49 protein-coding genes (2 of these 49 running past the window's edge) are annotated in these 57,237 nt (G+C 71.3%); 31 read left to right on the top strand and 18 right to left on the bottom strand.

Annotated elements, in window-relative coordinates; genetic code table 11:
- Together OG257_RS06120 and OG257_RS06115 are read left to right on the top strand one after the other, a co-directional pair.
- Positions 1-358 carry the 3' portion of a hypothetical protein gene (locus tag OG257_RS06120; RefSeq protein ID WP_329205425.1) on the top strand. The gene continues 407 nt to the left of window position 1, outside the view, so the window shows 358 of its 765 coding nt (coding positions 408-765); its start codon lies beyond the left edge, outside the window; its stop codon occupies positions 356-358.
- A gap of 22 nt (positions 359-380) precedes the next feature.
- Positions 381-1,592: a lytic transglycosylase domain-containing protein gene (locus OG257_RS06115; protein ID WP_329205424.1), complete on the top strand. Its 1,212-nt coding sequence runs from the start codon at positions 381-383 to the stop codon at positions 1,590-1,592.
- Positions 1,593-1,595: 3 nt separating this feature from the next.
- Here OG257_RS06115 and OG257_RS06110 read toward each other — a convergent pair whose 3' ends face one another.
- Positions 1,596-2,657, bottom strand: a complete 1,062-nt coding sequence (locus OG257_RS06110) for an ATP-dependent DNA ligase (RefSeq protein ID WP_329205423.1) — start codon at positions 2,655-2,657, stop codon at positions 1,596-1,598.
- Between the two features lie 88 nt (positions 2,658-2,745).
- On the opposite strand from OG257_RS06110, the gene ligD reads away from it, so the two are divergent.
- Together ligD and OG257_RS06100 are read left to right on the top strand one after the other, a co-directional pair.
- The gene (gene ligD / locus OG257_RS06105; protein ID WP_329214933.1) at positions 2,746-3,756 is read left to right on the top strand and encodes a non-homologous end-joining DNA ligase; all 1,011 of its coding nucleotides are present in this window, start codon (positions 2,746-2,748) and stop codon (positions 3,754-3,756) included.
- A complete protein-coding gene (locus tag OG257_RS06100) occupies positions 3,753-4,823 on the top strand; it encodes an ABC transporter permease (protein ID WP_329205422.1) in 1,071 nt (356 codons plus the stop codon). The genes ligD and OG257_RS06100 overlap by 4 nt, the downstream gene beginning before the upstream one ends.
- A 13-nt stretch (positions 4,824-4,836) precedes the next feature.
- On the opposite strand, the gene OG257_RS06095 is transcribed toward OG257_RS06100, so the two are convergent.
- Positions 4,837-7,074 carry an OmpL47-type beta-barrel domain-containing protein gene (locus OG257_RS06095; protein WP_329205420.1) on the bottom strand — a complete coding sequence of 746 codons (2,238 nt, stop codon included), beginning with the start codon at positions 7,072-7,074 and terminating at the stop codon, positions 4,837-4,839.
- Entirely contained in the window at positions 7,071-9,569 is a 2,499-nt protein-coding gene (locus OG257_RS06090) for a ThuA domain-containing protein (protein ID WP_329205419.1), read from the bottom strand. The genes OG257_RS06095 and OG257_RS06090 overlap by 4 nt, the downstream gene beginning before the upstream one ends.
- A gap of 221 nt (positions 9,570-9,790) precedes the next feature.
- On the opposite strand from OG257_RS06090, the gene OG257_RS06085 reads away from it, so the two are divergent.
- On the top strand, positions 9,791-10,780 hold the full coding sequence (locus OG257_RS06085; RefSeq protein ID WP_329205417.1) for a multicopper oxidase domain-containing protein: 990 nt from the start codon (positions 9,791-9,793) through the stop codon (positions 10,778-10,780).
- Positions 10,781-10,805: 25 nt separating this feature from the next.
- Here the strand turns inward: OG257_RS06085 and OG257_RS06080 are convergent, their stop codons facing one another.
- Positions 10,806-12,983, bottom strand: a complete 2,178-nt coding sequence (locus OG257_RS06080) for a DEAD/DEAH box helicase (RefSeq protein WP_329205415.1) — start codon at positions 12,981-12,983, stop codon at positions 10,806-10,808.
- Between the two features lie 112 nt (positions 12,984-13,095).
- On the bottom strand, positions 13,096-13,878 hold the full coding sequence (locus tag OG257_RS06075; RefSeq protein WP_329205413.1) for an IclR family transcriptional regulator: 783 nt from the start codon (positions 13,876-13,878) through the stop codon (positions 13,096-13,098).
- A 208-nt stretch (positions 13,879-14,086) separates the two neighbouring features.
- On the opposite strand from OG257_RS06075, the gene OG257_RS06070 reads away from it, so the two are divergent.
- From OG257_RS06070 to OG257_RS06030, 9 genes are all read left to right on the top strand, one after another.
- Positions 14,087-14,197, top strand: coding sequence for a putative leader peptide (locus OG257_RS06070; RefSeq protein ID WP_329205412.1), 111 nt, complete (start codon positions 14,087-14,089; stop codon positions 14,195-14,197).
- A gap of 171 nt (positions 14,198-14,368) precedes the next feature.
- Positions 14,369-15,412, top strand: coding sequence for an ABC transporter substrate-binding protein (locus tag OG257_RS06065; RefSeq protein WP_329205411.1), 1,044 nt, complete (start codon positions 14,369-14,371; stop codon positions 15,410-15,412).
- Positions 15,409-16,422: an NrtA/SsuA/CpmA family ABC transporter substrate-binding protein gene (locus OG257_RS06060; RefSeq protein WP_329205409.1), complete on the top strand. Its 1,014-nt coding sequence runs from the start codon at positions 15,409-15,411 to the stop codon at positions 16,420-16,422. The genes OG257_RS06065 and OG257_RS06060 overlap by 4 nt, the downstream gene beginning before the upstream one ends.
- The gene (locus OG257_RS06055; RefSeq protein WP_329205408.1) at positions 16,419-17,258 is read left to right on the top strand and encodes an ABC transporter permease; all 840 of its coding nucleotides are present in this window, start codon (positions 16,419-16,421) and stop codon (positions 17,256-17,258) included. Before OG257_RS06060 ends, OG257_RS06055 begins: the two co-directional genes overlap by 4 nt.
- Positions 17,255-18,025, top strand: a complete 771-nt coding sequence (locus tag OG257_RS06050) for an ABC transporter ATP-binding protein (protein WP_329205407.1) — start codon at positions 17,255-17,257, stop codon at positions 18,023-18,025. Before OG257_RS06055 ends, OG257_RS06050 begins: the two co-directional genes overlap by 4 nt.
- On the top strand, positions 18,026-18,943 hold the full coding sequence (locus OG257_RS06045; protein WP_329205406.1) for an ABC transporter substrate-binding protein: 918 nt from the start codon (positions 18,026-18,028) through the stop codon (positions 18,941-18,943).
- Positions 18,944-18,948: 5 nt separating this feature from the next.
- Complete coding sequence (locus tag OG257_RS06040) at positions 18,949-20,022, top strand: LLM class flavin-dependent oxidoreductase (protein ID WP_329205405.1); 1,074 nt, start codon at positions 18,949-18,951, stop codon at positions 20,020-20,022.
- A gap of 199 nt (positions 20,023-20,221) precedes the next feature.
- Positions 20,222-21,019: a VOC family protein gene (locus tag OG257_RS06035; RefSeq protein WP_329205403.1), complete on the top strand. Its 798-nt coding sequence runs from the start codon at positions 20,222-20,224 to the stop codon at positions 21,017-21,019.
- Positions 21,020-21,094: 75 nt separating this feature from the next.
- Positions 21,095-21,352 (top strand): WhiB family transcriptional regulator, encoded by a 258-nt coding sequence (locus OG257_RS06030; protein WP_329205401.1) that lies wholly within the window; start codon positions 21,095-21,097, stop codon positions 21,350-21,352.
- 17 nt (positions 21,353-21,369) lie between these two features.
- On the opposite strand, the gene OG257_RS06025 is transcribed toward OG257_RS06030, so the two are convergent.
- On the bottom strand, positions 21,370-22,266 hold the full coding sequence (locus OG257_RS06025) for a chitosanase (protein ID WP_329214931.1): 897 nt from the start codon (positions 22,264-22,266) through the stop codon (positions 21,370-21,372).
- Between the two features lie 73 nt (positions 22,267-22,339).
- On the opposite strand from OG257_RS06025, the gene OG257_RS06020 reads away from it, so the two are divergent.
- A complete protein-coding gene (locus tag OG257_RS06020) occupies positions 22,340-25,729 on the top strand; it encodes a hypothetical protein (protein ID WP_329205400.1) in 3,390 nt (1,129 codons plus the stop codon).
- A gap of 24 nt (positions 25,730-25,753) precedes the next feature.
- On the opposite strand, the gene OG257_RS06015 is transcribed toward OG257_RS06020, so the two are convergent.
- From OG257_RS06015 to OG257_RS06005, 3 genes are all read right to left on the bottom strand, one after another.
- A complete protein-coding gene (locus tag OG257_RS06015) occupies positions 25,754-26,728 on the bottom strand; it encodes an acyl-ACP desaturase (protein WP_329205398.1) in 975 nt (324 codons plus the stop codon).
- 154 nt (positions 26,729-26,882) lie between these two features.
- Positions 26,883-28,529, bottom strand: coding sequence for an ABC-F family ATP-binding cassette domain-containing protein (locus OG257_RS06010; RefSeq protein ID WP_329205396.1), 1,647 nt, complete (start codon positions 28,527-28,529; stop codon positions 26,883-26,885).
- Positions 28,530-28,776: 247 nt separating this feature from the next.
- The gene (locus tag OG257_RS06005; RefSeq protein WP_329205394.1) at positions 28,777-29,190 is read right to left on the bottom strand and encodes an SsgA family sporulation/cell division regulator; all 414 of its coding nucleotides are present in this window, start codon (positions 29,188-29,190) and stop codon (positions 28,777-28,779) included.
- A gap of 182 nt (positions 29,191-29,372) precedes the next feature.
- On the opposite strand from OG257_RS06005, the gene OG257_RS06000 reads away from it, so the two are divergent.
- Positions 29,373-30,464, top strand: coding sequence for a WD40/YVTN/BNR-like repeat-containing protein (locus OG257_RS06000; protein ID WP_329205392.1), 1,092 nt, complete (start codon positions 29,373-29,375; stop codon positions 30,462-30,464).
- A gap of 6 nt (positions 30,465-30,470) precedes the next feature.
- On the opposite strand, the gene OG257_RS05995 is transcribed toward OG257_RS06000, so the two are convergent.
- Positions 30,471-30,770, bottom strand: coding sequence for a YciI family protein (locus tag OG257_RS05995; protein WP_329205389.1), 300 nt, complete (start codon positions 30,768-30,770; stop codon positions 30,471-30,473).
- 65 nt (positions 30,771-30,835) lie between these two features.
- Between OG257_RS05995 and OG257_RS05990 the strand changes: the two genes are divergently transcribed.
- Both OG257_RS05990 and mmpA read left to right on the top strand, forming a co-directional pair.
- The gene (locus tag OG257_RS05990) at positions 30,836-31,498 is read left to right on the top strand and encodes an endonuclease V (RefSeq protein ID WP_329214929.1); all 663 of its coding nucleotides are present in this window, start codon (positions 30,836-30,838) and stop codon (positions 31,496-31,498) included.
- Positions 31,499-31,607: 109 nt separating this feature from the next.
- Positions 31,608-31,754, top strand: a complete 147-nt coding sequence (gene mmpA, locus OG257_RS05985; protein ID WP_329205388.1) for a morphogenic membrane protein MmpA — start codon at positions 31,608-31,610, stop codon at positions 31,752-31,754.
- A gap of 43 nt (positions 31,755-31,797) precedes the next feature.
- On the opposite strand, the gene OG257_RS05980 is transcribed toward mmpA, so the two are convergent.
- A complete protein-coding gene (locus tag OG257_RS05980; RefSeq protein WP_329205386.1) occupies positions 31,798-32,988 on the bottom strand; it encodes a saccharopine dehydrogenase family protein in 1,191 nt (396 codons plus the stop codon).
- 205 nt (positions 32,989-33,193) lie between these two features.
- On the opposite strand from OG257_RS05980, the gene OG257_RS05975 reads away from it, so the two are divergent.
- The 5 genes from OG257_RS05975 to OG257_RS05955 are packed head-to-tail and all read left to right on the top strand — an operon-like array spanning position 33,194 to position 39,992.
- Positions 33,194-34,339: a CaiB/BaiF CoA transferase family protein gene (locus OG257_RS05975; protein ID WP_329205384.1), complete on the top strand. Its 1,146-nt coding sequence runs from the start codon at positions 33,194-33,196 to the stop codon at positions 34,337-34,339.
- On the top strand, positions 34,339-35,373 hold the full coding sequence (locus OG257_RS05970) for an LLM class F420-dependent oxidoreductase (protein ID WP_329205383.1): 1,035 nt from the start codon (positions 34,339-34,341) through the stop codon (positions 35,371-35,373). The genes OG257_RS05975 and OG257_RS05970 overlap by 1 nt, the downstream gene beginning before the upstream one ends.
- 1 nt (position 35,374) lies before the next feature.
- The gene (locus tag OG257_RS05965; protein WP_329205381.1) at positions 35,375-36,517 is read left to right on the top strand and encodes an acyl-CoA dehydrogenase family protein; all 1,143 of its coding nucleotides are present in this window, start codon (positions 35,375-35,377) and stop codon (positions 36,515-36,517) included.
- Between the two features lie 49 nt (positions 36,518-36,566).
- Positions 36,567-37,781: an acetyl-CoA C-acetyltransferase gene (locus OG257_RS05960; RefSeq protein ID WP_329205379.1), complete on the top strand. Its 1,215-nt coding sequence runs from the start codon at positions 36,567-36,569 to the stop codon at positions 37,779-37,781.
- A gap of 39 nt (positions 37,782-37,820) precedes the next feature.
- On the top strand, positions 37,821-39,992 hold the full coding sequence (locus OG257_RS05955; protein ID WP_329205377.1) for a 3-hydroxyacyl-CoA dehydrogenase NAD-binding domain-containing protein: 2,172 nt from the start codon (positions 37,821-37,823) through the stop codon (positions 39,990-39,992).
- A gap of 19 nt (positions 39,993-40,011) precedes the next feature.
- On the opposite strand, the gene OG257_RS05950 is transcribed toward OG257_RS05955, so the two are convergent.
- Positions 40,012-40,746, bottom strand: coding sequence for a MerR family transcriptional regulator (locus OG257_RS05950; RefSeq protein WP_329205376.1), 735 nt, complete (start codon positions 40,744-40,746; stop codon positions 40,012-40,014).
- 165 nt (positions 40,747-40,911) lie between these two features.
- Here OG257_RS05950 and OG257_RS05945 point away from each other — a divergent pair, with 165 nt between their 5' ends.
- A complete protein-coding gene (locus OG257_RS05945; RefSeq protein WP_329205375.1) occupies positions 40,912-42,744 on the top strand; it encodes an AMP-dependent synthetase/ligase in 1,833 nt (610 codons plus the stop codon).
- Positions 42,745-42,787: 43 nt separating this feature from the next.
- Positions 42,788-43,255: a macro domain-containing protein gene (locus OG257_RS05940; protein WP_329205374.1), complete on the top strand. Its 468-nt coding sequence runs from the start codon at positions 42,788-42,790 to the stop codon at positions 43,253-43,255.
- A 6-nt stretch (positions 43,256-43,261) separates the two neighbouring features.
- Here OG257_RS05940 and OG257_RS05935 read toward each other — a convergent pair whose 3' ends face one another.
- Positions 43,262-44,425 carry an acyl-CoA dehydrogenase family protein gene (locus OG257_RS05935; RefSeq protein WP_329205373.1) on the bottom strand — a complete coding sequence of 388 codons (1,164 nt, stop codon included), beginning with the start codon at positions 44,423-44,425 and terminating at the stop codon, positions 43,262-43,264.
- Between the two features lie 101 nt (positions 44,426-44,526).
- Between OG257_RS05935 and OG257_RS05930 the strand changes: the two genes are divergently transcribed.
- Positions 44,527-45,159: a TetR/AcrR family transcriptional regulator gene (locus OG257_RS05930; RefSeq protein WP_329205372.1), complete on the top strand. Its 633-nt coding sequence runs from the start codon at positions 44,527-44,529 to the stop codon at positions 45,157-45,159.
- Between the two features lie 6 nt (positions 45,160-45,165).
- Here OG257_RS05930 and OG257_RS05925 read toward each other — a convergent pair whose 3' ends face one another.
- Positions 45,166-46,605 carry an aldehyde dehydrogenase family protein gene (locus tag OG257_RS05925; RefSeq protein ID WP_329205371.1) on the bottom strand — a complete coding sequence of 480 codons (1,440 nt, stop codon included), beginning with the start codon at positions 46,603-46,605 and terminating at the stop codon, positions 45,166-45,168.
- Complete coding sequence (locus OG257_RS05920) at positions 46,602-47,480, bottom strand: oxygenase MpaB family protein (protein ID WP_329205369.1); 879 nt, start codon at positions 47,478-47,480, stop codon at positions 46,602-46,604. Before OG257_RS05920 ends, OG257_RS05925 begins: the two co-directional genes overlap by 4 nt.
- A gap of 321 nt (positions 47,481-47,801) precedes the next feature.
- Between OG257_RS05920 and OG257_RS05915 the strand changes: the two genes are divergently transcribed.
- Positions 47,802-48,704, top strand: coding sequence for an oxygenase MpaB family protein (locus OG257_RS05915; RefSeq protein WP_329205368.1), 903 nt, complete (start codon positions 47,802-47,804; stop codon positions 48,702-48,704).
- Here OG257_RS05915 and OG257_RS05910 read toward each other — a convergent pair.
- On the bottom strand, positions 48,667-49,722 hold the full coding sequence (locus OG257_RS05910) for a LacI family DNA-binding transcriptional regulator (protein WP_329205366.1): 1,056 nt from the start codon (positions 49,720-49,722) through the stop codon (positions 48,667-48,669). The two genes, OG257_RS05915 and OG257_RS05910, sit on opposite strands and share 38 nt — an antisense overlap.
- Before the next feature lie 214 nt (positions 49,723-49,936).
- On the opposite strand from OG257_RS05910, the gene OG257_RS05905 reads away from it, so the two are divergent.
- Both OG257_RS05905 and OG257_RS05900 read left to right on the top strand, forming a co-directional pair.
- Complete coding sequence (locus tag OG257_RS05905) at positions 49,937-51,265, top strand: M14 family metallopeptidase (protein WP_443054303.1); 1,329 nt, start codon at positions 49,937-49,939, stop codon at positions 51,263-51,265.
- Positions 51,266-51,339: 74 nt separating this feature from the next.
- On the top strand, positions 51,340-53,076 hold the full coding sequence (locus tag OG257_RS05900; RefSeq protein ID WP_329205364.1) for a BCCT family transporter: 1,737 nt from the start codon (positions 51,340-51,342) through the stop codon (positions 53,074-53,076).
- A 13-nt stretch (positions 53,077-53,089) separates the two neighbouring features.
- Here OG257_RS05900 and OG257_RS05895 read toward each other — a convergent pair whose 3' ends face one another.
- Positions 53,090-54,013: an FAD-dependent oxidoreductase gene (locus tag OG257_RS05895; protein ID WP_443054554.1), complete on the bottom strand. Its 924-nt coding sequence runs from the start codon at positions 54,011-54,013 to the stop codon at positions 53,090-53,092.
- Positions 54,014-54,126: 113 nt separating this feature from the next.
- On the opposite strand from OG257_RS05895, the gene OG257_RS05890 reads away from it, so the two are divergent.
- Entirely contained in the window at positions 54,127-55,173 is a 1,047-nt protein-coding gene (locus OG257_RS05890) for an oxidoreductase (RefSeq protein ID WP_329205360.1), read from the top strand.
- A gap of 106 nt (positions 55,174-55,279) precedes the next feature.
- Positions 55,280-56,920, top strand: coding sequence for an ABC-F family ATP-binding cassette domain-containing protein (locus tag OG257_RS05885; RefSeq protein ID WP_329205358.1), 1,641 nt, complete (start codon positions 55,280-55,282; stop codon positions 56,918-56,920).
- A gap of 73 nt (positions 56,921-56,993) precedes the next feature.
- Here OG257_RS05885 and OG257_RS05880 read toward each other — a convergent pair whose 3' ends face one another.
- On the bottom strand, positions 56,994-57,237 hold the final stretch of the coding sequence (locus tag OG257_RS05880; RefSeq protein WP_329205356.1) for a pectate lyase. It continues 1,070 nt past the right edge of the window; 244 of the gene's 1,314 nt are visible here — the last part of the coding sequence; the start codon falls outside the window, past its right edge; it ends in the stop codon at positions 56,994-56,996.

The following is a 57,237-nucleotide window of genomic DNA, read 5'->3' as shown; positions in this document are numbered from 1 at the left end:
CCAGATCACCGAGGCTGTCGGGGCCGTGTTCTCGTACAACTACGCCTCGCCCGCGAAGTCCGACCGTGCGGCACGGACCTATCTGGTCGGCCGGGCGGTGCAGCAGCACAAGGACATGCTCGCCGAGGTACGCGCACAGGCGCCGAAGCAGAAGCTCGTACTCACCACGACCGTCACCCAGAGCGGCGTCGAACGGCTCGACGGCGACCGGGCCCGGCTGCTGGTCTTCGCCGACCAGAGCAACACCCGTACGGGCAAGGCCGAGGAGACGACCTACGCGGCGGCCATGTTCGCAGTGGACGCCGTTCGCCGCGGCGACACCTGGCGGATCTCCGCCATCGACACGTTCACCCAGTGATCCGGGGGGAGAGGGAGCACGCATGAGGTTCAACGGAACAATGCGCCGCGGACTCACCGGCACGGCCACGGCCGTTGCCGCCATGGCCGCGCTCACCGCGTCCCAGGCACCCGGGCTCGTCGGCGGGGCCGACGACAACAAGCCGGTGGCAGCGGACGACGTGGTCTGGACCCAGGTGCCCAACGACGACAGCTACCACACGGAGTTGCCGCCGCTGAAGACGCCCGAGCCGCCCAGGTCCGGCACGAAGCCGAACCCGGTCGTCGTACCGGCCTGGGCCGAAGCGGGCATTCCGGCGACGGTCCTCTCCGCGTACCGCAGGTCCGAGAGCTCGCTGGGCCGTACCGACCCCGGCTGCCGGCTCCCCTGGCAGTTGCTCGCGGCGATCGGCAAGGTCGAGTCGGGGCAGGCGCGCGGAGGGCGGGTCGACGCCCGGGGCACCACGCTCTCCCCGATCCTCGGCCCCGTCCTCAACGGTGCGGGCTTCGCCGACATCCCGGACACCGACGGCGGTGCGTACGACGGCGACACCCGCTACGACCGGGCCGTCGGACCGATGCAGTTCATCCCATCCACCTGGGCGCACTGGGCGAAGGACGGCAACGGCGACGGGCGCAAGGACCCCAACAACATCTTCGACGCCGCACTGGCCGCCGGGCACTACCTCTGTGCCGGGACGCGCAACCTGTCGGTGCGGGGGGACCTCGACCGGGCGATCCTCAGCTACAACCACTCGGACACCTATCTGCGCACGGTGCTGTCCTGGCTGGAGTTCTACCGCAAGGGCACCCATCCCGTCGCCGACGGCAGCGGTGTGATCCCCAGGAGCCCCGGAGCAGGCGGCCCGACCCCGCCCAAGGCCCCGGTCGGCGGCCCCGGCCGCCCGGACGACGACGGCGGCATCATCATCGGCCCGCAGCCCACCCGGACACCCGGTCCCTCGACCTCGCCCGGACCGTCACCCTCGGACTCCGCCACCCCGGACCCCAGCGGCTCCCCGACGGACCCGGGCCCCAGCCCCGACCCGACCGACACCGGGCCCACGGACCCGACCACCGATCCGGATCCCAGCACGTCACCCGACCCGACCACGGACCCGAGTACGTCACCGGACCCGGACCCCAGCACCTCCCAGCCGGGCTGCCCGACGGAGTCCGCGGAGCCCGGCCCCTCGCCCACCACGACGCCCTCCGACGCGCCCACGGACGAACCCTGCGCCACGCCCACCGCCTGAGCGTCAGCCGGCCGGAAGCACCTCGGACAGGTCGTACCGCACCACTTCCTCCAGCTGTTCGTAGGTGCAGCCGGCGGGGGTGCGGTCCGGCCGCCACCGCCGGAACTGGGTGGTGTGGCGGAAACGGTCGCCCTCCATGTGGTCGTAGGCCACCTCGCAGACCCGCTCGGGGCCGATCGCCACCCAGGACAGGTCCTTCTTGCCCGACCAGCGGCTCGGCGCCCCCGGCAGCCTCGACCCCTCGTGCGCGGCCGCGTCCGCCCAAGCCGCCCAGGGGTGCTCGGCGGGGTCGATGCGCAGGGGCTCCAGCTCCTCGACGAGTTCGGCGCGCCGCTTCATCGGGAAGGCCGCGCAGACCCCGACGTGCTGGAGCACACCCTCGGAGTCGTACAGCCCCAGCAGCAGGGATCCCACCACGGGGCCGCTCTTGTGGAAGCGGTAGCCCGCCACCACGCAGTCGGCGGTCCGGGCATGCTTGATCTTGTACATCGCTCGGACGTCGGGCCGGTAGGGCAGGTCGAGCGGCTTGGCGACCACGCCGTCGAGCCCCGCGCCCTCGTACCGTTCGAACCACTCCTGGGCGACGGCGGGGTCCGTGGTGGCCGGAGCGAGGTGGACGGGGGCGGACGCACCGGAGAGCGCCGTCTCCAGCAGGGTCCGCCGTTCGCTCTGCACCGTGCTCAGCAGGGACCGGTCGTCCAGCGCGAGGATGTCGAAGGCCACCAGGCTCGACGGCGTCTGCTCGGCCAGCATCCGCACCCGCGAATCGGCCGGATGAATGCGTTCGCTCAGCCGGTCGAAGTCCAGCCGCCCCCCGTGCGCCACCACGATCTCCCCGTCGATCACACAGCGGGGCGGGAGGTTCTCCCGCAACGCCGTGACCAGCTCGGGGAAGTAGCGGGTCAGCGGCTTTCCGGACCGGCTGCCGATCACCACCTCGTCGCCGTCCCGGTGCACGATCGCCCGGAAGCCGTCCCACTTCGCCTCGTACTGCATACCCGGGGGAATGGCGGACACGGACTTGGCGAGCATCGGTTTCACAGGAGGCATCACGGGCAGGTCCATGGACCGATTCTGGACCGTCCCGCGGAGCGCGTCTCCCGATATGCGGCATATGTGGGCCCGGCCTACGGTGGCCGACATGGGAGCAGCGGTGGAGTTGGAAGCGGACGGACGGCCCGTACGGCTGTCCAATCCGGACAAGGTGTACTTCCCCGAGAAGGGCTACACCAAGAGGGACGTGGCCGAGTACTTCCTGGCCGTGGGGCCCGGGATCCTCCGCGCCCTCCGCGAGCGGCCGACCACCCTCCAGCGCTTCGTGGACGGTGTGGAGGGCGACTTCTTCTACCAGAAGCGTGCGCCGAAGAACCTCCCCGACTGGACCCCCACCGCCCGTATCGAATTCCCGAGCGGCCGTCACGCCGACGAGATGTGCCCCACCGAGCTCGGCGCCGTCCTCTGGGCGGCCAACCTGGGGACTCTGACCTTCCACCCCTGGCCGGTACGCAGGGCCGACACCGACCATCCCGACGAGCTGCGCATCGACCTCGACCCGCAGCCCGGCACCGACTACGCCGATGCGGTGAGGGCGGCCCACGAACTGCGGTCCGTCCTGGACGACCACGGGCTGCGCGGCTGGCCCAAGACCTCGGGCGGGCGCGGCATCCACGTCTTCGTGCCCATCGTGCCCGAGTGGACCTTCACCCAGGTCCGGCGTGCCGCGATCGCCGTGGGACGGGAACTCGAACGCCGTATGCCGGACCGGGTCACCACCGCGTGGTGGAAGGAGGAGCGGGGCGAGCGGATCTTCGTCGACTACAACCAGACGGCCCGCGACCGGACCATCGCCTCCGCCTACTCCGTACGCCCCCGTCCGTACGCCCCGGTCTCCGCTCCGCTGCGCTGGGAGGAGATCGACGACGCCGAGCCGCGCGACTTCGACATCCGGACCATGCCCGTGCGGTTCGCCGAGGTGGGCGACCTGCACGCCGACATGGACGACCACGCCTTCCGGCTCGACAAGCTGCTGGAGCTGGCCACGCGCGACGAGCAGGAGCACAAGCTCGGCGATCTGCCCTATCCGCCGGAGTACCCGAAGATGCCCGGCGAACCGAAGCGGGTGCAGCCCAGCCGCGCCCGGCACGACGACGGCAACGAGGCATGAACGCCGGACAGACGGCGGAGCACGGAGCGCACGGCAGGCCCCCGACGCGGCGCGAGAAGTGGGAGGCGTACAAGCAGTCGCCGTACTTCCCGGCGCTGGTCCTGCTGTTCATCCTGGCCGCCGCGGCCGGACTCTTCGCCGGCTCCTACACCTACGCGATGGCCAACCCCACCCCGCACCGGATTCCGGCCGCCGTGCTCAGCGGCGCCGACGTGGCGCGCGGCAGGGCGTTCGTCGACGGCATGGAGAAGGCGCTCGACACCTCCCTGGAACTGCACAGGTACGGGACCCTGGCCGAAGCGCACCAGGCGCTGGACGAACAGAAGGTCTTCGTGATCCTGCGGACGGTCGGCGACGGGGTGGCGATGGACGTCGCCGCGGCGTCCGGCGCCACCGTCGCGGAACTGCTCGCCGAGACCGGGGTCAAGGTCGCGGACACCCTCGGCATCCCGCTCACGGTCACGGACGTCAAGCCCCTGCAGAAGGGTGACCCGCGGGGGCTGGCCCTCTTCTACATCTCGCTGGCCGCCGTCATCATCGGTTTCGTCGGGGCGATCCAGCTCAGCGTGCACGCCCGCGAGCTGAACCCGCTGGAGCGCATCGCGTTCACCCTGGGCTACTCGCTCCTGGGCGGCTTCGCCATCGCGGCCGTCGTGGACTGGGGACTGGGCGCGGTGGACCTGCCGTTCGTCCAGTCCTGGCTGATCCTGTCGTTCACGATGTTCACCTCGGGCATGGTCTTCACCATGTTCAACACCCTCATGGGGCGCTGGGCGATGATCCCCACCTGGGGTGTCATGGTGCTGCTCGGCAATCCCTCGTCGGGCGGCGCGGTGTCCTGGCCGCTGCTGCCCTCGCTGCTCGGGCACATCGGCCGCTGGCTGCCGCCGGGTGCCTCGGTCAACGCCCAGCACACGGCGGTCTACTACCAGGGCCACCAGTTCGTCTTCCCGTATCTGGTGCTCGCGGCCTGGTCGCTGGTGTCCTGCACCGTGTTCTGGGTGTGGCGCCACCGGCACCCCGGAGGCCGCGGCCACATGCCTGAGCATGCGGCCGCGGCCTCCTGAGTACTCCCCGGTGCTACAGCTCCTGGATGCGGATGTCGCGGTAGGAGATGACGTCCGTGGTGCTGTGGACCTGGAGCCCGATGTAACCGGTGCTGTAACGCCGGCCGTCGGTGCCCGGGTCGTCGCCCCGCGGCGGCTCGAAGAGCTGGCCTCCGGTGTTGTCGAACTCGTTCAGCAGGACACCGTTGCGGTAGACCGAGTAGTGCTGGTCCACCACCCGGATCTCGTAGTCGTTCCAGGTGCCCTTGGGTGTGACCCCGGCGCCGCCGAGACCCACGCGGTCGAAGCCGTAGACGGACCCGGTCTTGTACATGTCGCCGTCGGGCCGGTCGTTGACCTGGATCTCATGGCCGTACTTGATGGCGACCCACTCCGGGCGCGACTCCTCCGGGTTGTCATGGACGTCCGGGAAGCGGACGAACACCCCGCCGTTGGCGTTGCCCGCCCCGGGAGCGTCGTCACGCCACTGGAGCTTCAGCGAGAAGTCGCCGTACTGGCGGGCCGGGAACCACAGCATTCCCATCCCGTCCACCGAGGTGGAGCTGGTGATGGACCCCTCCTCCGCGTTGAGCCCGAACTTCCCGCCGCCCACGTGCTGCCACTTGGACAGGGACTCCGCGGTGCCGTCGAACAGCTTGCGGTAGCCCTCGTCCTGGCCCGGCCTGCCGATGCCGGACTGCTTGGCCGCCCGGTAGATCTTCTTGTGCTCGCGGGCGTCGATCGCCCCGTCGGCGAGCAGCTTGTCGAGGACCTTGTCGACGTGCTTGAGGAACAGCGCGTGCGAGGACCAGTCCTTCTCGTCCTCGATCAGCTCGTTGATCGTGCAGCGGTTCCCGGTGACCCGGTTGGGGACACCCGTGTCGACCGTGCCGACGATGACGGTGAGCCGCTCGTCGTACTCGGGGCAGTTGGGCGCAGGGACTCCGCCGCTCTCGGCGATGGTGAACGACACCTGTTTCGCCGCGGAGGTGTTGCCCGCCTTGTCCGTCGCCCGGTGGGCGAAGGTGTGGTAGCCGACCCGGTCCACGATGACGGGCGCGGTGTACGCGAGGTACGGGCCCCCGTCCAGCGAGTACTCGGTCTTCTCCACGCCCGAGTCGGCGTCCGTGGCGGTCACCGTGGCCTTGGCGCCGGTGATGAACGCGCCGTCCGAGTTCTTGTCGCCCTCCACCGCCACGGAGGTCTCCGGCGGTGTCCGGTCCTGCGACGGCGGCTCGACGACCGTGAAGCCGACGGACTTCTCGGCTGCCGCGTTGCCGGACTTGTCGGTGGCGCGGTAGCGGACCGTGTGCGTCCCCACCTCGTGCACCATCACGGGTGCGGTGTACGGCTGCCAGGCGCCGTCGGCCCCGATCGCGTACTCGATGGTGTTGACGCCGGACCCGGTGTCGGACGCGGTCACGGTGACCGTGGCCATGCCCAGGTAGGCGCCCGCGTCGTCCTTCTCGCCCGAGACGGTCGCCGAGGTCTCCGGCGGTGTCTCGTCGTCGGTGGGCGGTGCCGCGACCGCGAAGTCGACGGACTTCTCGGCTGCCGCGTTGCCGGACTTGTCGGTGGCGCGGTAGCGGACCGTGTGCGTCCCCACCTCGTTCACCACGACGGGCGTCGTGTACGGCTGCCAGGCGCCGTCGGCCCCGATCGCGTACTCGACGGTGTCCACGCCCGAATCCGCGTCGGTCGCCGCCAGGGTGACGGTGGCCTGACCGATGTACGCGCCGTCGGCGTTCTTGTCGCCGTCCACCGTCGCGGAGGTCTCGGGTGCGGTGGTGTCCTCACCGCCGCCGCCCTCGGTCACGGTGAGGATGCCCTGCATCGAGCCGTGGCCGGGAATGGTGCAGTGGTAGAAGTACCGGCCGGGCGTGAGGGTGACCTCGACGCTGTGCTTGCCGCCCGAGCTGTCACTCGGGTTGGCCAGGATGTTCAACGGGACGTCGTTGTTGAACTCCACGTCCGACACGCTGAAGGTCAGGGTGTGCGGCATGCCCGTCGTGTTGCCCGTGGCGGTGCTGTTCTCGAAGACGATGGTCGCCGGGCCGGCCACCGCGGTCTTGGGCGCCGACAGGTAGTGGTCGATGGGATCGCCCGCGGTCCAGTTGAGTACCTGGTCGGCCGCGGCCGCGGGCCGGTCGTCCTCGCGCCCGTAGGCGGCCGTCGACGTCAGCCCCAGGACCATCAGGAACGAGCCGAGCAGGGCCAGCCACAACCGGGCGGGTCCGTACCGCTGTCGCGCGAGGAGTGAAGGGTGTCTCACTGCGCTGCCGCCTTCCTGGCCAGGTCGGAGGCGGCCGGGGTCGGGCCGCCGCCCTTGTACGTCACGCGCCACAGCGCGGACTTGGAGTCGGAGGTGAAGAAGCCGCGCCCGTAGTCCAGGACGTAGAGCGAACCGTCGGGGGCGAACTTCCAGTCCATGAGGTTGCGGATACCCTCCGCACCGACCGGAATGATCTTCTTCAGGGACTCGGCGTGCGTGGGGGTGCCGCCCTTGCCGACCGTCTTCGGGTCGGTGAGCACGGCGTGCCGCGGCTGGGTGTCGTCGTAGAAGTCACCGACGAACCACTTGCCGTCCCAGTACGAGGGCCACTTGGCCTCGCTCGTGCTCGTCGCGTCGTAGCGGTAGACCGGGCCGTTCATCGTGGCCTGGCCGCCGCCCTTGAGCCAGGGCAGGAGCTGCTTCTGGTCGGCCACCTTGTAGCTCGGGATGCCGTTGGCGTCGCGCGGGTAGTCCACGCCGCCGCCCTGGGGCGAGTACCAGATGGTGTTGGACGTGATCGGCGGCAGCTTCACGAGGCCGTCGTTGTTCGGCGACTCGTTCCTGGGGGCGTCGCAGTCGTACCAGCCCAGCGGCTTGGTGGGATCCGGCAGGTTGCGGTCCCGGTAGGGCTGCTTGTTGCCCATGCAGTACGGCCAGCCGTGGTTGCCGGCCTTGGTGATGGCGGCGAACGTGTCGTACTTGGCGGGACCCCACGTGGTGCTGGGGGAGCCTGCGTCCGGGCCGACCCAGCCCGCGTACAGCGTGTCGGTGGCCTTGTCGACGGAGATCCGGGCCGGGTTGCGTACACCCATCACATAGATCTCGCCGCGGGTCTTGCCGCCGCCCTCGTCCGGCTCCTTGCCTGTGAAGAGGTTGCCCTCCGGCAGGGTGTAGGTGCCGTCGTCCTCGGGGTGGATCCGCAGGATCTTCCCGTTGAGGTTGTTGGTGTTGCCCGCGGTGCGGCGGGCATCGGCGAACGACACGCCCTTGTAGTTCGGCTGCGGGTTGTTACCGGAGTAACCGTCGCTGAAACCGGAGGAGTTGTTGTCCCCGGTGGCGATGTAGAGGTTCTCCTTCGAGTCCCAGGCCAGGCCGCCGCCCGCGTGGCAGCAGCTGTGGATCTGGACCGGCCAGTGCAGCAGCACCTTCTCGGACGCCAGGTCCAGCTTGTTCGTGGCCGGGTCGAAGGTGAAGCGCGAGACCTGACGCACCGCCATCTGCTTGTCGCGGTCGATCTTCGCGTGCGGTGTGTAGTGCAGGTACACCCAGCCGTTGGTGGCGAAGTCCGGGTCCAGCTCGATGCCGAGCAGGCCCTCCTCCACCTTGACCAACTCGTCGCCGCCGCCCTTGTTGCCGAAGACGGTCAGCTTGCCCGCGAGGGTGACCTTCTTGGTCGCCGGGTCGTAGACGTGGATCTCGCCCTGGCCCTTGCCGATGTCCGGGTTGTTCCAGTCCGTGACGACCGGCTGGTCACCGTCGGCGCCGCCGCGCCCGATGTAGAAGACCCGGCCGTCCTTGGCGGTGACCAGGCCGTGCGGCTCGCCGATCTGGTCGTTCTGGCCCGGCTGGTTGGGCTGGGTGAGGCGCTCGGCCGTGTAGTTGGCGTCGATGGTCGCCTTGCAGTCCGCCTGGGAGGTGCGGCTCGTCCAGGCCAGCGCGCCCCGCAGGTGGTCGCGGAAGTCCGTCTCCGCGAAGCTGCTGACCGTACCGCCCATGCCCGTGTAGAAGGACCGGCCGCCGTCGTAGTCGCGGCACCAGGAGACCGGGTGGTCCCAGCCGTTGGCGCTCGCGCCGGGCGTGTACGTGATCTCGCGGACGCGGGCCACGGTGTGCACGTCGCCGGACGGATTGTCCTTCCAGTTCAGCCACTTGTCGGGGCGCTTCCACTCCAGCGGGAGGTTCTTCGTCGCCGGGTGCCGGCGATCCCCGATCTCGACCGTGGCGCGCTGGACGTTCGCCGGGCTGTCCGCCGAGGGACGGGCGCCCACCAGGCCCGTGAACCAGTCGGAGTACGGCTCGGTGCGCGCCGCGTCATGGATGCCGAGGAAACCGCCGCCCGCCTCCATGTACGCCTCGAGGCCCGCTTCCTGCTCCGGGTCCAGGACATCGCCGCCGCCCGTCAGGAAGACGACCGCGTTGTACTTGCCGAGCTGCTTGCCGTTGGTGAAGACCGCGGCGTCGTCGGTGGCGACGGTCCTGAAGCGCCCGGCCTCCGGGCCGCTGAGCCCGATCGTCTCGATGGCCGCGATCCCCGCGTCGACGGTCGGCGACTCCTCGACCGCCGAGGCGTGGAAGACCAGCACCTTGACGTCGGCCCCGCCCGGCGGTGAGGGCAGAGACAACGTTGTCGCCACGCGTTCCTTGAGTCCTGGGTCCGGATAGGGTCTGGCGCTGGCCGCATTGCCCCCCAGCAGGGACGCGGTCAGTGCGCCGGCCGCCACCGCTGCCGCGAGGCCGTGCCGCGATCTGGACCTGTGATGTGGTGTGCGCTGCATGTGGTCACCCACCCCTCTTTGGTCACTGCTCTGGTCACTGCAACTCTGTGGTCACTGCAACAGCGCACGAAGCTAGACCTCTTTTCGCGACTCGCCAATAGGTATGGCAGCAATCGAACGAACTTTGTCCTGAGTGTGGATAAACATGGTTCCCACAGCTACGGTGTGGGCCGTCCCGGGGAACAGCACGTCAGTTTCCGTATCGCAGTGGGGAGTTCGACATGGACCGAAGGACCTTCAACCGGCGGATGCTGGTGGGCGGCGGAGTGGCGGCGGCGACCGGGGTGACATCGATGTCACTCGGCGCGGTCCAGGCGAGCTCGGCGGAGAACCCGCCGAGGACCGCCCCTGCGGGAGGAGCCGTCCGCCACCTCAAGCTGTACGCCGAGAAGCTGGCGGACGGCTCGATGGGCTACGGCTTGGAGAAGGGCAAGGCCTCGATTCCGGGACCGCTCATCGAGATCACCGAGGGCGACACCCTGCACATCGAGTTCGAGAACACCACGGACGTCGACGCCAGCCTCCACGTGCACGGCGTCGACTACGACATCGCGAGCGACGGCACCCGGATGAACCGGAGCCACGTCGAACCGGGCGGCACCCGCACGTACACCTGGCGCACCCACGCCCCGGGCCGCCGGAAGGACGGCACCTGGCAGGCGGGCAGCGCGGGCTACTGGCACTACCACGACCATGTCGTCGGCACCGATCACGGCACGGGCGGCATCCGCAAGGGGCTCTACGGACCTCTCGTCGTCCGGCGCAAGGGAGACATCCTGCCGGACAAGACGCTCACGATCGTCTTCAACGACATGACGATCAACAACAAGGCCGCCCACCAGAGCCCGAACTTCGAGGCCACGGTGGGCGACCGGGTCGAGGTCGTGATGATCACGCACGGCGAGTACTACCACACGTTCCACATCCACGGGCACCGCTGGGCGGACAACAGGACCGGGCTGCTCACCGGCCCCGAGGACCCGAGCAGGGTCGTCGACACGAAGATCTGCGGGCCCGCCGACTCGTTCGGCTTCCAGGTCATCGCGGGCGAACACGTGGGAGCCGGCGCCTGGATGTACCACTGCCACGTCCAGAGCCACTCCGACATGGGGATGGCCGGACTGTTCCTGGTCGCCAAGGCCGACGGCACGGTCCCCGGCTACGACCCGCCGCACCACGCGGCCGGCGCGGCGGACGCCCACGAGCACTGAGCCCCGGACACCACCCGACGGCCCATCAGGCCGTCAGACGCCGCTGTTCCTCCTCGACGATGAGCCGGGCGAGCGCCCCGTCCGACACGTCGACGGCATCGGGCGTCGCCTCGGCGACATCGCTGCGGCGCGCGTACGCGTCGAAGAGGCGGTCCTTGCGCGCAAGGATCTCCAGCATGCGCTGGTCGACACTGTCGGCCGCGAGCAGCCGGTGCACCTGGACCGTCCGTATCTGCCCCATGCGATGGGCCCGGGCCACGGCCTGGTGCTCCATCGTGGGCTTGATCTGCGGTTCGCACAGGATGACCACCGAGGCCGCCTGCATGTTCAGCCCGACCCCGCCGGCCTGGATCTGGCTCAGCAGGACGGCGTGCCCGTCCGCCGCGCCGAACGCGTCGACCAGCTCCTGCCGGCGCGCGGCCGGGAGACTCCCGGAGACCGGACCGAACACACCGTCGCCCAGAGCCTCCCCGACGGTCCGGAGCACGTCGCGGAAGTACGAGAACACGACGACCTTGAGCCCGTTGTCCGCGGCCTCCGTGACCAGCTCGCACAGCCTGTTCAGCTTCGCCGAGGTCTCAGGACGTGCGTACGCGGCACGGCGCATCCGCATGAAGTGCCCGGCGGCGACCGCCTCGCGGTACGCCTCGAGATCGCCTGCCGAGAACTCCTCCCACTCGTCCGCCTGGACCAGCGCGGGGAGTTCGCTCAGGACGTCCTCCTGGTTCCGCCGCAGATAGGCGGGCGCGACGGCCCTGCGGAAGGCGTGCGAACCGGCGATGCCGTGCGTGGTGGTGACGGACGGCGCCAGTTCGGGCCGCAGCTGGCGCACGAGGCTGCGGAACTCCTCCACGCGGTTCTCCATCGGGGTACCGGTGAGGAACAGGACCCGTTCGGTGTGGCCCGTCCAACCGGTCACGGCACGGGAGCGCCGGGTGGCGGGGTTCTTCACGAAGTGCGCCTCGTCGACCACCACCATGCCGGGCCGGACCCCGCAGGCCGGCCCCGCCGGCAGGGTGTACAGCGCGTCGAACGTCGTCAGGGCGACGCCGCCCTTCTCGCGCCACTCGGCGAACGCGTCCAGCCGCTCGGGGCCGTGCACCGGAACGGCGCGCAGAGTGGAGCGGGCACGGATCTCCCGGCTCCAGTTGATCAGTACGCTCGCCGGGCACACCACCAGGAAGTGGGTCTCGTCCCGTGCCGCGAGGTGGGCCAGCGCCGCGATGGCCTGGACGGTCTTGCCGAGCCCCATCTCGTCCCCGAGGATCACCCGTTTCTGGGCGAGGGCGAAACGCGCCCCGAAGGACTGGTAGCCGCGCAGCGACACCCTCAGGTGTGTGTCGTCGAGCCGCAGTCCGCGTACCCGGTCCGCGATCCCCGCGGGCAGGAAGCCCTCGGCGGCGTCCCGGTCGGGTCCGGCGGCGGACATCTCGGCGAGCAGGCTGTAGTACTCGGCCGACCGCAGCTCGAAATCGACCCATGCCTCGGCCTCGGACGCGGGTCCCCGCAGCAGGTCGACGGACACCTGCCCGAACAGCAGCCGCAGTTCGCGCGTGGCCGCCGCTTCCACGGCGCACCGTACGGAGGCGACGGCCGCCAGCACCTGGGCACGGGCCGCCCGTCCCGCGAACAGCATGCGAAGCCGGCTGCGGGCCGGTGCGGCAGCCGCGAGCGGCGGTTCCAGCTCCGTGGCCAGCCGCCGGGCGGCGGTCGTGGCCCGGCGCGCGTCGGGACCCGCTTCGACGAGCCGGTGCAGGGCGATGAGCAGCGCGGTCGTGGCCGCGTCCGAGGCATCCACGTCTATCCGTACGGCGACGGTGTCCCGGACCGCGTGCGCGATCTGCCGGGTGGCTGCCAGTGCCCGGTCCGCCGTCTGCGCCCCGACACCGGGGATCTGGCGGAGCTCGTAGCGCCCGGTGTCGTGGACCTGGCCCACCGTCCGATACCCGGCCTGTTCCAGCGCGCCGAGCCGCAGCCGGCCCTCGGTGACGTCCCCGAGCCGGGCGAGGGGGATGGCGGCCAGCTCCCGGCCGACGAGGGAGTCGAGGAGGGGGACCAGCGCGGTGCGTGCGCTGTCGACGGCCCGGGCGTGGTCGTCCAGGACCGCGCGGGCCGTCGTGACGAGCCGGTCCGCGTCCTCGAGCAGCTCACGGGCGGCTCTTCCCGTGGGCGCGTCCGCGCCCGTGGGTCCGGCCTGTGTCATGTAGGTCCTTCTGTCCCGCAGTCTTTCTGTCCCGCAGCCCCTCGGTGACCGAGTGCGCGTCACCTTCCCGGGCGGGGTACATCGTCGCACGGGCAGGTGCCGGAGCCTTCCATCACGGGGCGGGCGGCCTGCGTTCGGCCGGCGTCAGCAGCAGCACCTCCAGCGCGCGCGCACAGGACCGTGCCTGTTCGAGGAACCAGTCCGTCCGTTCGTCCGTGATCACGGACGGGGTGGCGCGCACGGCGAGCGCGAAGCGCGCGTGGCCGGAGCCGTCCAGCACGGGGACGGCCAGGGTGCGCACCCCGAGCGCCGACTCCCCGTCGTTGAGTGCGTACGTCTGGGTCCGTACGCGCGTCAACTCGGCCTGCAGCAGTGCGGGTTCCACGATCGTACGGTCGGTGAAGGCGCGCAGGGGCGGGAGTGCGGCCGGTCCGCCCTCGCCCGGCCGAGCCCAGGCCAGCAGGACCTTGCCCAGCGCTGTCGAGTGCAGCGGCCTGCGCAGCCCCGTGTGCGGGGTGACCGAGCCGCCGGCGACGATCACCGCGTGCGGGCCGCTGCGCAGCGCCAGGTCGGCCGTCGCCCCGGTGCGCTCCGCCAGGTCGGTCAGCTCGGGGGCGGCCAGATGGAGCCCCCGCTGGTGGTACGAGAGCCGGCCCAGCTCGGTCACCGCGGGGCCGAGCCGGTAGCGCGATGTGCGCGCGTCCTGCTCCAGGAAGCCCGCGCCGAGGAGGGTGCGGGCCAGGCGGTGGGCCGTGGAGACGGAGAGCTCCAGTCGCCGGGCAAGGTCGGAGGCGCTCAGGTCGGGGCCGTTGTCGTGGAAGCAGTGCAGGACGTCCAGCGCACGCAGCACCGCCTGGGCTCCGCCGGATGCGCGCACCGCCGCGGCCTCGGTCATGTCGTTCCACTCTCCGCTCGCGTGTGGGGGGACGGGGCCCGCGAGGCCCCCATGGTTGCCACATTACGGGAGGGAAGAGAGGGCCGAACGGGACCGTGAAACATTCTGTTCACAGTCAATCCCACATGGTGGGAAGCCAGTTGTGAGCGCGGGCAGGCCCGTGGCAGGCTGCAGCCCTCACCACCGGCGAACGGAAAGGAGCAGTGCCATGGCAGGCCCCCGCGCCACGACCCCGGGCACCACGGCTCCGGTCCGGCTCGCCCTCACGCTGCGCCGTCACATCGACCTGGCACGCGTCTCCAGCGCCGCCTGTCGCTGAACCCCCGCAGCCCCTTCACCTCTTGGCCGGCGTTCACGCCGACCGGGGCCGGCCGCTCTCCCGCCCCGCCGCATCCGGTGTTCCTTCCGGAGCGTTCCCCGCGGCCCGTGCCGGTTCCGGACGCCGCGCCCGTGCGCCCCTCCTGCTTCGCCGACCCCTCGGGAAGATCCCATGACGCGTTCCGCCGTCCTGCCCAGGACCCTCTGGTTCACCCGCTGTCCGGTACCCACCGCGACCGGCATCGCCGCCGACCGGCAGTGGCTCAGCGACGAGTTCGCCTCCGACGGCATCGCCGTGCGCTCCCTCCAGGACGCCGACCCCGACGCCGACCGCGGCGCCCACTTCACCCACGCCCTGCCGGGACTGTTCCGGGAAGGCGGCAACGTGCCCGCCCTGTGGGCCCGTTCGCGTGGTGAGCGGACCCGGCTGATCGGTCTGACCTGGATCGAGGAACGCCAGGCCGTACTGGTCGCCCCCGGATCCGGGATCAGGGGCGCCGGCGCCCTGCGCGGACTGCGGCTCGCGGTGCCCTCCCACACCCTGGCCATCGACTTCTGGCGGGCCATGGCGCTGCGCGGGTTCGAGGGCGCTCTCGGGTCCGCCGGTCTGACCCTGGACGACGCCGCACTCGTCGACGTCCCCGCCGACGGGCACCACGGACAGTGGGCCGCCGAACTCGACGCGCTGCGGCGAGGCGACGTGGACGCGGTGTACGTCAAGGGTGCCCTGGCCGTCGAAGCGGCCCGCAGGACAGGGGCCGAGGTCGCCGTGGAACTCGACGAGCTGCCCGACCGCCGGTTCCGTGTCAACAACGGAACGCCCCGACCCATCACCGTCCACCAGCAGTTGCTGGACGACCACCCCGGGCTCGTCGACCGCTTCCTCGCCGTCCTGCTCCGAGCGGCCGACTGGGCCACCGGACAGCCCGCCGAGGTCGACCGCATCCTCGGCGCCGAGACCGGGGCGGGCGCCGACGGAGTCGCGGGCGCCTACCGCCCCGGCACCCATCTCACCCTGCACCCCGACCTGTCGGCCGAGCGGCTCGGCCTGCTCGCCGAGCAGGAGACCGCGCTGCGCGCCCACGGCTTCCTCCCGGAGCCCGTGGACGTCACGGCGTGGGCCGACCCCGCACCGCTGCGCAGGGCAGCAGCCCTCGCCCGGCTCCACCCCGTCCCCACGTCCACCCCCGAACCCCGAGGACCACTGTCACCATGAACTCGCACCGACCGGGCCGTACGGCCCTCGCCCCCGCACTCCTCACGGTCACCGCGCTCCTTGCCCTCAGCGCCTGCGGCACGTCCGAGGCCGACAGCGGATCCGGCGCCGCGAGCACCGTCACCGTGCGCATTCCCGACCCCGGCAACTCCGGAGTCCTCGCCGTCGGCAAGAAGGACGGCAGCCTCGACAAGGCCCTCGGCAAGGCCGGCGCCAAGGTGGAGTGGACCGGCAGCGCGGGCCCCTTCGCGCCGGCCGCCCAGGCCATGAACGCCGACCAGCTCGACTTCGCCACCGGCTCCATCACCTCGGGCGTCACCTCGCTCGCCCAGCGCCCCGGCTTCAAGTTCTTCACCGCCGTCGACCCCGACGCGACGGGCGAGGGAATCCTGGTCCAGAACGGTTCGGGCATCGACTCCGTCGCCGGTCTCGTGGGGAAGAAGGTCGCCGTCAACCAGGGCGGCACCGGGGAGTACCTGCTGCTCAAGGCCCTCGCCAAGGCCGGCATCCCGGCGGACAAGGTCGAGCGGGTCTATCTGCGCCCCGACCAGACCGCCGCCGTGTTCAACGCGGGCAAGGTCGACGCCTGGGCCGTCTGGGCCACCTACGCCGTGGCCGAGATCGGCAGCGGCAAGGCCCACTTCCTCGCCGACGGCGCCGCCATCGGCTCCGACAACTACAGCCTGAACGCGGTGCGTACGGGCTTCGCCGAGAAGCACCCCGAGATCGTCAAGGCCCTCTACACGTACCTCCACGACGCCAGCGCCCGCCAGAAGAAGAATCCCGCCGCCTATCTGAACGTCTTCACCGACGTCGGCCCCACCGCCGTCACCGGCAAGGCCCAAGAGGTGCAGACCGCGATCATCGCCAAGGGCGGCACGGTCGACCCGATCGGCCCCGAGGACATCGAACGCTTCGAGGCCGTCGCCGCCTTCTACGCCGAGCAGAAGGTCACCAAGGGACAGGTCGACGTCGCGGCGCACCTCCTCGACGTCGAGAAGCTGACATGAGCGCGGTCTCCGAAGCGGCCGGCACCGAGCACCTGGTCGCCCCCCGGCCCCAACTCCGCACAGCGCGCAGCCGTCCCTTCGCCCTGACCGTCCGCGCGCTGGGACCGGTGGCCCTGCTCGCCCTGTGGTGGGTGGCCTCGGCCACCGGGCTGCTCACCCCCGACGTGCTGGCGTCGCCCGCCGAAGTACTGCGGGCCGTGGGGGAGCTGTGGGGGAACGGGCAGCTGCCCGACGCGCTCACCACCTCCCTGACCCGGTCCGGAATCGGCCTGCTCTTCGGGCTCGCCGCCGGGCTGGTCCTCGGTATCACCACCGGATTCACCCGGCTCGGCGACGAGCTCCTCGACTCCTCGCTCCAGACCCTGCGCACCATCCCCTTCCTCGCGCTGGTCCCCCTGTTCATGGTCTGGTTCGGGATCAACGAGACGGCCAAGATCCTGCTCATCGCCGTCGCCACCACCTTCCCGATGTACGTGTCCACGTCGAGCGGCGTGCGCAACACCGATCCCAAGCTCGTCGAGGCCATGCGCAGCTTCGGGATGAGCAGGCTCGCCATCGTGCGGGAGGTCGTCCTGCCCGGGGCCCTGCCGTCCCTCCTGGCCGGGCTGCGGCTGTCCATGACGCTCAGCGTGATCGCCCTCATCGCCGCCGAGGAGATCAACGCCACCGCGGGCATCGGCTATCTGATGTCGCAGGCACAGAGCTACGCACGCACCGACATCCTCGCCGTCTGCATCCTGATCTACGGCCTCCTGGGCCTGGCCGCCGACATCGTCGTACGGCTGCTGGAACGCGTCCTGATGCCCTGGCGCTCCCCGCAAGGAGGGACACGATGACCGACGGAACACAGCGGCCCGCCGTACGGGTACGCGGACTGCGCCGGGTCTTCGGCACCCGGGCCGTGCTCGACGGCCTCCGGCTCGACATCGCCCGGGGCGAGTTCGTCGCCCTGCTGGGTGCCAGCGGCAGCGGCAAGACCACCCTGCTCCGCATCCTGGGAGCACTGGACGGCGCCGACGGGGGAGAGGTGCTCGTCCCCGAGGCCCGCACCATCGTCTTCCAGGAGCCCCGCCTCGTGCCGTCCAAGAAGGTCCTCGCCAATGTGACCGTCGCCCTGCCGCGCAGCCGCTCCGCCCACGGGCTCAGGGCCCTCGCCGAAGTCGGCCTGGAACGGCACGCGGACGCCTGGCCCGCCACTCTCTCCGGCGGCGAGGCCCAGCGCGTGGCACTGGCCCGGGCGCTGGTGCGTGAGCCCGAACTGCTCCTGCTGGACGAGCCGTTCGCCGCCCTGGACGCCCTGACCCGGCTGAAGATGCAGGACCTGGTGGGGGAGCTGTGCCGCAAGCACCGCCCCGCCGTCCTCCTGGTCACCCACGATGTCGACGAGGCGGTACGGCTCGCGGACCGCGTCGCCGTGCTCCGCGACGGGAAGCTCGTCACCGACGAGACCGTCGCCGTCGACCGGCCGCGGGACCCCGGCGATCCCGCGTTCGCGGCACTGCGCCGCCGACTGCTGAACGACCTCGGCGTCGATGCCGTCCCCGCCCCGTCGCCGTCCCCTGCCCCCGCCCCTGTCGAAGTTGCCGAAGTCGGAGTGATCTGAATGACCATCACCATCGGTGTCCACAGCAGCAACCCGTCCCTCTTCCACCTCTACCACCTCTCCCGCCTCGGCATCGCCCAGGAGGAGCTGGCCGCTCTCGGTGAGACGGTCTCCTTCCACCCGTACACCAACGGGGTCCGCACCGGTGAGCTCCTCACCCAGGGCGTCATCGACTTCGGCGGCACCGGATCCACCCCGCCGGTCACCGCGCAGGCGGCCGGCCACGACCTCGTCTACACCGCCGTGTCCGCCCCGCGCCCCGAGCACGGCGCGCTCCTCGTCCCGGTGGACAGCCCCGTCCGCACGGTCGCCGACCTCAGGGGCACCACCGTCCACCTCGCCATCGGGTCCTGGCAGACCCATCTGATCGCCAAGGCCCTGGACGACGCCGGACTCTCGTACGCCGACGACATCACCGCGGTCCGCAGCACCGACGACAGCGAACAGCTGCTGCGCTCCGGGGACATCGCCGCATGGGTCGCCCAGGGACCGCAGCTGGCGGCCGCGCGCAGGACCGGAGGGCTGCGCACCCTCGTCGCCACCGGTGACGTGATCACCGACCGGTCCGTCTTCTTCACCCGGCGCGAACTCGCCGAGAACCGGCCGGAGATCATCGACGCCCTCACCCGCGCCCTCCAGCGCGCCGACGACTGGGCGGCCGCCAACCCCCGTGCCGCGGCCGAGATCGCCGCCGCCGACCTGGGCGGGAGCGCCGACGACTGGGAGACCGCCCTGCGCGCCCTGCCGTGGAAGATCGAGTCCGTCAGCGACGCGTTCATCGCCGAACAGCAGGAAGCCGCGGACATCTTCCACCGCACCGGGTTCATCGACCGGCCGGTCGATGTCGCCACCGCCCGGGCCCACGCGGACACCGCGGCCGCCGGCGCCGCTTCCGCCTCCGGCACGAAGGCGGCCTGAGCGGCATGGCGACCGAAGTCCTCTGGTACATCATCCCGCGCGAAGGCGCGTACCCCTGGGAGCCGGAAGGGCGGCGGACCGCCGACCTCGGCTACCTCAGCCGGCTCGCCGGAACCGTGGAGCAGCTCGGCTACAGCGGTGCCCTGCTCGCCACCGACCTGTACGACGTCTGGCCGCTGGGCAGCGCCCTCGCCGCCTCGACCAGCACCCGCTTCAAACCGCTGCTCGCGGTTCACCCCGGACTCATCTCGCCCACGCTGCTGGCCAAGATGGCGCTGAGTTTCGACCAGCTCTTCGGCGGCCGGCTGCGCTTCAACGTCGTCAACGGCTCCACGAAGTCGCTCCAGGAGTACGGACTCCACGTGGAGCACGACGAACGGTACGAACTCAGCGCCGAGTACTGGTCGATCGTGAAACGGCTGACGGCCGGAGAGGTCTTCGACCACAAGGGCCGCTTCTACGACCTGAAGAACGCGGGCGCCTCGTTCCGTGAGCTGAAGCCCGTCCAGGACCCGCACATCCCGCTCTGGTTCGGCGGCTCGTCCGCCCCCGGCATCGAGATGGCGGCCGAGCACGTCGACGTCTTCCTCACCTGGGGCGAACCGCCGCACCTGCTGAAGGAGAAGCTGGATCGGGTACGGGCGCGGGCGGCCGCGTACGGCCGCACCCTGCGCATCGGGCTGCGTCTCCACCTGATCGTCCGCGACACGGAGGACGAGGCATGGGCGGCGGCCGACCGGCTGCTGGACGTCACGAGCGAGGCGACGTACGCCCGCCAGCTCGGCGACCGGGCGGACGAGGACGGGGTGGGCTGGCAGCGTCAGTTCCGCCAGCACGGCGGCAAGGTCCCGGCCAGGGCGCGGGAACTGGAGACGCACCCCAACATGTGGCCGGGCATGAGCCTGTTCCGGCCGGGCCCCGGCACGGCGGTCGTCGGTTCGACGGCCCAGGTCGTCGAACGCCTCAAGGAGTTCGAGGACCTCGGCGTCGACACCTTCATCCTGTCCGGGAACCCGCTGCTGGAGGAGGCCTACCGGGTGGCGGAAACGGTGCTTCCGGCGCTCGGCGTCACACGCTGACACCCACTGGCGCCCGGCCGGACCCGAAGCCGTCCACGGCCGGTCCGGCCGGGCGCGCAACGGGACCGGGGGCAGGGGGCGGGTACCCGGTCGCCCTGCGCGGGCTGCGGTTGTCAGTGCCCGGTGCAAGACTCGGCGGGTCAGGGAAATGCCCGCACGATGGGCGAGCGAGACATCCGACTCGCCCGAGGAGCACACCATGCTCGACCCCGAATTCGTCACCGGCGCCCCCAACTGGACCGACCTCGGCACACCCGACCTCGACGCGGCCACGGCCTTCTACCAGGGCCTCTTCGGCTGGGAGCTGGTGCCCGGTGGCCCCGAGACCGGTGGGTACGGGATGTACCAGCTGCGGGGCAAGACGGTCGCCGGTGTCATGACCGTGCCCGAGGACCAGGGGAAGCCCGCCTGGTCCGTCTACTTCCAGACCCCCGACGCGGATGCCACCGCCCGGACGGTGGAGAAGGCCGGAGGGTCCGCGGCGTTCCCTCCGATGGATGTACTCGACTACGGCCGCATGGGCGGCTTCAAGGACAACGCCGACGCGTACTTCGGCGTGTGGCAGCCGGGCACGAACACCGGCCTGGACATGATCATGGAGCCGGGTTCGCTGATCTGGTCCGAGCTCTACACCCCGGACGTGCCCGCGGCCGCCGCCTTCTTCAAGACGGTCTTCGGCTGGGAGACCGAGGACATGACGTACCCCGGGGGTTCCTACACGATGGTCCGCCCCGCCGGCAGTGCGGGCGCCGACTCCTCGTTCGGCGGGCTCGTGCAGATCGACGACGTGCCCAGCGAGGCGGTCGCGGGGCCGCACTGGCTCCCGTACTTCGCGGTGGAGGACGTCGACGCGACGCTCGCCGACGCGGAACGGCTGGGCGGCCGCGTGACCCTGGCGCCCATGGACGTGGAGAACGTCGGCAGGATCGCCAACCTCGCCGATCCCGCGGGCGCGGCGTTCGCGGTGATCAAGCCCGCGCCGATGCCGCCGAGCTGACCGGAACCGGCGGTCGCGGAGTTCGTTGATGGTTCATTGATCACTTGTTTATCGGCGTGGGGCACCGTGTGCCCCATGCCGATCAACACCATGATGACCGACGACGCGCTCTCCTGGCAGGAGACGGCGCTGTGCGCCCAGGCAGGACCCGAGTTCTTCTTTCCGGCTCCCGGCAGTTCGACCCGTGAGGCCAAGCAGTTGTGCAACGCCTGCGAGGGACGGCTGGCCTGCCTGGAGTACGCCCTCGCCCATGACGAGCGCTTCGGCGTGTGGGGCGGGCTCTCGGAGAAGGAGCGGGAGCGGCTCCGCAGAGGCCGCCGCGCCGAGGGCTGACGGCCCGGAGCCCGCGCCTACGGGATGCGGAACGTCTCGCCGTACACCTGCCACACGAGCGGCTTCTTCAGCTCGAGGTTGCCCTCCCGCAGGAACACCCGCTGCGCGGTGTCGATCCGGGTCGTGTCGCGCTGGACCTTCCGCGCCCGGATCGCGGACCGGCTCTCGTCGAGGAACGCGCCGAGGTACTCCGCCTCGTCGCCGCCCTCCGCCGCCGTGTCCGCCGAGGCCATCGCGGCGTCCCGGATGCCGTAGAAGCCGTCGGCCTCGACGCCGGGCCCGTGGAGCACCATCGCGTCGTAGTAGATGAACTGCCCCAGGGTGCCGAGACCGTCCAGCTTCGCCAGTCGCACCGCGGGTTCGAAGTAGAGCTTGTCCCGCATCGTGTTCTGAGCCGTGCGGAACGCCGGGTCCTCGGCGGCCGCCTTCCACGCGTCGGTGAAGCCGGGGTCCAGGCCCTCGTGCGAATCCGTGCCGTCCACCTCGCGCAGCGCCGCGAGGAACGGGGCGAGCGGATTGTCCGGATCGTCCTTCGTGTACGCCTCGACCAGTTGCAGCATGTCGTTCGTACCGGAGCAGAAACCGATGATTCCCGCGGTGTAGCCGGTGCCGTCACCGACGTCCTCGATCGCCCCGTACTGGCTGCGCCAGTCCAGGGTCGAGGCCTCGGCGCTGCCCACCAGCTGGGAGGCGATCTCCTTCATGGCCGGAGCGGCGAGCCCGGGCGGCAGTCCGGCGATCTTCTCGTCGTTCTCGGCGCTCAGGCCGGGGCTCTCCGTCTGCGCGGCGGTCCCGGCGGTCCCGGCGGTTCCGGTCGGCTGCGGGGAGCTCGGGGGCAGCTCGGAGTCGCCGCTGCTGAACAGAATAGAAACGGCGATGGCGATAGGCGCACCGAAAAGAACAAGACGCGTCACTGGCTTCACCCGGCAAAGAGTACGTTCCGTAAACCCATGGGGTCAGCCCGGCCTCGCACGGCACAATCGCCGCATGACCGACGCCCGGCCAGTCGCCCTCGTCTGCGCGCTCCTCGACGCCGTGGACTGCCTCGCCCATCCCCAGCGCATGAGAGAACTGGCGGCGCACGCCCGGCGATTCACCGCGGACGGTGTGCTGCGTCCCGTCCTGGAGGAGCTGGAGACCGGGGGACCCTACGAACGCGGGCTCGCTGTCGTCGCCGCGGCCGTGGGCGGCGACCGTGACTGGCTGGCCGCCCGCATCGGCGACGAGGACTCCTTCGTGCGGGGGCACGCCCTGCGGGCGGCACTCTCCGCGGGCGTACCGGACACGGCGTACGAGACGGCGCTGGCCGATGCCCCGGCCGCCGTACGCCGCCGGCTCCTGCAGGCCGTCGTCACCGACCGCCGCACGGAGCTCGCCGACCGGCTGATCGAGCCGCTGCGCGAGAGGTGGGGCGACGCCGAGGCCGCCCGGCTGCTCCGGGGCTGTTCCACAGCGACGGTGAACCGGCTCCTGCCCGGCCTGTTCCCGTCGGTGACCGGCTGGGCCGCCCTCGGACGCCACCATCCGGGCCCCTTCCTCGACGCGGCGGAACGGGACCTCGCCGCCATGCCCGAGTCGATGCGGGACGCATGGTGGCAGGGCTGCGGGCACGAACGCGCGGTCGCCACGGCCGCGGAGCGGCTGCCCCACCGCGTACTCGACCTGCTCGAACGCCACGGCCCGACGAACCTCCCGACCCCGCTGCGCAAGAGGCTGGGCGTCCTCGCCTCGGCCGACCCGGCCCGGACGGTCCAGCTGCTCCGCGGACCGGACAGCTTCGCGATCGCCCGCAGCGGCGCCCTCAGCGGGACGCTTCTGCGGCGCCTGGCCGACACGGCTCCCGAGGCGCTCCTCACCGAGTACGGCCGGCACGTGCTGCAGTACGGCGGTGTCCTCGACCGCCTCGTCCGCGCCCTTCCGCCGTCCCGTCGCGGCGCGTTCCACGACGCGGTCGTCGCCGGGCAGGGAGAGGACTCCGTCATCACGGTGGACGCCGTACTCCTCGGCGAACTGCCCCGCAGCCATGTCGCGGGTCCGGCCCGGCGCATGGCCGACCGGGCGAGGACGCGCGGCGGGCACTGGAGCACCGTCCTGCTGGCGGAGTCGTTCCTGCCGGTCGCGGAGGTGCGGGAGCGCCTGCTGGCGGCGACCCACCGGCCCGCCGCCGAGGACCGTGCCGAAGCCTGGCCGCTGCTCATACGCAACGCGGGCCGCTCCGGCGACCCGGCAGCCGTCGCCACCGTCCTGGAGGACATGCTCCGCCTGCGGTCGGAACGGGATCCGGTCAGGGCCGCCGCACTGTTCGCGCTCCTCGCCACTCCGCCCGCGCTCTTCACCGACGAGGTGGAACCGCTGCTGGACCGGATAGCCACCGACGCGGTCGAGGCCCGAGACTCCTCCGAACACACCCGGGGCCACCTGAGCGGCCTCGCCCTGCGCGTCCTGCGCGAGCACGCCACCACCGGCAGGCGCGCCCTGCTCAACTGGGCGCTGCGCACCCTCGTACGGCTGTACGGGAACGCCGGTGACGCGGGCCTGGGGAGGCTCGACCGCACGCTTCGGCGGGGGCAGGAGCACACGGTGTTCGAGGCCCTGCGGCCCTGGCTGGAAGCGGGTGCGGAGAAGGCCGACTACGCCCTCGTCTTCGCACTGACCCGCGCCGTCGGACGCCGTGCCGCAGGCATGCCGGAGCTGCAGGAACTGCTGTGGCAGGCGGTCCGGTACGGGAGCGCGGGCACCGCACGCACCGCGATCGGCCTGTGGCTCGAGCCGTCCGCCCACCGTGACGAGCGCGTCGAGCGGATCCTGGCACGCGAACCCTCCGCCGCCGCGCTGCCCGAGGTGATGGGCGTCCTCACCCGGCGGCGCACGGACCTCCTGAACCGGGTGCTCGGCGAGAGCCCGCCGTACGGAAGGTTCCTCACCCCTGGGCAGCCGTGGCACGTGCCCGTCGGCGCGGACGTCGTCCGCTGGACTCCCGAGCAGCAGAGCGCCGCGGCGCGGGCACTGGAGCGGACCGCCCACGACGAGAAGCTTCCCCTGTACGCCAGGACCGCGGCGATCGAGCAGCTGGCCGGCATCCCGCAGACCGGGGCCGACGCCGTACGCGGATGGCTCGCGTCCTCGGACGTCGTGCTCGCCGAGGCGGCGCTCGCGGCACTGGCCCGCACGGACCGCCCCGCCGCCGTGCTGCCCGACCTGCTCGCACGCCTGGGTGACGACGAGGCGCGGGTAGCGGTCTTCGCTGCGAGCCGCGCCTCCCGGCACGTGCGGCCCTCGCGACTTGCCGTACTGCTGCGGGAGCGGACGGCACCCGGTACCGGCAAGGTGACCAGCCGCAAGGAGATGGTCCGGCTCGCCGCGACCCGGCTGCCCTCCGCCGAGGCCGCACAGGTCCTCGCCGAGGCCTACGCGATGCCGGACCAGCACCCCGACGTGCGGGCCGTCTGCGTGGCGTTCGGTACGGATCTGCTCGGGGACGAGGCGATGTGGGAGGTGATGGCCGACGCGGCGCGCGGTGAGCGGCGCCTGCGTACCGCCGTCCTGCGGGCCGACCCGGTCCGGCTGCCCGCGCAGCACCGGCCGCGCTATGCCCGGCTGGTGCAGGAGGTGTGCGCGACCGACGACGAGGAGCTGGCAGCCCTCGCCCACCGGGCGCTGGCCCAGTGGGTGCCCTGGGCGCCCGGGGCGTGCGAGGTGCTGGTGGACGCGGTGAGCGACCTCGGCCGGCGCGGCACCTGGCAGTCGGCCACCGACGCGCTCGTCGGCGCCGCCATGGCAGGCGGGGAAGCCGCCGTCGCGCTGAACTGCGCGCTCCTCGCCCTGTCCACCAACGACACCGCGGACGACGCGGGAGCCGAGCGGGACCGGCCCGCACGGCAGCGGATCGTCCGCGCGGTGGACGCCCTCACGGCGCCGGACGTGACCCGGCGGGTCTCGGCGCGCCCTCTGCTCGCGGCGGCCGGGGACACGCTCGCGCACCACAGGGACTTCGTACCGCAGGCGGCCCGGCTGCTGGTCTGCGCCGTCGATCCGGACACCGGCGCCGACGCCTTGCACGGAGAGCTCGTCCGGCTGGCCGGGCTGCTCGAAGGGCGGCCGGTCCAGGCCGCCCGGATCGCACGGACGCTCGGCGGCCGGATCGGTGATGTGAACCGTTCCGGGGCGGGTGACACGGACGTCCTGCTCGCCGTCGCCGGCCGGCTCACCGGGAGCGGCGGGCCGGCCGAAGGGCTGTTCGCCGCCGCGATCACCGCGGCGGCAGGACGGCGCACCGACTGGACGGGACCCTGGCGGACCCAGCTGCGCGCACTGCGCCAGCACCCGGTGGCCGATGTGCGCGACGCCGCGTACGCGGAGGTGACGGCGCCCGAGTGAGCGCGCCGCCACCGTCCGGCTGGGTCAGGCGTTCGCGCGGGCAGCCATCCGCGCCTTGCGCAGGGCCAGCTTCTCGTCGAACTTCGACGCCTCGCTGTCCAGGCCGTTCATGTACAGACCCAGTTCTTCCTGCGCCTTGAGGCCCTCCGGGCCGAGTCCGTCGATGTCGAGGACCTTGAGGTAGCGCAGCACGGGCTGGATCACGTCGTCGTGGTGGATGCGCATGTTGTAGATCTCGCCGATGGCCATCTGCGCGGCGGCGCGCTCGAAGCCGGGCATGCCGTGACCGGGCATCCGGAAGTTGACGACCACATCGCGCACGGACTGCATGGTGAGGTCCGGGGCGAGCTCGAAGGCGGCACCCAGCAGGTTGCGGTAGAAGACCATGTGCAGGTTCTCGTCGGTCGCGATCCGGGCCAGCATCCGGTCGCAGACCGGGTCGCCCGACTGGTGGCCTGTGTTGCGGTGCGAGACGCGGGTCGCCAGCTCCTGGAAGGCCACGTAGGCCACGGAGTGCAGCATGGAGTGGCGGTTGTCGGACTCGAAGCCCTCCGCCATGTGCATCATGCGGAACTGCTCGAGCTTGTCCGGGTCGACGGCGCGCGAGGTGAGCAGGTAGTCGCGCATCACGATGCCGTGGCGGCCCTCCTCCGCGGTCCAGCGGTGCACCCAGGTGCCCCAGGCGCCGTCACGGCCGAAGAGGGAGGCGATCTCGTGGTGGTAGCTGGGGAGGTTGTCCTCGGTCAGCAGGTTCACGACGAGCGCGATCCTGCCGATGTCGGTGACCTTGGACTGGCTGGTCTCCCAGGCTTCGCCGTCCTCGAAGATGCCGGTGAAGTTCCGGCCGTCGGAGAACGGTACGTACTCGTGGGGCATCCAGTCCTTGGCGACCTTGAGATGGCGGTTGAGTTCCTTCTCCACCACCTCTTCCAGCGCGTACAGCAGCTGGGCGTCTGTCCACGCCTTCGAACTGCCGAGTTGGGGAGAGGTGATCGTCACGGGGGCTCCTGGGGACGGGAGAATTACCTACGGCTTCGTAGGTTACGTGACCGTAGGTTAAGGCGGCAGTAAGGCCGCAGCCAAGCCCGGTCCTCGCTGTGCCCGTTTACGTACCGTTATATGCGCAGGTCGCGGCCGGATTCCGATGGGCAAGTCATACCTCACCGCCCTGGATCCGGGATAGGTCCGCGGGGGAGATTCCGCGCAGCTCGCCCGCGTCCAGCAGCAGCCACCGGGTGATCCCCAGGGACTCCAGGAACGGCAGGTCGTGGCTCGCCACGATCAGTGCCCCCTCGTAGCTCGCCAGTGCCGCGGTGAGGCGGTGCACGCCGGACAGGTCGAGGCTGTTCGTGGGTTCGTCCAACATCAGCAGCCGGGGTGCCGGGTCGGCGAGCAGCAGTGCGGCCAGGGTCGCCCGGAGCCTCTCCCCGCCCGACAGCGTCGCTGCGGGCAGGTCCGCCCTTGCCCCCTTGAACAGGAAGTGCGCAAGCTTCGCCCGGATCCGGTTGGCCGACGCGCCCGGCGCGTACCGCGCCACGTTGTCCACGAGGGACAGCCTGTCGTCGAGCACGTCCAGACGCTGGGGCAGGAACCCCACCGGCACATGGACGACGGCCTCGCCCGACAACGGCGCCAGCTCGCCGGCGATCGTGCGCAACAGCGTCGTCTTGCCCGCGCCGTTGCGGCCGACCAACGCGATCCGCTCCGGGCCGCGCAGGTCGAACTCCCCGCGCACCCGGCCGCCGTGGGCCAGCTCGAGATCGCGCAGCACCAGCACACCGCCACCCGGATGCACCTGGGTGTGCGGAAGTTCGATCCGGATCTCGTCGTCGTCCCGCACGGCCTCGACGGCGTCCTCTAGCCGCTCCTCCGCGTCCGCCAGCCGCTCCGCATGCATGACGCGGTGCTTGCCGGCCGACTCCTGCGCCGTCTGCTTGCGCTGGCCCATGACCGCCTTCGGCTCGCGCTTGGTGTCCCACATCTTCTGCCCGTACCGCTTACGTCGGGCCAACTTGATGTGTGCGTAGGACAGTTCGCGCTTCTGCCGCCGCACATCGGCCTCCGCGACCCGCACCATCCGCTCCGCGGCCTCCCGCTCCACGGCGAGCGCCTCCTCGTACGCCGACAGACTGCCGCCGTACCAGGTGACCGTGCCCTCCCTCAGATCGGCGATCCGGTCCACGCGCTCCAGCAGCTCCCGGTCGTGACTGACGACGACCAGGACACCGGTCCAGGCGTCGACCGCGTCGTACAGCCGTCCGCGGGCGTGCAGGTCGAGATTGTTCGTCGGCTCGTCCAGCAGCAGGACCGACGGACGTGCCAGCAGCAGCGCGGCCAGCCGCAGCAGCACGCACTCGCCGCCCGACATCTCGCCGATGGTCCGGTCGAGCCCGATACCGGCGAGGCCCAGCTGGTCGAGCGTGGCGCGGGCGCGTTCCTCCACGTCCCAGTCGTCGCCGACCACGGCGAAGTGCTCCTCGTGGACATCGCCCGACTCGATGGCGTTCAGCGCGGTCCGTTTCGCGGCGATGCCCAGCGCCGCGTCGACCCGCAGGGCGGTGTCCAGGACGAGGTTCTGCGGGAGGTAGCCGATGTCGCCGGCCGTGGTGATGTGGCCGCCCGTAGGCGTGAGTTCGCCGGCGATCAGGCGCAACAGGGTCGACTTGCCGCAGCCGTTGAGGCCGATGAGCCCGGTCCGTCCGGGACCGACGGCCAGTTGGAAGTCCTCGAAGACGTCGCGGCCGTCGGGCCAGGCGAAGGAGAGGGACGAACAGGTGATGTGTGTCGTGGGTGCAGGCATGAAGGTCTCCCGGCTGCGTCGGAGAATCTCGGAGAACGGCTCGGACACATGAGGTCGCACTCGGGCCCGCGCACGGAACAGCACGCGCGCGGCACGGTGTACGGACACCTCAGATGTGGAGCAACGTCCTTCTCCGATCCGACGACAACGGGGACAGCACTCACGCTACGAGTGGGTACCGCGGCTCGGCAACCGCATTTCCCGCGACCGCTGCCGGGTGGGTCAGGACCCGCTGTCGCCCGGTGGGTCAGGACCCGCCGAGCAGATCCGTCAGATCGCGGTCGAGGTCCAGGAAGCGGTACTCGTCGCCCACCGGGACCAGCACCTGGGCCCGCTTCAGGAAGCGGCGCAGTTCCGCCGTGCGGACGTGCACCATGGCGATGCCCTCCACGGCGTGGAACTCCAGCACCGTGCGGTCGTATCCGAAGGGCCGCACCCGGACGTCACCGACACCGGCCGGTCTGTCCATCCCGGCCGTGAGCAGTTCACGGGAGAACTCCCAGGACACCTCGGTGCCCTCGAGGGTCGCCGGGGCCGGGAAGGCCATACGGACGGCGAAAGGGTCCCTGCGGTCGTAACTCAGGGTGGCGGGCAGGGTTTCCATCCGCGGAGCGGATGCGACCATGCGGGCCTGCACGGACTGCTCGATAACGCTGGACAAGACCTGCTCCCTCTCGCGTCGGATGAACGGTTCCCGGCAATGGAGTAGACGACGGAACTCCTCGATTCGTGCACTGGCAGGCGGCGTGAGCTGCGTCACCGCCGGTCGGCTTCCTGCCTACTGCCCCGTTTCGTCCGATGCGCCCTGGACGGCGGTCCGCCCGTGGACTAGCTTCCAGCGCCATGAGGGCCATGGGGAAGACGAGACGACTGATGTCACTGGGCCTGTGCGGTGCGGCTGTGACCGCCGCCCTGGCCGTACCGGCGGCGCACGCCGCACCGGGGGAGCAGGGCGAGCGGGGCCACCGGCCGGCCTGGGAGCTCACCGAAACGGGCACGGACGCGCGCTTCCGCGGCCTCGCCGCGGTCAGCCGCGACGACGCCTGGGTCGCGGGGTCCAGGGGCACGGTCCTGCGTACGGCCGACGGCGGCCGGCACTGGCGCGATGTCTCGCCGCCCGGAGCGGCGGACCTGGAGTTCCGCGACATCGAGGCCTTCGACCGGCGGCGGGCGGTGGTCCTGGCCATCGGCGAGGGCGAGGCGTCCAGGGTCCTGCGCACCGATGACGGCGGCGCGACCTGGACCGAGTCCTTCCGCAACACCGACGCCCGGGCCTTCTACGACTGCCTGACCTTCTTCGACAGCCGCCACGGGCTGGCGATGAGCGACCCGGTGGACGGGAAGTTCCGCATCCTGTCGACCTCCGACGGCGGGCGGAACTGGAAGGTGCTGCCCGACGCGGGCATGCCCGCCGCCCGCCCCGGCGAGGCCGGCTTCGCGGCGAGCGGCCAGTGCCTCGTCAGCTCCGGCAGCAAGGACGTCTGGCTCGCCACCGGCGGTGCGGACACCGCCCGCGTGCTGCACTCCGGTGACCGCGGCCTGACCTGGTCCGAGACCGCGTCGTCCATCCCTGCCGGGGACCCCGCGCGCGGCGTCTTCGGCCTCGCCTTCCGTGACCGCAGGCACGGCATCGCGGTCGGCGGCGACTACCGCGCGGACCAGGCGTCACCCGACGCCGCGGCCGTCACGGGCAACGGCGGACGCACCTGGCAGGGCGCCACCACCCCGCCCCCGGCCTACCGTTCGGGCGTCGCATGGCTCCCGCACAGCAGGTCGGCGGCGCTGGCGGTCGGCCCGACCGGCACGGATCTGACCCTGGACGGCGGCCGCACCTGGAGGACGGTGGACACCGGTTCGTACGACACGGTGAACTGCGTGGCCGACGGGGGCTGCTGGGCCGCGGGCGAGAAGGGGCGCGTCGCCCGGCTCGGATAGCCGCGCCTATCCGGGCAGTTGCTGCCGGTACGGGGCCAGTGCCTGCGACGTCTTCGTCGCGAGGAACTCCGTGATCCGGTAGGCGCACACCCCGTGCGTCGCGAAGGGGTCGGTCGCCGCGATCTCCTCGATCCGCGCGCGATCGTCCCCGACAGCGAGAATCACGCCACCGTCACGCGGGTTCTTGCGCCCGGAGGCGATGAACACCCCTGCCGTGTACTGGGTGTCGAGCCAGGCGACGTGTTCCTTCATGAGTGCGTCGACGCGCTCGACCGGTGCGCTGTAGGTCAACTCGAGTACGAACATGATCTCCAGGCTACGGGACCGCCCGGAGCGCTCTTAGACTCAACCGCACCATGACGACTTTCACCATGCCCGCCGACGAGGCCGAAGCACGCGCCGTCCAGGACACGCTGCGCACCCGTGTGGTGCTCGACGAACCGGGGCCGCCGCCCGGCACCGGGCTGGTGACCGGCGTCGATGTCGCCTACGACGACGAGCGGGACGTCGTCGTGGCGGCGGCCGTCGTCCTCGACGCGGCGACCCTGGAGGTGGTGGCCGAGTCGACCGCGCGGGGCCGGGTGACCTTCCCCTACGTTCCCGGGCTCCTCGCCTTCCGGGAGATCCCGACCGTGCTCGCCGCGCTGGAGGCACTGCCCGTCGATCCGGGGCTCGTCGTCTGCGACGGCTACGGGCGGGCGCACCCGCGCAGGTTCGGGCTCGCCAGCCATCTGGGTGTCCTCACCGGCCTCGCGGTCATCGGCGTCGCCAAGAATCCGTTCACCTTCCGCTACGAGCAACCGGGGCCCCGGCGCGGAGACTCGACCCCGCTCATGGACGGGGACGAGGTGGTCGGCCGGGCGCTGCGCACCCAGGACGCCACCAAGCCCGTCTTCGTCTCCGTCGGCCACCGCACCGGTCTGGACAACGCCTGCGCCCACACGCTGCTGCTGGCGCGCGACTTCCGTCAGCCGGAGACCACGCGCCGGGCCGACGCCCTGTGCCGGGCGGCCCTGCGGGAGGCCGTCGCCTGACCGCCGTCGCCGGCCCGCCCCGGCCGCCCCAGTCCGACGGCCGGGATTGTTTCCATCTGAGTACATGAACGGATGTTGCTCGTCGAACATCAGGGGCAGGCTGGTACACATGATCGACCACCACGCACCCCCGATGAACACCGGAACCGTACGTCTGTCCCAGCGCGGCGTTGCCGTCGGTATGACCCTGGGCGTCGTCGCGGGAGCCGCCTGGACCGTTTCCATGGTCTGCACCCTCGCCTCCTGGATGCTCTGACCCGGTCGGCGCCCTCCCGTACGCCCAGGGAACCGCGCCCGCCTCAGAGCACCGCCGCGACGCGGAAGCCCAGCCCTGCGGTCCTCAGCCGTTCCAGGAGCGCGTCACCCATCGCCACGGCGGTCGTGACCTGCCCCGATGTCTTCGGCAGGTCGTCCAGGGCGAGGCTGAGGGCGGCCTCGGCGAGCATCTTCGCGGTCTCGTCGTAGCCCGGGTCGCCGCCCGACACCTCGGTGAAGACCCGGCGGCCGCCGCCCTCCCCGACGAAGCGCACCGTGAACCAGCTGCGGTCCCTGCGCTCCTTGCCGGGGCCGGTGCCGGGTTCGTAGCGGTCCATGAGCCAGCCGCGCACGGCGGGGATCTGGGCGGCGGCCGTCAGCACACCCAGGGCCGCGGTGCCGCCGAGCGCCACCGGCAGGTGCTTCACGGAGGCGAAGTGCCGGTAGCGGAAGTCGGGGCCGTAACGGCCCAGCGCCCGCGCCGAGCGCTCCACGACACGGGGGTCCAGGGTCGGCAGCGGCAGCGCCCACGTTCCGGTCGCCGCGCTGAAGTGGGGTGAGCCCTGCGGGGCGCGGGCCCGGCGGCCGACCAGGCGCGGCTCGTGCAGACGGCGTTCCTTCGCGGCCCGGATCATCTGCGGGCCGCGGCCGATCGCGGTGAGCGCCGAGGCGAACGTGCCGCCCGAGAAGACGGCGTTGCTGCGGACGTAGCCGTCGACGGTCAGCGGTACGTCCTCGGGGAGCTGCTGGACGGTGAAGTAGACACCGAGGTCGTGCGGTACGGAGTCGAAGCCGCAGGCGTGCACGATACGGGCCCCCGTCTCGCGGGCCCGTGTGTCGTGCTCCAGGAACATCCGGTCGACGAACTCCGCCTCGCCGGTGAGGTCGGCGTAGTCGGTCCCGGCCTCGGCGCAGGCCGCCACCAGCCCCTCCCCGTACCAGACGTACGGGCCCACCGTCGATGCCACCACATGCGCGGAACCGGCGAGTTCGCGCAGCGCGCCGGGATCACCGGCATCGGCTGTCAGCAGGGGCAGCTCCGCGCAGCGCGGGTTGATCGCGGCGAGGTTCTCGCGCAGCTTTTCGAGCTTGGCCCGGCTGCGGCCCGCCGCCGCCCACCGGAGGCCGTCCGGTGCGTGCTCCGCCAGATATTCGGCGGTGAGTGTCCCCACGAAGCCGGTGGCGCCGAAAAGGATGACGTCATAGGGGCGTTCTGCCCCGTTCTGCCTGTTCATGAGTGCCTCCGCAGGGGCCGGCGCCGATGTAGCAGGCAGAGGGTAGCGGAGGGGTTCGTGGCGCTGTGCAGCCGGGAGGGCCTCGGTGCGAGAGGATCCGGAAGAAGGAACTAAGCGCTTGCTCGGCCAAAAGGGTTGTGCGGAGCGTCGAGCATTCTTAACATCATCGATGTTACATCAGTTGTGTCACACCGCTGGGGGCTTGATGGCAACGACAGGGCAGGGTCCACTGGCCGGGGTGCGTGTCGTCGAACTGGCGGGCATCGGCCCGGGACCGTTCGCCGCGATGCTCCTGGCCGACCTCGGCGCCGATGTGGTGCGCGTCGACCGGCCCGGCGGCGCGGCGCTCGGGATCGATCCCGCGTACGACCTCACCAACCGCAACAAACGCTCGGTCCGCGTCGACCTCAAGGCCGAGGGCGGCGCAGGGCAGGTGCTCGACCTCGTGGAGCGCGCCGACATCCTGATCGAGGGCTACCGCCCGGGCGTCGCCGAACGCCTCGGCGTGGGCCCGGCCGCATGTCTGGACCGCAATCCGCAGCTCGTCTACGGGCGGATGACCGGCTGGGGCCAGGACGGGCCGCTGGCCGAACGAGCCGGCCACGACATCGCCTACATCGCCCTCAGTGGCACCCTCTCCATGATCGGCAGACCCGGGGAACCGCCCACGGTGCCCGCCAATCTGGTCGGCGACTACGCGGGCGGTTCGCTCTACCTCGTCGTCGGCGTGCTGGCCGCCCTCCAGCACGCCCGCACACCCGGCGGCACCGGCCAGGTGGTGGACGCCGCCATCGTCGACGGTGCAGCCCATCTCGCCACGATGATCCACGGGATGCTGGCGGCCGGCAGCTGGCAGGACCGGCGCGGCTCCAACCTTCTCGACGGCGGCTGCCCCTTCTACGGCTGCTACGAGACGTCCGACGGCGAGTACATGGCGGTCGGACCGCTGGAGCCGCAGTTCTACGAGCAGTTCGGCAAGCTGCTCGGGATCGTCGACGAAGCCCCCGACCGCAACGACTTCAGCCGCTGGGCGGACCTGCGCACCCTCGTCGCCGACCGCTTCAGGGCCCGCACCCGCGCCGAGTGGACCGAGGTCTTCGAAGGCACGGACGCCTGCGTCGCCCCCGTCCTCTCGCTCCGCGAGGCGCCTCACCACCCGCACCTCGCCGCCCGCTCCACCTACGTCGAGCACGGCGGCCTCACCCAGCCCGCGCCCGCTCCCCGGTTCTCCGCCACCCCCTCCCGCGTCCGCAGCGGGCCCGCCCGGCCCGGCGCGGACACCGATGACGTGGCCCGCGACTGGGACGTACCGAGCTTGCGGACCCTCCCGAAGAAGGACGGCACCGACTGATGGAACTCTCCCTCCCGCTGAACTACGCGGGCGATCCGCGCGCCGCCTGCGACCAGGTCGCCGCACTGGAATCCGCCGGACTCGACGCCGTCTGGGTCGCCGAGGCGTACGGCTTCGACTCGCCCACGATCATGGGATATCTGGCCGCCCGCACCGAGCGCATGAAGATCGGCGCGGCGATCCTCAACGTCTACTCCCGCACCCCCGCCCTCATCGCCCAGACCGGAGCCGGACTCGACGCGGTCTCCGGCGGCCGGGCCCTGCTCGGGCTCGGCGCGTCCGGCCCGCAGGTCGTGGAGGGCTGGCACGGCAAGCCGTACGACAAGCCGCTCGGCAGGACCCGCGAGACCGTCGAACTCTGCCGGCGGATCTGGCGCCGCGAGGTCATCGACCACCACGGCATCACCGACATGCCGCTCCCGAAGGAGAAGGGCGGCAGGCTCGGCAAGCCGCTGAAGATCCTCACCCGGCCGGTCCGCGAGAACATTCCGCTCTACATCGCCTCCCTCGGCCCCTCCAACGTGGCGCTGACCGCCGAGATCGCCGACGGCTGGCTGCCCACGCTCTACATCCCGGAGAAGGCCCAGCAGGTCTGGGGCGGCGCCCTGGCCGAAGGCGCGGCGAAGCGTGACCCGGCACTCGGCCCGCTGCAGACCGTCGCGGGCGGCCTCCTCGCCATCGGCGACGACGCCGCGGCCCTCAGGGACCTCGCCCGCCCGCAGATCGCGCTGTACGTCGGAGGCATGGGCGCACCCGGCAAGAACTTCTACAACGACCTCGCCGTCGCCTACGGGTACGAGAAGGAAGCAGCCACGATCCAGGAGCTCTACCTCTCGGGGAAGAAGAGGGAGGCCGAGGCCGCCGTCCCGGACGAATTCTGCGAACTCATGTCGCTCTGCGGGCCCGAGGGGTACGTACGCGACCGCATCGAGGCCTTCCGCGAGGCCGGCGTCACCATGCTCAACGTCACGCCCGTCGGCCCCGAGCCGGCCCGCCTGATCTCCACCGTCAAGAACTGGCTCCAGGGGGCTTGAAGTGCAGCGGCAGATCTTCACCGAAGAGCACGACGCGTTCCGCGAGACCGTCCGCACCTTCCTGGCCAAGGAGGCGCTCCCGCACTACGAGCAGTGGGAGAAGGACGGCATCGTCTCGCGCGAGGCCTGGCTCGCGGCCGGCCGGCAGGGGCTGCTCGGCCTCGCCGTACCCGAGGAGTTCGGGGGCGGCGGCAACGCCGACTTCCGCTACAGCGCCGTCCTCGCCGAGGAGTTCACCCGGGCCGGAGTCGCGGGACTGGCGCTCGGCCTGCACAACGACATCATCGGCCCCTACCTCACCGGACTCGGCACCGAGGAGCAGAAGCGGCGCTGGCTGCCCGGCTTCTGCTCGGGCGAGATCATCACCGCCATCGCGATGACCGAACCCGGTGCGGGCTCCGACCTCCAGGGCATCCGCACCACCGCCGAGGACAAGGGCGACCACTGGCTGCTCAACGGCTCGAAGACCTTCATCTCCAACGGCATCCTCGCCGACCTGGTGATCGTCGTCGCCAAGACCTCACCGGAGGGCGGCGCGAAGGGCCTCTCGCTGCTCGTGGTCGAACGCGGAGCGGAAGGCTTCGAGCGCGGCCGCAACCTCGACAAGATCGGCCAGAAGTCCCAGGACACCGCCGAGTTGTTCTTCAACGACGTGCGCGTCCCCAAGGAGAACCTCCTCGGCGAGCTCGACGGCGCCTTCATCCACCTCATGACCAACCTGGCCCAGGAACGGATGGGCATAGCGGTCGCCGGAATCGCCGCGGCCGAGTACCTCCTGGAGATCACCACCCAGTACGTCAAGGAGCGTGAAGCCTTCGGGCGGCCCCTCTCCAAGCTCCAGCACATCAGGTTCGAGATCGCCGAGATGGCCACCGAGTGCGCCGTCACCAGGGCCTTCCTCGACCGGTGCATCGTCGACCACTCGGCCGGGACGCTCGATGCCGTACACGCCTCGATGGCCAAGTGGTGGGCCACCGAACTGCAGAAGCGCGTCGCCGACCGCTGTCTCCAACTCCACGGCGGATACGGCTACATGACCGAGTACCGGGTCGCGAAGGCGTTCACCGACGGCCGCATCCAGACCATCTACGGCGGTACGACCGAGATCATGAAGGAGATCATCGGCCGCTCGCTGCTCGGCTGACCCGGCTCCCGCCACCCCGTTGCGCAACCACCCTCGAAAGGCTGCTGTCTTGAGTACCGAAGCGTTCGTCTACGACGCGATCCGCACCCCGCGCGGTCGCGGCAAGGCCAATGGCGCCCTGCACGGAACCAAGCCGATCGACCTCGTCGTCGGCCTCATCCACGAGATCCGGGCCCGCTTCCCGGACCTCGACCCCGCGGCCATCGACGACATCGTCCTCGGCGTGGTCAGCCCGCTCGGCGACCAGGGCTCCGACATCGCCCGTATCGCCGCGATCGCGGCCGGACTCCCGGACTCCGTCGCGGGCGTCCAGGAGAACCGCTTCTGCGCCTCGGGCCTTGAAGCGGTCAACCTCGCTGCCGCGAAGGTCCGTTCGGGCTGGGAGGACCTCGTCCTGGCCGGTGGCGTCGAGTCGATGTCCCGGGTGCCGATGGGCTCCGACGGCGGCGCCTGGGCCATGGACCCGATGACCAGCTTCGAGACCGGCTTCGCCCCGCAGGGCATCGGCGCCGACCTCATCGCCACCATCGAGGGCTTCTCCCGCCGGGACGTCGACGAGTACGCCGCGCTGTCCCAGGAACGCGCCGCCGCGGCCTGGAAGGACGAGCGCTTCGGCCGCTCCGTCGTACCCGTCAGGGACCGCAACGGCCTGCTCGTCCTCGACCACGACGAGCACATGCGGCCCGGCACCACCGCCGACTCGCTCGCCTCCCTCAAGCCGTCCTTCGCCGCGATCGGCGAGATGGGCGGCTTCGACGCCGTCGCCCTGCAGAAGTACCACTGGGTCGAGAAGATCGACCACGTCCACCACGCGGGCAACTCCTCCGGCATCGTGGACGGCGCCGCCCTCGTCGCCATCGGCTCGAAGGAGGTCGGCGAGCGCTACGGCCTCACCCCGCGCGCCCGGATCGTCTCCGCGGCCGTCTCCGGATCCGAACCCACCATCATGCTGACCGGGCCCGCACCGGCCACCCGCAAGGCGCTGGCCAAGGCCGGGCTCACCATCGACGACATCGACCTCGTCGAGATCAACGAGGCCTTCGCCGGCGTCGTCCTGCGCTTCGTGCGGGACATGGGCCTCTCCCTCGACAAGGTCAACGTCAACGGCGGCGCCATCGCACTGGGCCACCCGCTCGGCGCGACCGGCGCGATGATCCTCGGCACGCTCATCGACGAACTGGAGCGGCGGGACAAGCGCTACGGCCTCGTCACCCTCTGCGTCGGCGGCGGCATGGGCGTCGCCACCGTCATCGAGCGTCTCTGACCGTCCCCCGGCCACCCCTGCTTACGGAGAAGAACAGACATGACCGAGAGCACGACCATCCGCTGGGAACAGGACGAGACCGGCGTCGTCACCCTCGTACTCGACGACCCCAACCAGTCGGCCAACACGATGAACCGGGCCTTCAGGGACTCCATCGAGGCCATCGCCGACCGGGCCGAGGCCGAGAAGGACTCCATCCGGGGCATCATCTACGCCTCCGCCAAGAAGACCTTCTTCGCGGGCGGTGACCTCAAGGACATGATCAAAATCGGTCCCGAGAACGCGCAGGACGCGTTCGACGCGGGCACCGCGATCAAGAGGTCCCTGCGCCGCATCGAGACCCTCGGCAAGCCGGTCGTCGCCGCGATCAACGGTGCCGCGCTCGGCGGCGGTTACGAGATCGCCCTCTCCGCCCACCACCGCATCGCCCTGGACGCCCCCGGCTCCCGGATCGGCCTGCCCGAGGTCACCCTCGGCCTGCTGCCGGCGGGCGGCGGCGTCACCCGCACCGTGCGGCTGATGGGCATCGCCGACGCGCTGCTCAAGGTCCTCCTCCAGGGCACCCAGTACACCCCGCAGCGGGCCCTGGAGAACGGCTTGGTCCACGAGGTCGCCGCCACTCCCGAGGAGATGCTCGACAAGGCCCGCGCCTTCATCGACGCCCACCCCGAGTCGCAGCAGCCCTGGGACGTCAAGGGCTACCGGATCCCCGGCGGCACTCCGTCCAACCCGAAGTTCGCGGCCAACCTGCCCGCCTTCCCGGCCAACCTGAAGAAGCAGCTCGCGGGCGCACCCATGCCCGCGCCCCGCAACATCCTGGCGGCGGCGGTCGAGGGCTCGCAGGTCGACTTCGAGACCGCGCTGACCATCGAGGCCCGCTACTTCACCGAGCTGGTCACCGGCCAGGTCTCGAAGAACATGATCCAGGCGTTCTTCTTCGACCTCCAGGCCGTCAACTCCGGTGCCAGCCGCCCCAAGGGCATCGAGGAGCGCCCGATCCGCAAGGTCGCCGTCCTCGGCGCCGGGATGATGGGCGCGGGCATCGCGTACTCCTGCGCCCGCGCGGGCATCGACGTCGTCCTCAAGGACGTCTCCACCGAGGCCGCCGCCAAGGGCAAGGCGTACAGCGAGAAGCTGCTCGCCAAGGCGCTCTCCCGGGGCCGTACGACCGAGGCGAAGCGCGACGAGCTGCTGGCCCGCATCACCCCGACCGGGGACCCGGCCGACCTCGCGGGCTGCGACGCGGTGATCGAGGCCGTCTTCGAGGACACCGCGCTCAAGCACAAGGTGTTCCAGGAGATCCAGGACATCGTCGAGCCCGACGCGCTCCTCTGCTCCAACACCTCGACCCTGCCCATCACCGTGCTCGCCGAGGGCGTCAGCCGGCCGGTCGACTTCATCGGACTGCACTTCTTCTCGCCCGTCGACAAGATGCCGCTCGTCGAGATCATCAAGGGCGAGAAGACGGGCGACGAGGCACTGGCCCGTGCCTTCGACCTGGTGCGCCGGATCAGGAAGACGCCGATCGTCGTCAACGACTCGCGCGGCTTCTTCACCTCGCGCGTCATCGGGCACTTCATCAACGAGGGCGTCGCGATGGTCGGCGAGGGCGTCGAGCCCGCGTCCGTCGAGCAGGCGGCGGCCCAGGCCGGCTACCCGGCCAAGGTCCTCTCGCTGATGGACGAGCTGACGCTCACCCTGCCCCGCAAGATCCGCAACGAGACCCGGCGCGCCGTCGAGGAGGCGGGCGGCACCTGGACCCCGCACCCGTCGGACGCCGTCATCGACCGGATGGTCGACGAGTTCGGGCGCCCCGGACGCAGCGGTGGCGCGGGCTTCTACGAGTACGACGAGGACGGCAGGCGCGCGCGCCTCTGGCCCGGTCTGCGCGAGCACTTCACCAAGCCGGACACGGACGTCCCGTTCGCCGACATGCAGGAGCGGATGCTCTTCTCCGAGGCTCTGGACAGTGTCCGCTGCCTGGAGGAGAACGTCCTGATCACCGTCGCCGACGCCAACATCGGCTCCATCATGGGCATCGGCTTCCCGGCCTGGACCGGCGGCGTGCTCCAGTACATCAACGGGTACGAGGGAGGCCTGCCCGGCTTCGTGGCGCGTGCCCGGCAGCTCGCCGAGCGCTACGGCGACCGCTTCCTGCCGCCCGCGCTGCTCCTGGAGAAGGCGGAGAAGGGCGAGACCTTCCACGACTGACGTCCGGCACGGGCCGCGTTCACTCCGTGGTGAACGCGGCCCGCAGCTCCTCCTTCAACGACCGCTGGAACGCCGTCACCAGGGCCTGCAGCACCATCGGCTGCATATGGGCGGACAGTGACTTCATCGCCTTCAGGTGTTCCGGGTCCTGCTCCCGCTCCCGGTACGGATTCCACACCTCGTCCCGGAACAGCCGCGACAGCTCGTGGGCGGCCGACCGGGTGTGCTCCATCAGGACCGTGCGCGCGGCCAGGATCGTCTCGTGCGCGATCGGTACGTCCAGCAGCTCCACCCCGAGCCGCAGCAGCCCGACGTCCACCCGGCAGGTGTCGTCGTCGGGACCGCCGGGGCGCTCGAGCACCCCCATCGCCGACAGCCGGTCCACGTCCGAGCCGCTGAGCGTCCGGCCGGCGCGCCGCTCCAGCTCGGCCCGCGGCATGTCCTCCGCGGAGTCCGGCGCCCAGGAGGCCACCAGGGCCCGGTGGATGGCCAGGTCGTGCGCGCTCAGGTCCGGCGGCAGCTGCTCCAGATACCGCTCGATCGCGGCGAGCGTCATGCCCTGGTGCTGGAGCTCCTCGATCAGGGCGAGCCGTGAGAGATGGCCGGGCCCGTAGTGCCCGACCCGGCGCGGCCCGATCTCCGGGGGCGGCAGCAGCCCTCTGGTGCTGTAGAAACGCACGGTGCGCACGGTGACTCCCGCGCGCGCAGCCAGTTCGTCGACGGTGAGCGTCGGCTCGTCGGTCCCGGTCGCCATGTCTGCTCCTTGTCGCCGGCCGCTGGGCTGCGGTGCCTGCGCACCAATCAGGTGCAACAGTATTGCTGTCTCACCACTGTTGTGAAAGTGTCCGGCACCATCGAAGCACAGTCTCACCCTCCGGTACGGACCGTGCGGTCCGGCCGATGGCGACAGGAGGCGGCCGTGACCACGATCCTGCGACTTCCCACCGAACGCGATCAACTCACCCTCCCGGCGCTGCTGCTGCGCAACGCCGAGGACCACGGCGGGCTCCCCGCCCTGTCCTGGCGCGCCGCGGGCGACGACGCCGGATGGACGACCCTCAGCTGGCAGGAGGTGCGCCGGGAGACCGCGGTGCTCGCCGCCGGTTACGCCGCCCTCGGAGTGGAGCGCGGCGAGCAGGTCCTCATGATGATGGGCAACCGGCCCGAACACTGGCTGAGCGACCTGGCCCTCACCCACCTCGGAGCCGTCCCCGTGACGGTGTACGGCACCGCCGCTCCCGAACAGATCGCACACATCGCCCGGCACAGCCGGGCCCGGTTCGCGGTCATCGAGGGCGCACGGGAGCGGGAGCGCTGGGAGCCCCTGCTGGCGGACCCCGCGGTACCGCTGGAGAAGCTGGTCGTGGTGGAGCCGGACGGGGCCGGGACGCACCTGGCCCACCCGTCCCTGCGCGCCACCGGAGCGCGGCTGCACACGGCCGAGGCCTTCGAGAAGGCCTGGCGGGAGTCCCGCGCCGACGATCCCCTGACGGTCGTCTACACCTCGGGCACCACCGGTGACCCGAAGGCCGTCCCGATCACGCACCGCAGCGTCGTGGCCAACGCGCTGGCCCTGGACCAGGTGGTGGAGCTCCCCGACCACGTAGAGCACATCTGCTACCTCCCGTTCGCCCATATCGCGGAGCGGATGCTCGGCATCTACCTGCCGGTCTTCCGGGCCTCGCACGTCCATCTGTGCGCGGACACGGCGGCGGTGGCGGCCACCGCGGGCGCCCTGCGTCCGGCCCAGTTCTTCGGGGTCCCGAGAGTGTGGGAGAAGCTCGCCGCAAGCGTACGGGCCGCCCTGGCCGGACTGCCGGAGGAACGGCGGGCGGTGATCGAGGCCGCGGGCGAGACGGCGCGTGAACACGTCTCGTACCGGGAACGGGGCGAGGAGCCGCCCGCCGGTCTGGAGGCCGCGTACCGGCGGGCCAAGGCGGAGGTCCTGGACCCGATCCTCGCCCTCGCGGGCTTCGACCGGCTGGTCTGGACGGCCAGCGCCTCCGCGCCGATGCCGCTGGACGTGGTCCGCTTCTGGGCGGGCTTCGGCATCGTCGTCATGGACGCCTGGGGGCTCACCGAGACCGTCGGGGTGTTCACCACCAACAGCCCGTCGGCCTTCCGGCTCGGATCGGTGGGCCGGCCGCTGGAGGGGCTCGAGCTCCGCATCGCGGACGACGGTGAGATCCTGGTCCGGGGCGGGACCGTGTTCGCCGGCTATCTGCGCGAGGACGGCACGGTGGACGGGGCGCTGGACGCCGACGGATGGTTCCCCACCGGGGACATCGGCCGCATCGACGACGACGGCTACCTGTGGCTCACCGACCGCAAGAAGGAAATGATCATCACCTCGACGGGCAAGAACGTCTCCCCGGCGCTCGTCGAGAACACGCTCAAGGAACACCCGCTGATCGGACAGGCCCTCGTCCACGGCGACGGACGCTCCTACCTGGTGGCCCTGCTCGTCCTCGACCCTGAGATGGCCCCGGCCTGGGCGGCGGCCCGCGGCATCGACGGGAGTCCGGCCGCGTACGCCGAGCACCCCGCCGTGCGCGAGGAGATCGCCCGGGCCGTCGAGGCGGCCAACGCCCGGCTGAACCGCACCGAACAGATCAAGCGCTACAGGCTGCTGTCGCAGGAGTGGGGCCCGGACACCGGCGAGCTGACCCCCTCGCTGAAACTGCGCCGCCGGGTGATCCGCGAGCAGTACGGCGACGTGCTCGACGCACTGTACGAGGAGGGCCGGACCTGAGCGCTCCGGACGGATTGTCAGTGGTGGCCCGTACGGTGAGGTCATGTCGGGGATCACCTACGTACAGGGCGACGCCACCACGCCCGCGGGCAAGGGCGTCAAGCTGATCGTGCACTGCTGCAACGACCTGGGCGGCTGGGGGAAGGGCTTCGTGCTGGCCCTCTCCCGCCGCTGGCCCGAGCCGGAGGCCGCGTACCGCCGCTGGCACCGCGAGCGCGCGGGCAACGACTTCGGCCTGGGCGCCGTCCAGGTCGGCCCGTACACCTGGGTGGCGAACCTGGTCGGGCAGCGGGGGATACGCACCGGCAGCAAGGGGGTGCCGGTGCGTTACGAGGCGATCGACGCGGGGCTGGAGAAGGTCGCCGCCCGGGCCGGCGAGCTGGGGGCCTCGGTCCATATGCCGCGCATCGGCTGCGGGCTGGCGGGCGGCACATGGACCAGGGTCGAACCCCTCATAGCCGGGCGGCTCGCGGACCGCGGCATCGCCGTGACGGTCTACGACCACGCGTAGCCGGAGCTACAGCCCGTAGCTCCTGCCGATGATGTCGCGCTGGATCTCGCTCGTCCCGCCGTACACGGTCGACACGACCGCCGCCCGCAGATGCCGCTGCATGTCGTACTCGGTCGCGTAGCCGTAGCCACCCATCATCTGCATGCCCTCCAGCGCCGCGAGCTTCGCGGTCTCGGTCGCCTTGAGCTTCGCCATGGATGCCTCGCGCGGGAACAACCGCTCCGGCTCGGCGTCGCAGGCCGCCGCCACGTCGAAGACCAGCAACCGCGCGCACTCGATCTCGGTCGCCAGGTCCGCCAGCCGGTGCCGCAGCGCCTGGAAGGAGCCGACCGGGCGGCCGAACTGCTCGCGTCCCCGCACGTAGGCGACCGTGTCGTCGAGCACCCGCTCCGCCAGCCCCAGCATGTTCGCCGCGAGGAAGAGCCGTTCCGCGTTGAGGCCCGCCATCAGCTGGGTCCAGGCATGGTCGACCGTGCCGACCACCGCGTCGGCCGGCAGCCGGACGTCGGTGAAGTAGACGTCGTTGACCTCACGTCCGCCCATCGTCTCGATGGGCCGGATACCGATCCCCGGGGTGCGGGCCGGCACATGGAACATGGTCAGCCCCGCGTGTTTCGCACCGCCGCTGTCCGTGCGGGCCACCAGCAGGATGTGCTCGGCCAGATGGGCGTTGGAGATCCAGGTCTTGTGGCCGTTGATCAGCCAGTCGCCCTCCGGGGTCCGTTCGGCCCTGCACCGCAGCGCGGCGACATCGGATCCGGCATCCGGCTCCGACATCGCGATGGACAGGACCTGCCCGGCCACCGCGCCCCCGAGCGCCGCCTTGCGCTGCTCCTCGCTCCCGAACCGCTCGTATGCCTTGGCCGTGATCACCGAGGTGATGAACCCGCCGGCCGGTACGAGGCCCCGCGCCGTCTCCCGCAGGAAGAGGCAGGCGTCCGTCATCCCGCCGCCCGAGCCCCCGTACGCCTCCGGCAGGCACACGCCGAGCCAGCCGAGCTCCGCCAGCCGGGCGTAGAGCGACGGAGCATGCGGCCCGCCCGTCTCGGCGGTCAGGGCTTCGCGCTGCTCGCGCGTACCGCACTCGCGCCGGGCGAAGTCACGCAACGCCGTGACGAAATCCCGCTGTTCGGCGGAGAGGGAGCGGGGGAGCGCATGGTCGATGGACACGGAGTACCTCCTGAAAGGGAGAAAGTTACAAAGAGACGTGCTGGGTATCTGTGTTCTGTCGCCGTTGTGGTTGAGTGGTCACGGTGGAACGGGGAGGGCCCATGGCGGCACGGAGCACGAACGAGGCACTGCTGGCCCGCGCGCTGATCGAGTCGCCGCCGTCGGATGCGCTGAGCGAGCAGATCCTCGACGCGGCACGCGAGCAGTTCATGACCTTCGGGCTGCGCCGCTCGACCGTCGACGACGTGGCCAAGCGGGCCAAGGTCTCGCGGGTGACGGTGTACCGGAGGATCGGAAACAAGGACAGCCTGGTCTCGGCCTGCCTGCTGCGCGAGTACCGCCGCTTCGTCATGGACGTCGACGACGCCGTGGCCGCCCTGCCCACCATGGAGGACCGGCTCGTCGCCGGCTTCGTCGCCGTCCTCCAGCACATTCGCGAACACCCGCTGGTCGGTGGGCTGTTGAAACTGGAGCCGGAGATCATGCTCCCCTTCCTCACCCTGGAGAGCGGTCCGGCCTTCCTCGCGATGCGCGGATACCTCACCGACCGGCTGCGCCATGCCCAGCGTGCGGAAGGGCGGCCGGAGACGGATCCCACACCGGTGGCCGAGCTCATGGTGCGGATCACCGTCTCCTTCCTCCTCAATCCCGTCAGCTGCTTCGAGCTCGACGACGAGGAACAGGTGCGTGCCTTCGCCCGCCGCTATCTGGTGCCGCTGCTCAGCACCGGGTGACCGCGCTCAGAACCGGGCGTGCAGTCTCCTGCCGAGCTCGACCGCCCGTGCGGCCTTCGCCCGGGGCGTCGCGAACGAGGTCAGGTCCACCGCCGGTGCGAACCGCCGTACGGTGACCGAGTGCGGCGCGGCGAAGGCCCGCAGCCCTTCCTCGCCATGGATCCGTCCGTACCCCGACTCGCCCGCACCGCCGAAGGGCAGGGCGGGAATCGCGGCGAAGCCGAGCACCGAATTGACCGACACCGCACCGGAGTCGAGACGTCCGGCCACCGCGAGCCCGGCCGCCCGGGAGCGGGTGAAGACGGCGGCGCCCAGCGAGTACGCCGACGCGTTCGCCCTCTCGACGGCCTCGTCCATGTCGCGCACCGGATTCACCACGACGACCGGGCCGAAGGTCTCCTCCGTCACGGCCGGGGAATCCTCCGGTACGCCGGTGAGCACCACCGGTCCCACCGTCCGCGTCACCGACGCGTCGGGGCCGCCGAGCACGGCCCTGCCCCCGTCCACCAGGGCCTGCTTCACGTGGCGTTCCACCACGCCCAGCTGGGAGGGCAGGGTGAGCGGGCCGTACGCCTCGCCGGGAGCCAGTGCCCGTGCCCCGCGCACGATGCGCGCGCACAGTTCCTCGTGCACCGAGGCCACCGCGTAGACCCGCTCCACGCCCGCGCAGGTCTGGCCGGCGTTGCCCATTGCGCCCCAGACGATCGCATCGGCAGCCGCGTCCAGATCGGCGTCGGCCGCGACCAGTACCGCGTCCTTGCCCCCGCACTCGGCGAGCAGCGGCGTGAGCGTGGCCGCGCAGGCCGCCGCGACCTTGCGGGCGGTGCCGGGCGATCCCGTGAAGGCGATCTTGTCCACACCGGCCGGGCCGTACGCGCCTGCCAGGGCGGCGCCGGTGGAAGCCGGGCCGGTGACCGCCCGCAGCAGGTCCGCGTGGTCCGGGACGGCCTCCCCGAAGCTCCGGGCCAGCAGAACCCCTACCCCGGGCGTGAGTTCGGACGGCTTGAAGACCACGGCGTTACCCGCAGCGAGGGCGTAGCCGATCGAGCCCATCGGCGTGTAGAGCGGGTAGTTCCACGGCCCGATCACCCCGATCACCCCCAGCGGGCGGTAGGCCAGCAGTGCCCGCTGATGGACCGACAGCACACCGGAGGGCACCCGGCGCCGGCCCAGCACCCGGTGGGCGTTGCGTGCCGCCCAGTTCAGGTGGACCAGTGTCACCAGCACCTCGGCGCGGGCGTCGTGCAGCGGCTTGCCGGTCTCCGAGGCGATCAGTCCGGCGAACTCGTCGGTGCGCCGGGCGAGTGTCCGCTTCCAGCGCAGCAGCGCCGCGCGCCGCTCCCGGGGGCCGAGCGCCGCCCAGCTCCGGCCGGCGCTCCTGGCCCGTGCCACCTCGGCGCGGACGTCGTCGATGCCGTGGTCGTGCTGGTCCGTCGGGGTCGTCATGTCTTCTCCATGGGCAGGGGTTCCAGCGGGCGGCTCTGGGCCCAGTGCGGGCCGAGGTCGTCGAGCTGGTATCCGAAGGGGTAACTGCGTGGCCTGGGCCGGGAAGGAAGCCAGCGCGGCCGGGCGGGCAGCAGCCGTACCCCGTGCGACCGGGTACGCACCATCCGCGTGGCCGTCGCCCGTAACCAGCGGGGCTGCGCCGGGAAACCGAGTGCCCGCAGCAGCGGTTCGTCCAGCAGGGCGAGCGAGAGTCTGGCCACCAGGGGGCGCAGCGGGCCCGGGTACCAGGCGGCCATGACCCGGAAGGTGGCGTTGGCGACCCGGCGGTTCGCCGGGTCGTACGCGAACATCCGGTCCTCGTATGAGTCGAGCAGCTTCTCGAATCCTTCGTACGTGTCGGGAGCGCCCTCGATGCCCATCATGACGGCCATCCGCCGCCCTGCTTCCGCCAGCGCCCCCGCCTCCTGCGCGCACAGGGGGCGCCACCCGAAGCGGTCGATCCAGCGTTTGGGGCCGACGACGGTCGTAGCCAGTACGTAGAGGTAGTCCTCGTTCGGGATGCGGTACTTGCCGTGAATGCGGTTGAGATGCCGGGCGGCGGCGCGGGCGCGCTCGGAGTCGAAGCCCTCGGCCGCCATCTCGTACCCGAACAGGACGGTGTCGTCGTAGCGTTTCTGGCCGTTGCGCTCGAACTCCTGGGTGCGGTCGAGCAGCACGGAGATTCTCGGGACGCCGTAGTCGCGAAGGAAGGCGACGCTGATGCCCTGCCGGTAGTCCCACGGGAATTCGTACTGCGACATCAGCCGGAGTATCTCGGCGCAGTCGCGGGCGGGATCCATCCGGCGGATCTCGCGCAGTCGGCTGTAGCGGCCCATGGCGGGCGACCTCCTCTGTGGGTGGAGCCGGTTCAGGTTGCTGTGAGCCTCAAATCGCGTACTGGGTCGGTCATTTGACGGCTCCTCTCGCCCGGAGAGTCAAAGTTACAAATACTATTGACTTGTTTCACGAGGTGCGTCAACACTGCTGACACAGATTCGAAGACCTCAAGGCGGCGCACGGTGTCCGGCCGGTCACCCTCGGCGCCCCGCCCGCCGCCCACCGTCCCTCAGGCTCGCCGGGGCGCTCGTGATCGCATACTGGAACACGTACGGCCCGGGCTCCGGTCCGAGCACCCGCCGACCCCTGGGAGCCTCCGCATGACCAGCGCAGGAGAGCCCGTCCCGCCCCCGCCGGGCGGTGTCCTGTGGAGCCTCGCCGGCGACATCCGCGGGCTCCTGATGCTGCCCGCCGCCCTCACCCTCCAGGTCGCCCACCCGGCGGTCGGCGCGGGCGTCGACGAGCACTCGGTCTTCCGTACGGACCCGTGGGGACGCGGTGAGCGGTCCCTGCGCTCGCTCCAGCTCTGGGTGTACGGGGGAGAGGCGGCAGCGGAGGAGGGGCGCAGGCTCAGGAAGCTGCACCGCACCATCCAGGGCACCGACACCCGCGGCCGCCGCTACCACGCCCTCGCACCGGCGAACTACGCGTGGGTGCATGCCACCGGCTTCCCCGTCTACCAGCACGCGGCGCGCTATCTGGTCCGCCCGCTCACCGGGGCGCAGGAGCGTGCCCTGTACCGCGAGTGGCTTCAGGTCGGCCGGATCCTCGGCATCCACGACCGGGACATGCCGCAGACGATCGAGGAGTTCTGGCCGTACTACCGCAAGATGCTGGCCGACGAGATCGAGGCGACCACGGTCGTACGGGAGCTCGTCGCCGTCGACAGCCCCGTACCGCCACCCGACCGCGGTCCGTGGGCCGTGCGGCTGCTGGTGGCAGCGGTGTGGCCGGTCCTGCTCCCGCCGCTCGCCCGGTTCCGCGGCTTCATCACCGTGGGGCTGATGCCACGGGACGCCCGCGAGGCGATCGGGCTCGACTGGACCCCTGCCCAGGAGCGGCACCTCCGGCGGCTCTGCGCCGTCGTCCGGCTGGTGGTGCCCGTGCTTCCCGAGCGGCTGCGCTACCTGCCGCGCGCCCGGACCGCGCGTGCGGCCTGGCGCGCGGAGCGCGGGGGCAGGAGTCTCAGGCCGAGGCGCGGCGGATCAGTTCGGTCGGGGTGATCACGGACGCGGGCCACTCGCCCGTACCGCTGTTCAGCCGCTCCATCAGCAGCCGCACCATCAACCGTCCCATCCCTTCGACATCCTGACGGACCGTCGTCAGAGGCGGTTCGGTGGTCTCCGCCACCGACTCCATGTCGTCGAAGCCGACGAGTGCCACGTCCTGCGGCACCCGGATCCCCCGCTCGTGGAGCACCCGCAGGGCTCCCGAGGCCATCAGGTCGTTGGAGGCGAAGACCGCGTCCAGATCCGGACGGGCCGCCAGCAGTTCCTCCATCGCCCGTGCGCCGCTTTCGGCGGTGAAGTCGCCGTCCACCACCAGCTCCGGATCGGCGTCGGGCAGTACGTCGTGATAGCCGTCGATCCGGTCGAGCGCGGAGGTCTGGTCACGCGGTCCGGCGATGTGCGCGATCCGGCGCCGGCCGAGCGAGACCAGATGGCGTACGGCCTCACGGGCGCCGCCCCGGTTGTCGCAGTCGACGTACGGCACGGGCGGCGCGGCGGCATCCGTTCCCGGAGAGGGGCGCTCGGGGCGGCCACCGTAGACCGTCGGCACGCCGAACCGCCGGATGATCGACGGAAGTTCGTCGTCGGTGTGCAATGAGAAGGCCAGCGCGCCGTCCACATGGCCACCGGCCAGGTAGCGGGTCACCCGGTCGAAGTCCCCGCTGCCCTCCACCAGGAGCAGCACCAGCTGGGCGTCGTGCGCGTTCAGTTCGCGGCTGATCCCGCGGATCTGGCGGGAGAAGAACGGGTCGGAGAAGATCCGGACCTCGGGTTCGTCGATGATCACGGCGACCGCACCGTTGCGCCGGGTGACCAGGGTGCGTGCGGCGTGGTTCGGGATGTAGCCGAGCTCGTCGACCGCCTTGCGCACCTGGTCCACCAGGGGCTGCCGCACCCCGGCACCGCCGTTGACGACACGGGACGCCGTCGCCCGGGACACACCGGCGCGGGCCGCCACGGCCTCCAGGGTGGGCCGGGCGTCACGCTGCGGATCGCGGGTCGGATCGGGCAAGGCAAGCTCCTCGTACACGCGGGCCCCGGCAGGGGGAGGGGCCGGAACCGGCGGTCTGGACACGAACGCGGCCACCCTAACCGCACGACTGTTCCGGCCGGACAGGTGATCGCCCCCTGTTGCGCAGGAGTTGACCGGGGTACCTTCCGCACACGCCGCTACGCGGGCGGGCCCGCTGCGGCCCGGCCCAGCCGGACCCGGGAGGCAGTTGCTCGTGATCCCCCGACTCACTCGTGCGCTCCGTCGCCGTTCCCTGGGCCGCCGCGTGCTGCGGCGCGACCTGGGGGTGATCGTCGTGGCAGCCGCGCTGGCCGTGCCGTTCGCCACCGCGCCGGCCGAGGCCTCGCACCTCGTGCCCCGTACCGGATTCGAGATCAGCAGGGGTGAGCGGTGGACCGGGCAGGCGGAGGAGCAGTCCTTCCTCGCCGAGGTCGACCGGGCGAGCGACCGTGCCTTCGTCGAACGGATCGGCACGACGAAGGAGGGGCGCCCCCTGCGGCTCGTCCACATCGGGGCGCGCACCCCGGCGGCCGGCACCGTACTGCTGATCTGCAGCCAGCACGGCGACGAACCGGCCGGCCGTGAGGCCTGTCTGTCGGCGGTCCGGGATCTCGCCCTGGCCGAGGACCGGGCGACGCGAGCACTCCTGTCCCGTACGCGTGTACTGGTGCTGCCCACCGCCAATCCCGACGGACGTGCGGCGGACACCCGCGGCAACTCCGACGGTGTCGACATCAACCGTGACCACATCGCCCTGCGGACGGCCGAGGGCCGGGCCGTCGCGCGGGTCATCCGTGATCAACGACCCGATGTCATCTACGACTTGCACGAGTACGGCGCCACCCCGCCGTACTACGACAAGGACCTCTTCGTCCTGTGGCCGCGCAATCTCAACACGGCCGACGGGGTGCACGACGCCGCCCGGAGCCTGTCCGACCGGTACGTCAGGCCCGCCGCCGCGGCAGCGGGCTACAGCACCGGCCTCTACGGGATCTGGACCGACCCGGTCACGGGGGACCCGATCAAGCAGACCGCGGGCGACGGCCAGGAGCGGATCCTGCGCAACACCGCCGGCATCAAGCACGCGGTCGGCCTGCTCATCGAGTCGCGGACCGACGCGCTCACCGAGGCCGAGCGGTCCGATCAGGCACTCAACAAGCGGCGCAGGGTCGAGTCCCAGCAGGCGGCACTCGGTGGTCTGTTCTCGTTCGTCGGGGAGCGCCAGGGGCGTATCACCGCGGTCACCACCGCGTCCCGCCTGGCAGGGCTCGCCGACCGCGGTCCCGTCCTCCTCGGCGGCGCCGACAACGATCCGGCGGAACCGGGGGAGATCCTCCAGGACCCGCCCTGCGGCTACCGGCTGGACGCCGCCCAGTACGCGGAGGTCGGGGACGAACTGGCCCTGCACGGCGTGACGTCCCGACGCGACGGTGACGGAGCGTACGTATCGCTGCGCCAGCCGGCCCGCAGACTGATCCCGCTCCTGCTGGACGAGCGGGCCACATATCACCTCGTAACGGGTCAAGCCGATACGGCTTGTTGACCCCAGGGATGCACGCTGCGTGTGGTACTGCCTACGGAGAGCGAAATTTTCGCACTGCGTGAAAGGTGCCATTTGTGTCACACGACGAGCAGAGAACGGATGGGCGGGGGGAGTACCTGCCGGTCACAGCCGATCTTCCCGCTGAGCAGCACGACGGCCGGCGCCCCACGACCGACAGGGTGGTCTTCGGCGTCACGGCGGTGCTCACCGTAGCCTTCGTGGTCTGGGGCTCCACGGCCACCGACTCGCTGGAGGACGTCTCCAGCAGACTGCTCAACGGACTCATCCACAACGGCGGTTGGGCCTTCATGCTGGCCGCCTCGGGCTTCGTCGTCTTCGCCCTCTGGCTCGCGATCAGCCGGTACGGGAAGATCTCGCTCGGTCAGGAGGGCGAGAAGCCCGAATTCCGTACGGTCTCCTGGGTCGCGATGATGTTCAGCGCCGGCATGGGAATCGGCCTGATGTTCTACGGGGTGAGTGAGCCGCTGGCCCACTTCGTCAATCCGCCTCCCGGCACGCGTCCCGCCGATGCCGCCGAGGCGATGCAGACGGCGATGGCCACGACCCTCTTCCACTGGACACTGCATCCCTGGGCGATCTACGCCGTGGTCGGTCTCGCCATCGCGTACAGCACCTATCGGCGCCGCAGGCGGCAGACGATCAGCGCGGTGTTCGAGCCGCTCATCGGGGCCCGCCACGCGCATGGCGGCGGTGGCCGGTTCATCGACATCCTCGCCATCTTCGCGACGCTCTTCGGTTCGGCTGCCTCGCTCGGGCTCGGAACCCTCCAGATCGGCAGCGGTTTCCAGGAGCTCAACTGGATGGAGCAGACCGGCACCGGCCTCCTCGTGGCGATCATCGCCGTCCTGACGGCGGCCTTCGTCGCCTCCGCCGTGTCCGGTGTCGAGAAGGGCATCCAGTGGCTGTCCAACATCAACATGGTGCTGGCCCTGATCCTGGTGGTGTTCGTCTTCATCGCCGGTCCCACCATCATCGTGCTGGACCTGCTGCCCACATCCCTCGCCGCGTACTTCGGTGACCTCGCCCAGCTCGCCGGGCGCACGGAGGCGACCGGCGAGGGCGAGGTGGCCGACTGGCTCTCGAGCTGGACCGTCTTCTACTGGGCGTGGTGGATCTCGTGGACGCCCTTCGTCGGCATGTTCATCGCGAGGATCAGTCGCGGCCGGACGATCCGTCAGTTCGTCGGCGGAGTCATCCTGGTGCCGAGCACGGTCAGCCTGGTCTGGTTCGCCGTCTTCGGCGGTTCCGCGATCAGGCTGGAGGAGGCCGGGCGGCTCAAGGGCGTCGGGGACACTCCGGAGGCGCAGCTCTTCGGCGTCCTCCAGGAGTTCCCGATCCCCACGGTGATGAGCATCCTGGTGATGGTCCTGGTCGGCATCTTCTTCGTCTCGGGCGCGGACGCCGCCTCGATCGTGATGGGCACCCTCTCCCAGAAGGGCGTGCGTGAACCGGCCAAGTGGGTCGTGATCTTCTGGGGCATCGTCACCGGCGCCGTGGCCGCGGTCATGCTGCTCATCGGCAACGGCAAGGGCGACGCCCTGGCCGGCCTGCAGAATCTGACCATCCTGGTGGCCGCGCCCTTCACCATCGTGATGATCGGCATGTGCGTGGCCCTGATGCGCGACCTGCGGCAGGACCCGCAGATCGTCCGCCAGGAGTTCGGCGTTGAGGCCGTCGAGTCCGCGGTGATCGAGGGCCACGCCAAGTACGACGGAGACTTCGAGATCCGGATCGGCCCTGGCTCCGAGGTCATCAGCGACGAACGGCACAAGGACGACCCGTCCGCCTGACCGGCGCTGCGGCTCAGCCCACCAGCTGGGCCGCAGCCCGCGCGCAGCCCCAGGCCACCGTCACCCCGGCGCCGCCGTGCCCGTAGTTGTGCACCAGCAGACCACCTCCGGGCAGCTCGTCGGCCTCGATCCGCACCCCGCCGTCCCGGGCCGGCCGCAGCCCGACCCGGTGCCCCGTGATCCGGGCCCCGGCGATCTCCGGCCGTACCCGCGCGCAGCGTGCCACGATCTCCTCGGCCGTACGGAGGTCGGGCTCGGTGCGCCAGTCGTCCGTCTCGGCGGTGCCGCCCAGCAGCAGTCCGCCCGGCTGGGGGAAGAAGTACGTCGTCGCGCTCGAAGCCGGGTCCGCCAGGGTGAACCACTCGTCGATGCCCGGGTTCTCCACCACCACCAGCTGGCCCCGCACCGGCCGCATCCCCGGATCCGGGACCAGGCCGTGGGCGCCCAGGCCGGTGCAGTTGACCACCACGGGGGCCTCGGCGGCGGCCTCGTCGAAGGCCCGCACCGTGCGCCGCTCGGTCACCCCTCCGGCCGCGGCCAGCCGCCCCTGCAGCCAGCCCAGGTGGACCGGCATGTCGATCAGGGGCAGTGTCACCCGCAGCCCCTGGCCGACCTCGGACACGTTCCTCAGGCTGCGTGCCCAGGGTCCCAGCGCCGCGAGCCGCTCACCCCCGTGCACCCCCGGGACCAGCCGTACGCCGGTCTCCTCCGGTGCGGCGGCCAGTTCCTCGTACACCCGCAGCGACTGCAGCGACCAGTCGCCCACCAGCGCCTCCGGCTCGATCCGGTACGGCCACCACAGGGCGCCGGCCACCGCCGACGTCGTGGCCGAGGAGGCGTCCCGTGACCAGAACCGCACCCGGTGACCGCGCTCCGCCAGCACCACTGCCGTGGTCAGCCCGCTGACTCCGCCGCCCACCACGATCACGTCCGTCACACCGCTCACCCCTGCCACTCCCGCGGCGCCGGACGGCCGCGCTCCCTGGGCGGACGCTAACGGAATCCCCCGAGCCGTGCTCACATCGGCCTCATGGTGGGAATACTCCCGTCATGTCAGCCCAGTACTCGACGTTCGGCCTTGCGCCGGCGATACGGGCCGGGGGAGTCCTGGCCGACGGTGGCTACCAGGCGCACCGGGATTTCATGGACTTCATCGTCGACGGCCGGCCGTTGCTGTTCCAGCTGTCCGACCTCGACGCGGTCTCGCCGCTCGCCTCCGACGTGGCGCCGGCGATTTTCGCCACGCACGTACGGCGACTGCTGCTCGAAGCGGACGCTCCGCTGGCCGACGGCCGCTATGTGATCTACGGCTGCCCCGAGTGCGAGAGCCTCGAGTGCGGGGCGGTCACCGCCGTCATCGAACGGGACGGCACCGATGTCGTGTGGCGGGACTTCGCCTGGCAGACGTACGGGACCGTCGACCTGGAGCGGGGCGGATACCACGGGATCGGCCCGTTCCGCTTCGACGGCGAGCAGTACCGCGCCGAGCTCGAACAGCTCCTCCCCGCGGACGGCACGACGGACACGCAGCGGGACGGTCCCGCCGCCCGGCGTCGCGTCCTGCTCATAGGGGCTCGCGTCGCGGTCCTCGCCAAGCTCGCGGCCGCCCTGCGCACCATCGGCATCGGCGCCGACATCGCCCAGGACGCCGCCGGGGTGCCGGCCGCCGAACTGCGCGGGTACGGTGCCGTGGCCTTCGGCCTGGCCGTCACCGACGCGGAGCGCGCCGCGGTGCGCGAGGCGTTCGGCCGGGCGGGCGCCGACGTCGCGTACGTCGACGGGACCGCCCCCGTGATCCCGCTCCTCGTCGCACGGATCGAGAACGCGCTGGACCGCACCCCGCCCTCCGGGAGGCGGCTGCTCGGGCTCACCGTCACGGAGGGCACGGCCTGCCTGGAGGTCAGCTCGACCTGCCGGGTGAGCCTGGTCGCGTACCGCCTCGACCTGCTGCACCGCACGCGGACCGACGAGGTCTTCGACGGGGTCCTCGCCGCAGGCGAGCACCGGATCCCCCTGGAGGCACGGGTGGCGAAGGGGCGTTCCTCCCTCGTGGCACGCAGCGCGGGGAGCGTGCTGATCGCGACCGTCGCCCCCTGAGGCCGTCGCGCCCGCCGCACCGGGGACCGCGCCCGTCGTCCGCCGGGACCGCACCCGTCGTCCGCCGGGACCGCACCCGGCGCGGTTCGTTAGGATCGGCACCCTGATGACTGCCACTCTCGTCGCCAAGGAACTCGCCGCCGGACACGGCGACCGCACGCTCTTCGCCGGACTCGACCTCGTCGTCGCGCCCGGCGACGTGATCGGTCTCGTCGGAGCCAACGGTGCCGGAAAATCGTCGCTGCTCCGACTGCTCGCCGGGCTCGACCGCCCGGAGGAGGGCGAACTGCGCCTCTCCCCGCCCACCGCCACCGTCGGACACCTCCCGCAGGAGCCCGAGCGCCGCGCGGGCGAGTCCGTGCGGGAGTTCCTCGCCCGCCGCACCGGTGTCGCCGAAGCGCAGACGGCGATGGACGCCGCGACCCAGGCCCTCGTGGACGGCGCTCCCGGCGCGGACGACGCGTACTCCGAAACCCTGGAGCGCTGGCTCGCGCTCGGCGGCGCCGACCTCGACGAACGGGCGGAGGAGGTGGCGGCCGACCTCGGACTGAGGATCGGTCTCGACCTTCCGATGACGGCGCTCTCCGGCGGCCAGGCGGCCCGTGCCGGACTGGCCTCGCTGCTCCTGTCGCGCTACGACGTCTTCCTGCTCGACGAGCCCACCAACGACCTGGACCTCGACGGCCTGGAGCGGCTCGAGCGCTTCGTGTCCGGCCTGCGCGCGGGCACCGTCGTCGTCAGCCACGACCGCGAGTTCCTGATGCGTACGGTGACCAAGGTCCTCGAGCTCGACCTGGCCCAGCAGGAGATCAACCTCTACGGCGGCGGCTACGCCTCCTATCTGGAGGAGCGCGAGCGGGCCCGTACCCACGCCCGTGAGGAGTTCGAGGAGTACGCGGACAAGCGCTCCGCGCTCGAGGGCCGCGCACAGATGCAGCGCGGCTGGATGGACAAGGGCGTCAAGAACGCCCGCCGCAAGGCCACCGACAACGACAAGATCGGCCGCAAGTTCCGCAGTGAGGCCAGCGAGAAGCAGGCCGCGAAGGCCCGCCAGACGCAGCGCATGATCGAGCGCCTCGACGTCGTCGACGAACCGCGCAAGGAGTGGGAGCTGCGGATGGAGATCGCCTCCGCCCCGCGCTCCGGCTCCGTCGTCGCCACCCTCCGCGACGCCACGGTCGTCCTCGGCGACTTCTCCTTCGGTCCGGCCACCCTGCAGATCGACTGGGCGGACCGGGTCGCCATCACCGGGGCCAACGGGGCGGGCAAGTCGACGCTGCTCGCCGCACTGCTCGGCCGGCTCCCGCTCGGCTCCGGCCACGCCTCCCTCGGCTCGGGCGTCGTGGTGGGCGAGATCGACCAGGCGCGCAAGCTGTTCCACGGTACGGAGAGCCTGCTGGACGCCTTCTGCGCGGCCGTCCCCGAGACGGAGCCGGCCGAGGTCCGTACGCTGCTCGCCAAGTTCGGCCTGCGCGCCGACCATGTGCTGCGGCCGGCCACGACGCTCTCCCCGGGCGAACGCACCCGGGCCGCTCTCGCCCTCCTCCAGGGCCGGGGTGTCAACCTGCTGGTCCTGGACGAGCCGACGAACCACCTCGACCTGCCCGCGATCGAGCAGCTGGAGTCGGCGCTCGACGCGTACACCGGGACGCTGCTCCTGGTCACGCACGACCGGCGGATGCTCGAAGCCGTCCACACGACCCGGCGGGTCGAGGTCGCCGACGGCAAGGTCGTCGAGATCAGCTGACAGCGAGGGACCCGCCCCTCCCGGTCGCTGCCGGGAAGAGCGGGTCCGTCATGCGCCCCGTCGAGGGGCCGCCTCAGTCGACGTAAGTGATCTCGGACGCGGAGTAGATGCAGTTCGTGCCATCCGCTCCCGAGCCGATCTCGCTCGGCTCGCCGCTGGTCGTTCCCTTGTACTTGGTGCAGATCTTCATGTCACGGTCGCCGTCTTCGTAGATCGTGACGCCCGAGATCCGTGCCGTGTCACCGTAGTTGGTGTTGATGCCGACCAGGCTGGTGCCCGGAGCCGTCGCCCAGATGTTCTGGAGCTGGATGTGCCGG

The sequence above is a fragment of the Streptomyces sp. NBC_00683 genome (genome assembly GCF_036226745.1).
In the GTDB taxonomy this organism is placed as follows: Bacteria; Actinomycetota; Actinomycetes; order Streptomycetales; family Streptomycetaceae; genus Streptomyces.
The sequence above is the reverse complement of the archived record's forward strand: the minus strand, read 5'-3'. Positions and strand labels throughout refer to the sequence as shown.

What these genes read in the sequence shown, in the direction of transcription:
- OG257_RS06115 (WP_329205424.1), top strand. Translation starts at nt 381, where the DNA reads ATGAGGTTCAACGGAACAATGCGCCGCGGACTCACCGGCACGGCCACG.
- OG257_RS06110 (WP_329205423.1), bottom strand. Translation starts at nt 2,657, where the DNA reads ATGGACCTGCCCGTGATGCCTCCTGTGAAACCGATGCTCGCCAAGTCC.
- OG257_RS06100 (WP_329205422.1), top strand. Translation starts at nt 3,753, where the DNA reads ATGAACGCCGGACAGACGGCGGAGCACGGAGCGCACGGCAGGCCCCCG.
- OG257_RS06090 (WP_329205419.1), bottom strand. Translation starts at nt 9,569, where the DNA reads ATGCAGCGCACACCACATCACAGGTCCAGATCGCGGCACGGCCTCGCG.
- OG257_RS06085 (WP_329205417.1), top strand. Translation starts at nt 9,791, where the DNA reads ATGGACCGAAGGACCTTCAACCGGCGGATGCTGGTGGGCGGCGGAGTG.
- OG257_RS06080 (WP_329205415.1), bottom strand. Translation starts at nt 12,983, where the DNA reads ATGACACAGGCCGGACCCACGGGCGCGGACGCGCCCACGGGAAGAGCC.
- OG257_RS06075 (WP_329205413.1), bottom strand. Translation starts at nt 13,878, where the DNA reads ATGACCGAGGCCGCGGCGGTGCGCGCATCCGGCGGAGCCCAGGCGGTG.
- OG257_RS06070 (WP_329205412.1), top strand. Translation starts at nt 14,087, where the DNA reads ATGGCAGGCCCCCGCGCCACGACCCCGGGCACCACGGCTCCGGTCCGG.
- OG257_RS06065 (WP_329205411.1), top strand. Translation starts at nt 14,369, where the DNA reads ATGACGCGTTCCGCCGTCCTGCCCAGGACCCTCTGGTTCACCCGCTGT.
- OG257_RS06060 (WP_329205409.1), top strand. Translation starts at nt 15,409, where the DNA reads ATGAACTCGCACCGACCGGGCCGTACGGCCCTCGCCCCCGCACTCCTC.
- OG257_RS06055 (WP_329205408.1), top strand. Translation starts at nt 16,419, where the DNA reads ATGAGCGCGGTCTCCGAAGCGGCCGGCACCGAGCACCTGGTCGCCCCC.
- OG257_RS06050 (WP_329205407.1), top strand. Translation starts at nt 17,255, where the DNA reads ATGACCGACGGAACACAGCGGCCCGCCGTACGGGTACGCGGACTGCGC.
- OG257_RS06045 (WP_329205406.1), top strand. Translation starts at nt 18,026, where the DNA reads ATGACCATCACCATCGGTGTCCACAGCAGCAACCCGTCCCTCTTCCAC.
- OG257_RS06040 (WP_329205405.1), top strand. Translation starts at nt 18,949, where the DNA reads ATGGCGACCGAAGTCCTCTGGTACATCATCCCGCGCGAAGGCGCGTAC.
- OG257_RS06035 (WP_329205403.1), top strand. Translation starts at nt 20,222, where the DNA reads ATGCTCGACCCCGAATTCGTCACCGGCGCCCCCAACTGGACCGACCTC.
- OG257_RS06030 (WP_329205401.1), top strand. Translation starts at nt 21,095, where the DNA reads ATGCCGATCAACACCATGATGACCGACGACGCGCTCTCCTGGCAGGAG.
- OG257_RS06020 (WP_329205400.1), top strand. Translation starts at nt 22,340, where the DNA reads ATGACCGACGCCCGGCCAGTCGCCCTCGTCTGCGCGCTCCTCGACGCC.
- OG257_RS06010 (WP_329205396.1), bottom strand. Translation starts at nt 28,529, where the DNA reads ATGCCTGCACCCACGACACACATCACCTGTTCGTCCCTCTCCTTCGCC.
- OG257_RS06000 (WP_329205392.1), top strand. Translation starts at nt 29,373, where the DNA reads ATGAGGGCCATGGGGAAGACGAGACGACTGATGTCACTGGGCCTGTGC.
- OG257_RS05995 (WP_329205389.1), bottom strand. Translation starts at nt 30,770, where the DNA reads ATGTTCGTACTCGAGTTGACCTACAGCGCACCGGTCGAGCGCGTCGAC.
- OG257_RS05990 (WP_329214929.1), top strand. Translation starts at nt 30,836, where the DNA reads ATGCCCGCCGACGAGGCCGAAGCACGCGCCGTCCAGGACACGCTGCGC.
- mmpA (WP_329205388.1), top strand. Translation starts at nt 31,608, where the DNA reads ATGATCGACCACCACGCACCCCCGATGAACACCGGAACCGTACGTCTG.
- OG257_RS05980 (WP_329205386.1), bottom strand. Translation starts at nt 32,988, where the DNA reads ATGAACAGGCAGAACGGGGCAGAACGCCCCTATGACGTCATCCTTTTC.
- OG257_RS05975 (WP_329205384.1), top strand. Translation starts at nt 33,194, where the DNA reads ATGGCAACGACAGGGCAGGGTCCACTGGCCGGGGTGCGTGTCGTCGAA.
- OG257_RS05970 (WP_329205383.1), top strand. Translation starts at nt 34,339, where the DNA reads ATGGAACTCTCCCTCCCGCTGAACTACGCGGGCGATCCGCGCGCCGCC.
- OG257_RS05955 (WP_329205377.1), top strand. Translation starts at nt 37,821, where the DNA reads ATGACCGAGAGCACGACCATCCGCTGGGAACAGGACGAGACCGGCGTC.
- OG257_RS05950 (WP_329205376.1), bottom strand. Translation starts at nt 40,746, where the DNA reads ATGGCGACCGGGACCGACGAGCCGACGCTCACCGTCGACGAACTGGCT.
- OG257_RS05940 (WP_329205374.1), top strand. Translation starts at nt 42,788, where the DNA reads ATGTCGGGGATCACCTACGTACAGGGCGACGCCACCACGCCCGCGGGC.
- OG257_RS05930 (WP_329205372.1), top strand. Translation starts at nt 44,527, where the DNA reads ATGGCGGCACGGAGCACGAACGAGGCACTGCTGGCCCGCGCGCTGATC.
- OG257_RS05925 (WP_329205371.1), bottom strand. Translation starts at nt 46,605, where the DNA reads ATGACGACCCCGACGGACCAGCACGACCACGGCATCGACGACGTCCGC.
- OG257_RS05920 (WP_329205369.1), bottom strand. Translation starts at nt 47,480, where the DNA reads ATGGGCCGCTACAGCCGACTGCGCGAGATCCGCCGGATGGATCCCGCC.
- OG257_RS05915 (WP_329205368.1), top strand. Translation starts at nt 47,802, where the DNA reads ATGACCAGCGCAGGAGAGCCCGTCCCGCCCCCGCCGGGCGGTGTCCTG.
- OG257_RS05890 (WP_329205360.1), top strand. Translation starts at nt 54,127, where the DNA reads ATGTCAGCCCAGTACTCGACGTTCGGCCTTGCGCCGGCGATACGGGCC.
- OG257_RS05885 (WP_329205358.1), top strand. Translation starts at nt 55,280, where the DNA reads ATGACTGCCACTCTCGTCGCCAAGGAACTCGCCGCCGGACACGGCGAC.